This window comes from Kitasatospora sp. NPDC058046 (genome assembly GCF_042885595.1).
In the GTDB taxonomy this organism is placed as follows: domain Bacteria; phylum Actinomycetota; class Actinomycetes; order Streptomycetales; family Streptomycetaceae; genus Kitasatospora.
The window spans coordinates 224,319-281,989 of sequence record NZ_JBHVRS010000006.1 but is presented as its reverse complement, the minus strand read 5'-3'; the positions used below and the strand labels follow the sequence as shown (position 1 = coordinate 281,989).

Annotated in this window: 29 protein-coding genes (1 of these 29 only partly in view); 17 read left to right on the top strand and 12 right to left on the bottom strand. The window is 75.4% G+C overall.

What is annotated here, in order from left to right; translation table 11 throughout:
• Nucleotides 1-1,516: 1,516 nt before the first annotated feature.
• Nucleotides 1,517-2,065 (bottom strand): hypothetical protein, encoded by a 549-nt coding sequence (locus tag ACFVU7_RS15695; protein ID WP_388045422.1) that lies wholly within the window; start codon nt 2,063-2,065, stop codon nt 1,517-1,519.
• Nucleotides 2,066-2,432: 367 nt separating this feature from the next.
• On the opposite strand from ACFVU7_RS15695, the gene ACFVU7_RS15690 reads away from it, so the two are divergent.
• The 3 genes from ACFVU7_RS15690 to ACFVU7_RS15680 all read left to right on the top strand — a co-directional run bounded on the left by ACFVU7_RS15690 (nt 2,433) and on the right by ACFVU7_RS15680 (nt 6,490).
• Nucleotides 2,433-2,681 carry a hypothetical protein gene (locus ACFVU7_RS15690; protein WP_049651741.1) on the top strand — a complete coding sequence of 83 codons (249 nt, stop codon included), beginning with the start codon at nt 2,433-2,435 and terminating at the stop codon, nt 2,679-2,681.
• Between the two features lie 350 nt (nt 2,682-3,031).
• On the top strand, nt 3,032-4,558 hold the full coding sequence (locus tag ACFVU7_RS15685; protein ID WP_388045421.1) for an FMN-binding glutamate synthase family protein: 1,527 nt from the start codon (nt 3,032-3,034) through the stop codon (nt 4,556-4,558).
• Between the two features lie 372 nt (nt 4,559-4,930).
• The gene (locus ACFVU7_RS15680; protein WP_388045419.1) at nt 4,931-6,490 is read left to right on the top strand and encodes a carbohydrate binding domain-containing protein; all 1,560 of its coding nucleotides are present in this window, start codon (nt 4,931-4,933) and stop codon (nt 6,488-6,490) included.
• A 163-nt stretch (nt 6,491-6,653) separates the two neighbouring features.
• Here ACFVU7_RS15680 and ACFVU7_RS15675 read toward each other — a convergent pair whose 3' ends face one another.
• Complete coding sequence (locus ACFVU7_RS15675; RefSeq protein ID WP_049651744.1) at nt 6,654-7,697, bottom strand: NAD(P)-dependent alcohol dehydrogenase; 1,044 nt, start codon at nt 7,695-7,697, stop codon at nt 6,654-6,656.
• A gap of 293 nt (nt 7,698-7,990) precedes the next feature.
• Here ACFVU7_RS15675 and ACFVU7_RS15670 point away from each other — a divergent pair, with 293 nt between their 5' ends.
• Nucleotides 7,991-9,316: a peptide ligase PGM1-related protein gene (locus ACFVU7_RS15670; RefSeq protein ID WP_117486021.1), complete on the top strand. Its 1,326-nt coding sequence runs from the start codon at nt 7,991-7,993 to the stop codon at nt 9,314-9,316.
• Nucleotides 9,313-10,293, top strand: coding sequence for a zinc-binding alcohol dehydrogenase family protein (locus ACFVU7_RS15665; RefSeq protein WP_388045417.1), 981 nt, complete (start codon nt 9,313-9,315; stop codon nt 10,291-10,293). The genes ACFVU7_RS15670 and ACFVU7_RS15665 overlap by 4 nt, the downstream gene beginning before the upstream one ends.
• Before the next feature lie 9 nt (nt 10,294-10,302).
• On the opposite strand, the gene ACFVU7_RS15660 is transcribed toward ACFVU7_RS15665, so the two are convergent.
• Nucleotides 10,303-11,574, bottom strand: a complete 1,272-nt coding sequence (locus ACFVU7_RS15660) for a sensor histidine kinase (protein WP_380745333.1) — start codon at nt 11,572-11,574, stop codon at nt 10,303-10,305.
• A gap of 279 nt (nt 11,575-11,853) precedes the next feature.
• Here ACFVU7_RS15660 and ACFVU7_RS15655 point away from each other — a divergent pair, with 279 nt between their 5' ends.
• Nucleotides 11,854-14,094: an MMPL family transporter gene (locus ACFVU7_RS15655; protein ID WP_388045416.1), complete on the top strand. Its 2,241-nt coding sequence runs from the start codon at nt 11,854-11,856 to the stop codon at nt 14,092-14,094.
• A 106-nt stretch (nt 14,095-14,200) separates the two neighbouring features.
• Here the strand turns inward: ACFVU7_RS15655 and ACFVU7_RS15650 are convergent, their stop codons facing one another.
• Genes ACFVU7_RS15650 through ACFVU7_RS15640 form a run of 3 tightly spaced genes read right to left on the bottom strand, consistent with a single transcriptional unit; the run spans nt 14,201 to nt 16,899 of the window.
• On the bottom strand, nt 14,201-14,731 hold the full coding sequence (locus ACFVU7_RS15650) for a MaoC family dehydratase (RefSeq protein WP_049655810.1): 531 nt from the start codon (nt 14,729-14,731) through the stop codon (nt 14,201-14,203).
• Between the two features lie 18 nt (nt 14,732-14,749).
• On the bottom strand, nt 14,750-15,985 hold the full coding sequence (locus ACFVU7_RS15645; RefSeq protein ID WP_388045415.1) for an aminotransferase class I/II-fold pyridoxal phosphate-dependent enzyme: 1,236 nt from the start codon (nt 15,983-15,985) through the stop codon (nt 14,750-14,752).
• A gap of 2 nt (nt 15,986-15,987) precedes the next feature.
• A complete protein-coding gene (locus tag ACFVU7_RS15640) occupies nt 15,988-16,899 on the bottom strand; it encodes a CoA ester lyase (protein ID WP_117486016.1) in 912 nt (303 codons plus the stop codon).
• Between the two features lie 244 nt (nt 16,900-17,143).
• Here ACFVU7_RS15640 and ACFVU7_RS15635 point away from each other — a divergent pair, with 244 nt between their 5' ends.
• A complete protein-coding gene (locus ACFVU7_RS15635; protein ID WP_388045414.1) occupies nt 17,144-18,997 on the top strand; it encodes an ATP-binding protein in 1,854 nt (617 codons plus the stop codon).
• A gap of 308 nt (nt 18,998-19,305) precedes the next feature.
• A complete protein-coding gene (locus ACFVU7_RS15630) occupies nt 19,306-20,385 on the top strand; it encodes a scyllo-inosamine-4-phosphate amidinotransferase (RefSeq protein ID WP_049656002.1) in 1,080 nt (359 codons plus the stop codon).
• A gap of 11 nt (nt 20,386-20,396) precedes the next feature.
• Here the strand turns inward: ACFVU7_RS15630 and ACFVU7_RS15625 are convergent, their stop codons facing one another.
• Nucleotides 20,397-21,239 carry an SAM-dependent methyltransferase gene (locus ACFVU7_RS15625; RefSeq protein ID WP_388045413.1) on the bottom strand — a complete coding sequence of 281 codons (843 nt, stop codon included), beginning with the start codon at nt 21,237-21,239 and terminating at the stop codon, nt 20,397-20,399.
• A 175-nt stretch (nt 21,240-21,414) separates the two neighbouring features.
• Here ACFVU7_RS15625 and ACFVU7_RS15620 point away from each other — a divergent pair, with 175 nt between their 5' ends.
• Nucleotides 21,415-22,257, top strand: a complete 843-nt coding sequence (locus ACFVU7_RS15620) for a PIG-L family deacetylase (protein ID WP_388045412.1) — start codon at nt 21,415-21,417, stop codon at nt 22,255-22,257.
• A gap of 93 nt (nt 22,258-22,350) precedes the next feature.
• Here ACFVU7_RS15620 and ACFVU7_RS15615 read toward each other — a convergent pair whose 3' ends face one another.
• The 4 genes from ACFVU7_RS15615 to ACFVU7_RS15600 form a co-directional block, all read right to left on the bottom strand.
• Complete coding sequence (locus tag ACFVU7_RS15615) at nt 22,351-23,550, bottom strand: aminotransferase class V-fold PLP-dependent enzyme (RefSeq protein ID WP_388045411.1); 1,200 nt, start codon at nt 23,548-23,550, stop codon at nt 22,351-22,353.
• 12 nt (nt 23,551-23,562) lie between these two features.
• Entirely contained in the window at nt 23,563-24,897 is a 1,335-nt protein-coding gene (locus tag ACFVU7_RS15610; protein ID WP_049656011.1) for a pyridoxal-phosphate dependent enzyme, read from the bottom strand.
• The gene (locus ACFVU7_RS15605; RefSeq protein WP_388045409.1) at nt 24,894-26,405 is read right to left on the bottom strand and encodes a Y4yA family PLP-dependent enzyme; all 1,512 of its coding nucleotides are present in this window, start codon (nt 26,403-26,405) and stop codon (nt 24,894-24,896) included. Before ACFVU7_RS15605 ends, ACFVU7_RS15610 begins: the two co-directional genes overlap by 4 nt.
• Nucleotides 26,406-26,579: 174 nt before the next feature.
• The gene (locus ACFVU7_RS15600; RefSeq protein ID WP_388045408.1) at nt 26,580-27,365 is read right to left on the bottom strand and encodes a class I SAM-dependent methyltransferase; all 786 of its coding nucleotides are present in this window, start codon (nt 27,363-27,365) and stop codon (nt 26,580-26,582) included.
• Between the two features lie 255 nt (nt 27,366-27,620).
• On the opposite strand from ACFVU7_RS15600, the gene ACFVU7_RS15595 reads away from it, so the two are divergent.
• The 3 genes from ACFVU7_RS15595 to ACFVU7_RS15585 are packed head-to-tail and all read left to right on the top strand — an operon-like array spanning nt 27,621 to nt 32,756.
• Complete coding sequence (locus tag ACFVU7_RS15595; RefSeq protein WP_388045407.1) at nt 27,621-28,565, top strand: ABC transporter ATP-binding protein; 945 nt, start codon at nt 27,621-27,623, stop codon at nt 28,563-28,565.
• Nucleotides 28,562-30,004 (top strand): ABC transporter permease, encoded by a 1,443-nt coding sequence (locus ACFVU7_RS15590; protein WP_388045406.1) that lies wholly within the window; start codon nt 28,562-28,564, stop codon nt 30,002-30,004. The genes ACFVU7_RS15595 and ACFVU7_RS15590 overlap by 4 nt, the downstream gene beginning before the upstream one ends.
• Before the next feature lie 4 nt (nt 30,005-30,008).
• Entirely contained in the window at nt 30,009-32,756 is a 2,748-nt protein-coding gene (locus ACFVU7_RS15585) for an alkaline phosphatase family protein (RefSeq protein ID WP_388045405.1), read from the top strand.
• 55 nt (nt 32,757-32,811) lie between these two features.
• Here ACFVU7_RS15585 and ACFVU7_RS15580 read toward each other — a convergent pair whose 3' ends face one another.
• Nucleotides 32,812-33,858 carry a lactonase family protein gene (locus ACFVU7_RS15580; RefSeq protein WP_388045404.1) on the bottom strand — a complete coding sequence of 349 codons (1,047 nt, stop codon included), beginning with the start codon at nt 33,856-33,858 and terminating at the stop codon, nt 32,812-32,814.
• Between the two features lie 251 nt (nt 33,859-34,109).
• Between ACFVU7_RS15580 and ACFVU7_RS15575 the strand changes: the two genes are divergently transcribed.
• The 5 genes from ACFVU7_RS15575 to ACFVU7_RS15555 all read left to right on the top strand — a co-directional run.
• Nucleotides 34,110-35,939, top strand: coding sequence for a glycoside hydrolase family 15 protein (locus tag ACFVU7_RS15575; protein ID WP_388045403.1), 1,830 nt, complete (start codon nt 34,110-34,112; stop codon nt 35,937-35,939).
• Nucleotides 35,936-37,378, top strand: coding sequence for a glucose-6-phosphate dehydrogenase (NADP(+)) (locus ACFVU7_RS15570; RefSeq protein ID WP_388045402.1), 1,443 nt, complete (start codon nt 35,936-35,938; stop codon nt 37,376-37,378). Before ACFVU7_RS15575 ends, ACFVU7_RS15570 begins: the two co-directional genes overlap by 4 nt.
• 919 nt (nt 37,379-38,297) lie before the next feature.
• Nucleotides 38,298-39,665 (top strand): serine hydrolase domain-containing protein, encoded by a 1,368-nt coding sequence (locus tag ACFVU7_RS15565; RefSeq protein WP_380738281.1) that lies wholly within the window; start codon nt 38,298-38,300, stop codon nt 39,663-39,665.
• A gap of 140 nt (nt 39,666-39,805) precedes the next feature.
• Entirely contained in the window at nt 39,806-57,202 is a 17,397-nt protein-coding gene (locus tag ACFVU7_RS15560; RefSeq protein ID WP_388045401.1) for a non-ribosomal peptide synthase/polyketide synthase, read from the top strand.
• Between the two features lie 13 nt (nt 57,203-57,215).
• A protein-coding gene (locus tag ACFVU7_RS15555) for a non-ribosomal peptide synthase/polyketide synthase (protein WP_388045400.1) crosses the window boundary here: on the top strand, nt 57,216-57,671 show its start. 19,413 nt of this gene lie beyond the right edge of the window; the window shows 456 of its 19,869 coding nt (coding positions 1-456); its start codon is at nt 57,216-57,218; the stop codon falls past the right edge of the window.

The window sequence follows — 57,671 nt, the reverse complement described above, 5'->3', positions numbered from 1 at the left end:
CCTCCCGCGATTTGCGGCAGCCTGCTCCGGGCCGTCGGCGACGCCGAGGCCGGCACCTTCACGAGCATGGCTCCCTCGTTCGTGTGAAGTCGATCGAACACTCCTCTGCGGCCGAACGGAGTAGGGCATACCGCGGGTGACGGCGATGCCGGGTGCGTCAACTCCCGTGCGTGTCCGCGATGTCGTCGCGGGAGAGGGGAGTGGCTCATGGCGGTGCAGGGCGGGCGGGGCGGGCGAGCGGTGTGCGGGGCGTCGGCCGGCCGGTCGCGCCGGATCGCGGGCTGGCGCTCGGTGGCGGTCACCAGCGCGTTGACGCTCGCCGGGGTTTCGCTGGGCCTGCCGGCGCCGGAGGCGGTCGCGGCCTCGGGCCAGCAGAGCTTCACGCGCTCCGGAAGGTTCACCGTGCCCGCGGGCGTCACCCAGGTCACGGCCTACGCGTGGGGTCCGGGCGGGGCGGGCGGGGCCGCCGGCGGCGGTGCCGGTGGCGGAGGGGGAGGGGGCGGAGGGGGTCTGTCCCTCGCCACGAACGACCGGGCCGGCGGCGGTGGGGGCGGAGGAGGTGCCGGAGGTGCCGGTGGGGGCGGCGGCGGAGGGGGAACCGCGGGTTCCTACGTTCAGTGCACGCTCACCGTCCGTCCGGGTTCTGTTCTGAGCATCGGGATGGGGCCGTCGCGGGCGGTCGGTTCTCCCGGGGCGGGCGGGGCGGGCGGGCCGGGCGGCTCGGCCGGCGGACTCCTGGGAAGCGGTGATGCGGGCGGGGCGGGCGCGTCGGGCGGCAGGGTGACCGCTTCCAGTGCGCTCGGGGCCATGGCGACGATCCTCCAAGGGCCGGGAGATTCCCTCTTCTCTCCCAGTGTCCTTGCCGCGTACGGCACCCCGGGGGGCACCGCCGCGGCGGCCGGTGAGGCACACGGCGGTACGGGGGGAGGTTCCGGGCGCGGCGGTAAGCCCGCCGGGCTGGGAGGCTCGGGCGGTGGCGGAGGGCTGGGTGGCACGGCGGGGCCCGGCGGGTCGGGCGCCGGAGGGGCCCCCGTGAAGTCCGTAACGCGCTGCAAGGGGAGCGGCGTCCAGACGGTCGCCCCCGGAGCGGGGGCCCCGGGGTCGGCCGGCGCGGCGGGACAGCCTGGTGTCACTGGGGGGCCGGGCTTCATCGGGCGCGGCGGCAAGGGAGAGAGCGGTGGCGCCGGAGGTGGGGGCGGTGCCGGCGGCCAGGGGTCCGCGGCCGTCACCGGCGGTGTTCCCCTGCCGCCCGGGCTGAGCGCCGGTGGTGCGGGCGGCACCGGCGGTGCGGGTGGCCGGGGAGGGGGCGGAGGCAACGGCGACACCCCCGGAGGGCAGGACGCCGCCCCGGGGGCTTCCGGGGAGCCGGGTGCCGCCGGGCAGGCAGGCCAACGCGGCGGAGGGGGCTACCTCGTCCTCAGCTGGTGACTCCGGACGGCCCGCGCACCGGGATCGCCGGTGACGGTCGCGCCGGGCGGGACGGTGGTGTCGAGGAATCGGGGCCGGGGCGCCGTCGTCACAGGGCGGTCAGGGTGAGGGTGGTGGGGCCGCTGGCCCCGGTGATGGTGCCGCCGCCGACCGGGCACAGCTCCGGGTTGGTTCCGGTGAGGTCGGCGGCGTCCACGACCTTCACGGCGGTGTCGCCCGTGTACCGGCCCGTGCTGACGGTGCCCGTGTAGGTCGCGGCGGTGCCGGTGTCCTCCACAGAGGTCCAGTGCACGGTGCTGGTGCTCCGGTCGCTCCAGGTGACGGTCTCGTCGAAGGGGTTGAGCGTGTGGATCAGGTTGACGCAGGTCTCGCCCGGCTCGTCGGCCGTGGTCGCGCTCGTCCCGGGAAGGCCCGTCTCGCACGTCGCGTAGGAGTTCTGGGACGTGACGCTGATGTCCTGCGGCTGGTTGGTCAGCGCGGGCGTGAACTCGCTGGTGAACGTGCCTTCGCACTGCACGTCCACCACGCCCTGGGCGTGGGCCGGCATACCGGCCGGGACCAGCAGGAGTCCACAGGCCAGCGCCATGGCCCCGGCCAGGCGGCGGGGCAGCGGGAATCGGGACGGAACGGTGTTCATCGAGCCTCCAGGGGAGAGCGAATGGTCGGGGCTTGGCCGTCCGACCGGTGCGAGGGTGGTGATCGGGGCGGGTGCGCGGGGGGATCCGGTGCTCCGGTCGGCTTCCGGTGACGGGGGGCCATGAGCACCGCCGCCCCGCGCCACGCGCGTGACTGATCGTGTACTCACCGTGTGTGCCTATCGGCCGCCGCGCAAGCCCGGACGGCCGGTCGGATGCCGTTCACGAGGCGGGTTCGGGTCAGGCGGGTGGGCTGTTTTCTGCCACATTGGTCTCTACCATTGCCCCGAATCCGGGATTCCGGAAGGCTCGCCGCCGAGCGCCGGGAAGCGGACTCCGGCGTTCTCGCCCGAGGGAGGATCCACCGAGATGGCATTGCGCACAGCGGTTTCCACCATGGCCCTGGCCGGACTGCTGACGGTTGCGGGTGGCCTGGCGGCCGCTCCCGCCGCCCAGGCGTCCACGACGAGGACGACCGGATACACCTACATCGGCATGTACCCGAGCGGCGCCGCGTGCGACGCCGCCGGCCGGGCCTATGTGGCCCGGGGGGAGGCGGTCAGCTACTTCTGCGACGTGGCCCCGACCACGGCCCGGCTCTCGGTCTGGTTCTACTGAGACCGCCTGCCGGGTGCCGCGCGGGGTCCGGGGTGACGTCCGCCGCGGCGGGTGTCCGGCGGTGTGACTCCGGCTGAACCGGCAGGTCCGGGTGAGCAGTCGGGGGCGTTCGCGGCGGAGTTCTTCGCTCCGCCGCGGCGCTCGGCCTCCGGCGGTGGGCCCGCCGCCGGAGCGGCAGCCGTACCCCCTGGCCGTTTGCCCGATCGGGTGGCCTTTTACCATCGTGTCGGATTCTCCGACGGACGGTGCCGCCCGCTCGGCCGCTGCGGCCGGGGGCTCGCCGTCCGACACCCACACGGCACCACGACTCCACCGCAGACGCTGGAGTCGTGCATCTAGGAGGAACGTTCATGCAAGCCCGGAAGATCGGCGCGGTCGCCGCGACAGCGGTGGCAGTCCTGGCGGCCCGCGACCTCGTCCAGAAGAGGCACGCGCTCCTCCGGAACTTCCCGGTCGTCGGCCACGCCCGGTACCTCCTGGAGACGATCGGGCCGGAGCTGCGGCAGTACATCGTGACCTCCAACGAGGAGGAGCGCCCCTTCAGCCGTGACCAGCGCACCTGGATCTACGCGTCGGCGAAGGAGGAGAACAACTACTTCGGCTTCGGCACCGAGGTCGACGTCGAGCACGTCCAGGGGCACGCCTACCTGAAGCAGCGCACCTTCGCCGGTGCTCTCCCCGACGCCCACGACCCGCAGGCACCGCTGCCCTCGGCCAAGGTGCTGGGCGGGCCGCGCGGCCGCGCCAAGGCCTTCCGGCCGGCCAGCGTGGTGAACATCTCTGCGATGAGCTTCGGCTCGCTCTCCGGCGCGGCCGTCACGGCGCTCAACAAGGGGGCGGCGCTGGCGGGCACGATGCACAACACCGGCGAGGGCGGCCTCTCGCCGTACCACCGCAACGGCGGTGACCTCGTCCTCCAGCTCGGGACGGCGTACTTCGGCTGCCGCGACGAGAACGGCGCCTTCAACCTCGACAAGCTCAAGGAGGTCGTCGCCGGGGCCCCGGTCAAGGCGATAGAGATCAAGCTCTCCCAGGGCGCCAAGCCGGGACTGGGCGGCATGCTGCCGGGCGCGAAGGTGACCCCGGAGATCGCCGGGATCCGCGGCATCCCGGTCGGCCAGGACTGCGCCTCCCCGTCGCGGCACACCGCGTTCGGCGACGTCGACTCGATGCTGGACTTCGTCGAGCTGATCGCCACCGAGACCGGCCTGCCGGTCGGGGTCAAGAGCGCGGTGGGGGAGGCGGGCTTCTGGCAGGAGCTCGCCACGCTGATGGCCCGCGGCGACCGCGGGGTCGACTTCGTGACGGTCGACGGCGGCGAGGGCGGCACCGGCGCGGCGCCGCGGATGTTCGCCGACTCGGTGTCGCTGCCGTTCCGGATGGGCTTCTCCCGGGTCTACGGCACCTTCGCCGAGCTGGGGCTGACCGACGACCTGACCTTCATCGGCTCCGGCAAGCTCGGCCTGCCCGAGAATGCCGCGGTCGCCTTCGCCCTGGGCGCCGACATGATCAACGTGGCCCGGGAGGCGATGCTGTCGATCGGCTGCATCCAGGCGCAGAAGTGCCACACCGACAAGTGCCCCACCGGCATCGCGACCCAGAACGCGTGGCTCGCCCGCGGCCTGGACCCGACGTCGAAGGCCGACCGGGCCGCCGCCTACCTGCGCACCCTGCGCAAGGAGCTGCTGAAGGTCTCGTCGGCCGTCGGCGTCGCCCACCCGGCGCTCATCACCGCCGACGACATCGAGATCCTGAACGGCGACTACGAGGCCCGCACCCTGGCCGGCGTGTACGGCTACAAGGAGGGCTGGGGCGAGCTCGGCCCGGAGCTGGCCGAGGAGATCACGGCGCTGATGACCGCCGGGCCGGCCGTCTGATCCACCCTGCCGACCCCCGTCGGCCGGCGTCAGGTCCACCGCGACCCGGAGCGCCGACCGTACGGGGGTTCGGCGCTCCCCGGGGGATTGGTCCAGACCTTAAATGGTCCAGACCTATTGACGGGCCCCGCTGCCCCTCCTACGATCCGGACCGGCACAGCCCCACATGTCCCCCACCTCACCCAAGCCGGGCGTCGCGCCCCCACGCGTCGGTCATGTCCATGGCGCTCGGCGGGAAGGGAGCACCACATGTTCCGTCGAAGGCCGAGTCGTCCACGCCCGCAGCAGGCGCCCGTGGAACGCGCGTCGCAGGCCCCCCGCACCGGCCGCGCCCGGCACGGGTCGAGCGTCCTGACGCGTTCCCTCGCCGGGGTGAGCGCCGCCGCCGTGATCGGCGCCGGCATCGCCGTGGCGGGCACCGTCACGGCCGGCGCCGCCACCCCCAACCTGGTGGCCAACCCCGGGTTCGAGGACGGGCTCTCCGGCTGGACCTGTTCCGGCGGCTCCGGCGCGGCCGTCGGCAGCCCGGTCCACTCCGGTGCCTCCGCGCTCCAGGCCACGCCGACCGGCCAGGACACCGCCCAGTGCACCCAGACCGTCAGCGTGCAGCCCAACTCCCAGTACACGCTGAGCGCCTACGTCCAGGGCAGCTACGTCTACCTGGGCGCCACCGGCACCGGCGTCACCAACGCCTCCACCTGGACGGCGAGCAGCCCCTCGTACAGCCAGCTCAGCGTCGGCTTCACCACCGGGGCGAACACCACCTCGGTGACCGTCTTCCTGCACGGCTGGTACGGGCAGCCCGCGTTCTACGCGGACGACGTGGTGCTCACCGGCCCCGGCGGCAGCAGCCCCAGCCCCACCCCGACCACCGCGCCGCCGACCAGCACGCCGCCGACGACGACACCGCCCACCAGCACCCCGCCCACCACCACGCCTCCGACGACGACGCCGCCCACCACGACGCCGCCGAGCGACACCTGCCCCACGAAGCCCAAGCCGTCGGGCAAGGTCCTCCAGGGGTACTGGGAGAACTGGGACGGCGCCCTGAACGGCGTCCACCCCGGCATGGGCTGGGTCCCCATCACGGACAGCCGGATGGCCGCGCACGGCTACAACGTCATCAACGCCGCCTTCCCGGTGATCCTCTCGGACGGCACCGTGCTGTGGCAGGACGGCATGGACAGCAACGTCAAGGTCTCCACCCCCGCCGAGATGTGCCAGGCCAAGGCGGCCGGGGCGACGATCCTGATGTCGATCGGCGGCGCCGCCGCGGGCATCGACCTGAGCTCCAGCACGGTGGCCGACAAGTTCGTGGCGACCGTCGTCCCGATCCTCAAGAAGTACAACTTCGACGGCATCGACATCGACATCGAGACCGGCCTGTCCGGCAGCGGCAACATCAACACGCTGTCCGCCTCCCAGGCCAACCTGATCCGCATCATCGACGGCGTGCTGGCCCAGATGCCCGCGGGCTTCGGCCTGACGATGGCCCCCGAGACCGCGTACGTCACCGGCGGCAGCGTCAACTACGGGTCGATCTGGGGCGCCTACCTGCCGATCGTCAAGAAGTACGCCGACAACGGGCAGCTGTGGTGGCTGAACATGCAGTACTACAACGGCAGCATGTACGGCTGCTCCGGCGACTCCTACCAGGCCGGCACCGTGCAGGGCTTCACCGCGCAGACCACCTGCCTGAACAACGGCCTGACCATCCAGGGCACCACCATCAGGGTGCCGTACGACAAGCAGGTGCCCGGCCTGCCGGCCCAGCCCGGCGCGGGCGGCGGCTACATGGACCCGGGGTCGGTCGGCCAGGCGTGGAACGCCTTCAGCGGTTCGCTGAAGGGTCTGATGACGTGGTCGATCAACTGGGACGGCTCGAAGGGCTGGAGCTTCGGCGACAACGTCAAGCGCCTCCAGGGGCGTTGATCCCCGGCTGAGCTGACGACGGCCTCCCGCGGTCCGGGCCGCGGGAGGCCGTCGTCAGCCGGTGAAGCGGTCGGCGTGCCGCCGGACGACGCGGCCGGCGGCCCCGGTGGCCAGGATCGGTCGCACGGCTCCTCCGAAGGGTCCGGACCGGCCCGGCCGGTCGTCAGATGGTGGCGGTGTCGATGACGAAGCGGTAGCGGACGTCGCTGGAGAGGACCCGCTCGTACGCCTCGTTGATCCTCTCGGCGCCGATCAGCTCGATCTCGGCCGCCACACCGTGTTCGGCGCAGAAGTCCAGCATCTCCTGGGTCTCGGCGATGCCGCCGATGCCCGAGGAGCTCATGCTGCGGCGCCGGCCGCCCAGCGCCCGGATGTCGACCTCCAGCGGCTCCTCCGGGAGGCCGACGTTGACCATCGCCCCGTCGGTGCGCAGCAGGGAGAAGTAGGCGGCGAAGTCGATCGGGGCGGAGACGGTGTTGAGGATGAGGTCGAAGGTGCCCGCGAGGCTCTGGAAGGTCGCCGGGTCGCTGGTGGCGAAGTAGTGGTCGGCGCCCAGCCGCAGGCCGTCGTCCTTCTTGCGCAGCGACTGGGACAGCACGGTGACCTCGGCGCCGAGCGCGTGGGCTATCTGCACGCCCATGTGGCCGAGCCCGCCGAGGCCCACCACGGCGACCCGCTTCCCGGGGCCCGCGTTCCAGTGCCGCAGCGGGGAGTAGGTGGTGATGCCCGCGCACAGCAGCGGCGCGGCCTTGTCCAGCGGCAGCGCCTCGGGGACGCGGACCACGTAGTTCTCGTCGACGACCACGGTCTTGGCGTAGCCGCCGTACGTGGGCCGGCCGTCCTTGCCGACGGCGTTGTACGTCCACACCGGGCCCTCGTCGCAGTACTGCTCCAGGCCGGCCCGGCAGTTGTCGCAGGTGCGGCAGGAGTCGACCATGCAGCCGACGCCGACCCGGTCGCCGACCGCGAAGCCGGTGACGCCGGGGCCGACCTCGGCGACGACGCCCGCGATCTCGTGCCCGGGCACCATGGGGAAGACCGCCCGGCCCCAGCCCTCGTGGGCCTGGTGGATGTCGGAGTGGCAGATGCCGGCGAAGGCGATGTCGATCAGCACGTCGTGCTCGCCGACCGCGCGGCGCTCGATGGTCGTACGTTCCAGCGGGGCCTTGGGGGCCGGCACGGCGTAGGCGGCGACGGTGGTGGTCATGGGAGTTCGTACCCTCTCTGCGGATGGAGCCGGGCCGGTCGGGTCGGACGGACCGGGACGGTCGAACAGCACACCCACGGTACTCCTGGGGCCGGTGCGCCCTGCTGGGGCGGTGCCCGCTCCGGGGGGCGACCGGCACGGGTCGGAGGGCCGCCGGTTGTTCGGCGTTTTGTTCAATGACCGAGGGCCGAACCAGAACAACCCCGGTGCGCTACACCGGTAGCGCACGCCACACCCGTGCCGCACGTGGGACCAGGGCCGCAACAGCGGCGAAGGCCGGAAGGGTTCACCAGATGACGACGCTCTGCATCGCGAACAACCGCACCGAGGAGATGGTCGGGGACCTCGCCGGGACGCCGCCGGCGGAGCTGCGGTTCGCCGGGTGCGGGGCGCAGCGGATGCTCTGGTGGGCCGAGGACGGGGACGTCCTGGTGCTGCCCTGGGGGCCCGACCCGGAGTACCTGGCGTACGTCACCGGGCTGACCGGCGTACGGGCCGACAGCCTGGCCTTCGTGGTGCCGCCGCCCGGCGCCCACGGCGACCAGGTGCTCACCGCCGACCGGCTGGCCGACCCGGGCTTCCGCGCCGAGCTGCGCCGCGCGCTGGACGGGCGCGCCGTCGACGAGGTGCTGGCCGTCTCGCCGAACGGCGCGGTCGCCGAGCTGGCGGACGCGCTCGGGATCGGGCACGCCATGCCCGGCCGGCCCTTCGCCGCGCAGGGCGGCAATGCCCTGGTCAACAGCAAGGCGGGGTTCCGGGCGCTGGCCGCCGGCGCCGGGGTGCCGATCCCGCCCGGGCGGGTGGCCGGCTCGCCCGCGGAGGTCGAGGCCGCGATCGAGGACCTGCTGGCGCGGGGGCACAGCGTGATGGTGAAGGTCGAGTACCAGGCGGGCGGCCTCGGCAACGAGATCCTCGCCCGGGACGAGAAGGTGGAGCCGGTCGGCGCCGAGCGGGTGGTGCCGTTGCCGGACCGGGCGGCGGTGGCCGCGTACGTGGCCGAGCGGTGGACCTGGCTGACCGGCGGACGCGGCCAGCGGGTCGTGGTGGAGCGGTACTTCGCCGACTCGGCGCCGCTGTACGCCGAGTTCGTCATCGGGGACACGGGCGCCGTGCTCTCCGGCTGCGGCGAGATGGTCATGCGGCCGGTGGTGGTCGGGGAGATCACCCCGCCGGTCACCCCGGACGCCGGAGCGCGGGACGAACTCGTCCGCGAGGCCGCCCGGCTGTGCGAGGCGCTGCGGGTGATCGGCTACCGGGGCACGGTCAGCGCGGACGCCGTGCTGACCCCCGAGGGCGAGATCTACTTCCACGAGACCAACGCGCGGCTCACCGGCTCCAGCCACCTGCACCACGCCTACGCCGGCCGCCTGCTGCGCCCCGAGCACCGCGGCTCGCGCCACCTCCTGGAGCTGGCCGGCCTCAAGGTGCCGTCCTTCGCCGAGGCGGTGGCGGCGATCGGCGCGGCCGGGCTGGCCTTCGACCGGGAGCGCGGCACCGGTGTGCTGTTCAGCTCCGACTTCGGGCCCGCCGACGGCTCGGTGATGTACTGCGCGGTCGCCGAGGGCCCGGAGGCCGCCCGCGCCCTGGAGGGCGCCCTGCTCGCGCTGTTCGCCGGATGAGTCCCGACCTGGAGGAGAACGGAATGATGCGCGCCGCGCTGATCCACCGCTACGGCGGCCCGGAGGAGCTGAGCGTCGAGACGGTGCCGGAACCGGAGGCCGGCCCGGGCCGGGTGCTGGTCGACGTCACCCTGGCCGGCCTCAACTACGCCGACCTGGAGTGCCGCACCGGCGAGTACCTCAGGTTCCCGCTGCCGGCGGTGCTCGGCGTCGACGTGGTCGGGCGGCGCCGGGAGGACGGCCGGAGGGTCGTCGCGCTGCTGCGCACCGGCGGCGGGTACGCCCACGTGGCCGCGCCCGAGGCGGCGCACACGGTGGAGGTGCCGGACGGCGTGGACGACGAGCAGGTGCTGGGGCTGCTGGAGCAGGGGGCGACGGCCTACGGCGCGCTGACCCTGGCAGGGCGGCTGCGGCCGGGCGACGCCGTCGGGGTGAGCGCGGCCGCCGGCGGGGTCGGGCACCTGGCGGTGCAGCTGGCCAGGGAGCTGGGCGCGAGCCGGGTGGTCGCCCTGTCCTCCACCCCGGAGAAGCGGGAGTACCTGCTCTCGCTGGGCGCCGACACCGTGCTCGACCCGGCCGACCCCGACCTGGCCGGGCGGCTCGCGGAGTCGGGCGGGCTGGACCTGTTCCTCGACTCGGTCGGCGGCCCGGTGCTGCGCGCCGGGCTGGCCGGACTGGCGCCCTTCGGGCGGCTGGTGTCGGTCGGGGCGCGGGGCGGGGTGGAGGACGCCTTCACGATGGGCGAGCTGACCGAGCGCTCGGCGGGCGCCCAGGGCTTCTGGCTCAAGCACGTGCTGACGGACCGGGCGCTGTTCGAGGGCGTCGCCGACCACCTGTTCCGGCTCGCCGCCGAGAAGCGGGTGGTGGCGCGGATCGACCGGACCGTCCCGCTGTCCGGGGTGGCCGGGGCGCACCGGGCGATGGCCGCGCGGGAGACCATCGGCAAGGTGCTGGTGGACGTCCACCGCGAGGAGTGAGGGCCGGGATCAGCGGAGCGCCTCCTCCGCCTCGCCCGGGGCCAGCGGCAGGCTGGCGGCCACCCGGTAGCCGCCGGTGGCGAGCCCGCCGGTCTCCAGGGTGCCGCCGTGCAGGGTGACGCGTTCGCGCATGCCGATCAGGCCGTGCCCGGTTCGGGCCGCCGCCCCGGCGGTGGCTCCGCCCGCGGCCCCGGCCGGGCCCGTCCCGGTGCCCGCGCCGTCGTCGCGCACCTCGACGGTGACCCGGTCCGGACGGTATGTCAGCCGGACGTGGGCACTGGCCGGGCCGGCGTGCTTGCGGGTGTTGGTGAGGGACTCCTGGACGATCCGGAAGACGGTCAGGCCCACCGTCGGGGGCAGCGGTCGCGGGCGGCCGCTGACCTCGAACTCGGTCGGCAGGCCGGCCAGCCGGGACTCGTCGACGATGCGGTCGAGGTCGTCGGCGCCGGGCTGGGGCGGGCTCGGCACGGTCTCCGGATCCTCGTCGGCCCGCAGGACGTCGAGGAGCTGGCGCATCTCGCGCAGGGCCATCCGCCCGGAGGACTCGAGGGTCACCAGGGCGTCGCGGACCACCTCGGTGTCGCCCCCGAGGTTGGCCCGGGCGCCGCCGGCCATCAGCTGCATGGTGGTGATGTGGTGGGCCACGATGTCGTGCAACTCCCGTGCGATGCGGCGTCGTTCCTCGGCCACCGCGCGGTCGGCGAGCAGCCTGCGATGGGCCGCTACCTGCTGCTGCCAGCGGTTGACCACGACGGCCGTGCCGACCACGACCGCGACCGCGAGAACGGCGGAGAGGACGTTCGCCCCCGTGGGGAGCCGCCCGTGGCTCTGGTTCAGCAGCGTCACCACCGCCGTCGCGCCGGACATCAGCGCCGTCACCGGGGCGGTGCGGACCCTGGCCACCGAGTACAGGGCCACCGAGAGGGCGAAGCCGAAGTGGGTCGACGGCGGTGCGGAGAGGTTCTCCGCCGCGCCCAGGGCCAGTACGGCCGCGAGCGCCGACACCGGGTGGCTGCGCCGGAAGAGCAGCGGCAGGGCCGGCAGCACGATGAGGACGACGCCGAGCGCCGTGGCACCGCCGCCTCCGGGCCCACCGTCGCCACTCACGCTGCCGAGCGAGTAGCCGACCAGGTCCAGGGCGGCCGCGGCGACGGCGACCAGCGCGTCGTCACGCGTCCACGGCACCGCGTCGCCGCCCTTCGGCCTGTCGGCGCCCGGCAGCCTGTCGGAGGCCGGCGGCCCGCCGGAGATCGGCTGCTCGGGGTGTCGGCGCCGGCGCATCTGTGCGTCTCCCTGCTCGTGGCCCGCCGGACCGGTGCGGCGCGGCCGGGCTGTGGTGATCGACCCATTCTGGCACCGGCCGACCGGCCGCGACGGGGCCCCTGAGGCGGGTCCGGGACCGGGACCACGGTCCTGGTCCCGGACGGCTGCCGGACCCTGGGGCCCCGCTTCCGTTCATCCTGTGCCCGGACGAATCCGGGGGGTGCCGCGTGATGGTCTGGAGACCGGCCGGGAACCCGGTGCCGAGTCCACCCGCAAGTCGATACGCAGGAGAACACTTTGATCCGCGCCCTGACCGGATTCTCGACGAGAAACCCATGGAAGGTCATCGCCCTCTGGACGGTGCTGGGTGTCGCGCTGACCGCCCTGAGCGGGGCGCTGATCTTCCGCGTCACGCAGACCCGGGTCGGCGACTTCCTGCCCGCGAGCTACGACTCGGCCGCCGCGCTGAAGATCGCCGAGGACAGGTTCGGCGTGAAGCCCGACGCCGACACGGTGACCGTGCTGGTCGCCCGCTCGGACGGCGGCCCGCTCAGCGCCGCGGACCACCAGCGGATCGGCACCCTGGCCGAGAAGCTGGGCCGGCAGCGGGTCACCATGCCGAAGCCCAAGGAGGAGGACGGGCCGTCCTTCCTGGCGCGGGACCACTCGCAGACCCCCGCGGTCTCCCCGGCGATGGTGGCACCGGACAAGAGCTTCGAGCTGCTCTCCGTCGGGCTGGTCGGCAACCCCGAGGAGCCGGGGATGCAGGACCTCTTCCGGGCCTTCCGGGACTCGGCGCGGGCCCAGTTCGACGACGCGGGGCTGCGCACCGGTTTCACCGGCGGCCTGGCCGGCACGGTGGACACCAAGGACGACGGGAAGACCATGGCGAAGGTCATGGGAGCCCTCACCATGGGGCTGATCGTGCTGCTCAACGTGCTGGTGTTCCGCAGCGTGCTGGCGGCCCTGCTGCCGCTGCTCGCGGTCGCCCTGATCGGTGGCGTGGCACTGGGCGCGGTGGTCGGCGCCGCGATGCTCACCGGGATCAGGATCGACCCGAGCACCCCGTCGCTGATCCAGGTGGTCCTGATCGGCATCGGGATCGACTACCTGCTGTTCCTGCTGTTCCGCTTCCGCGAGCAGCTGCGGGCGCGGCCCGGGACGCCCGTCCGGGTCGTGGCCGCGGAGGTCTCGGGGCGGGTGGGCACGGCGATCACCTCGGCGGCGCTGACCATCGTGGCCGCCTTCGCGACGCTCGGGGTGGCGAGCTTCGGGCAGTTCCGGGTGCTCGGCCCGGCCATCGCCGTCTCGGTCCTGGTCATGCTGCTGGGCAGCCTGACGCTGATGCCCGCCCTGCTGGCGGCCTGCGGACGCGGGATGTTCTGGCCCTCCCGTGCGCTCCAGAGCCGGCCGCGCGAGGGCGTGTCGGCCCGGCTGGGCGGTTTGGTGGCGCGCCGGCCGCTGGCCCTGGCGGTGGCCTCCGTCGCCGCACTGGGCGCGCTGGCCCTCGGGACGGTCGGGATCCGGATGGACTACGGCCAGGGCGCCGAAGGCCCGCGCACCGCCGCCGCCGCCACCGCGGCCGAGATCTCCCGCGCGCTGCCGGCCGGTGTGTCGGACCCGACCACCGTCTACCTCACCGCCAAGGACGGCGGCACGCTCGGCGCGGACCGGTTCGACGGCCTGTCCCGCGCGCTCGGACAGGTCGCGGGCGTGGGGCAGGTGGCGGGGACCGCCCTCGCCGACGACCGGCGGGCCGCCCGGATCGACCTCTACCTGACCGCGGACCCGCAGTCCCAGCAGGCCCGTGACGTGGTCTCGGGGCCGCTGCGGGCCGCCGTCGCCGCGCACACGCCCGCCGGGACGACGGCCCACGTCGGAGGCACCCCGGCGGTCTTCGCCGACATCTCGAAGGCCGTCGACCACGACCTGCGGCTCGTCTTCCCGGTCGCGGCCGCGCTGATCGCGCTGATCCTGCTGATGCTGCTGCGCAGCCTGCTGGCACCGGTGGTGCTGATGGTCTCCGTCGGCCTCTGCTTCGCGGCCACGCTCGGCGCCTCGGCGCTGCTCTTCCAGCACGGCCTGGACAAGCCGGGCGTCAACTTCACGCTCCCGCTGGTGCTCTTCCTGTTCGTCGTCGCGCTCGGCACCGACTACAACATCCTGATCAGCGACCGGATCCGGGAGGAGATGGAGCAGCCGGGGCCGGCCCGCGCGGCCGTGGCCCGGGCGGTGCGGCACACCGCCCCGGCCATCGCGACGGCGGGCCTGGTGCTGGCGGGCTCCTTCGCCACCCTCGCCGCCACCCCGGCGAGCCGTCAGGTCGGCTTCGCGCTGGCGCTCGGCATCCTGCTGTCCGCCTTCCTGCTGTCGGTGGTGCTGGTGCCCGCGCTGGCCGCGCTGTTCGGCCGCGGCATCTGGTGGCCGGTCCGCCCGGGGCGCGCCGCGGCCCGCCGCCACCCGCAGGACGGGGCGTACGAGCCGGAGCCGGACATGGGCTCCGCCCCGGACCCCTACCGGCTGACGCCGGGCCGCTGACGGCGCCCGCCGGCAGCTCCGCACCCGATCCGGACCGGACGTCCGGAGGCACCGGGCCCGACGGTCAGCCGCCGGGCCCGGTGCCGCGCCACGACGGGGCACGCCGTCAGTACCCGGCGACCTCGTCCAGGCCGTGGCCGCGCAGCGGGACGAGGAAGCTGCGATCGAACACCACCACGGGCTCGCCGGTGGACTTCGTCCCGGTGGTGCGGCAGCTCACGATGCCCTGCCCGTCGCGGCTCTTGGAGAGCCGCTTGGCGAGGGTCTCGGTCTCCGCGTAGAGGGTGTCGCCGGTGAACACCGGGTGGGTCATCCGGATGTTCTCCCAGCCCAGGTTGGCGATGGTGCGCCCGCTCGTCGAGCGGGCGGTCATCCCGCCGACGATGCTGAGCGTCACCAGGCTGGAGACGATCGGCTTCCCCCAGGGGGTGTGGGCGCTGTAGGCGGCGTCGATGTGCAGCGGGGCGTCGTTCATGCTCAGCATGCTCATCAGCACGTTGTCGAGCTCGGTGACGGTCCGCCCGGGGCGGTGCTCGACCACCTCGCCGACCTCGAACTCCTCGTAGTAGCGCCCGACCACCTCGCGGTAGCGGCGCTCGCCGATCCGCCGGTAGCCGGCGGGTTCGGTTCCTTCCATGGCGGTTGCTCCCGGGTCCTAGAGGTCGGCGGTGAGTTCCTTGACGTGGCCGGCGAACTCGCGGATCAGCCGCTCGTCCATGTCGGCGCGCAGCATCAGCCGCAGTCCGGCCTCGCCCTTGGGCACGATCGGGAAGAACACCGCGGAGCTGTAGAAGCCGCGCTCGAAGAGCTGGGCGGACAGCTTGACCGCCCGCTCGGCCTCCCCGACGTCGACCCGGCGCACCGGCAGGCCGTTGCCCGCGAAGGTGGTCGGCAGCAGCTCGTCGAAGAGCTCGATGTTGCGGGCCAGCGCGCCCTGGAGCTCGGCCAGTTCGGGGGAGCGGTGGATGGCGGCGCTGGCCAGCGAGGCGCCGACCATCGGCAGCGGGATGTTCTGCGACCAGCCGATCGGGCCGGCGTGCCGGTGCAGGAACTCGAACTGCTCCCGGTTGCCGAGCATCGCGACGCCGCCGCTGGTGCCGAAGGCCTTGCCGAGGCTGGCGGTGATCACCGTCAGCGGGTTCATCTCCAGCCGGGAGCGGACGTAGCCCTCGCCGCGCTCGCCCGCGATGGACAGCGAGTGGGAGTCGTCGATGTAGAGGAACAGCCCGTAGCGGTCCTGGAGTTCGAGCAGCCCGTCGAGGGCCGCGGTGCCGCCCATCGAGTAGGCGCCGTCGGCGACGTAGGCGACCCGCGGGTACTTGCGGCAGATGTCCTCCAGGTAGTTCAGGTCGTTGTGCGGGCAGGTCAGCACCAGCGACTCGTCCGCGCAGATCGGCTTCATGTACGCCATGCAGAAGTGGCAGAAGCGGTCGAAGACCATCACCCGGGGGCCGCCGCCGCCCTGGCAGGTGCCGTCCAGGTGGCCGGAGGCGATCAGCGGCAGGATGCCGGCGGTGAGCGTGGTACAGGACGCCCCCGGCAGGATGTTCGCGCCGAACAGCTCGCCGAGCTCCTCCTCCAGCCGCACCAGCAGGTTGTGCCGGATCCTGGTGGTGGAGAGGACCAGCGAGGTGCCGCGGGCCTCGGTCAGCGCGTCCACCGCGCCGGCCAGGACCGCGGGGTGGTTGTTCAGGCCGAGGTACGAGCAGGAGACCATGTTGGCGAACTCGTGGCCGGTCTCGCGGACCATCAGCCGGTTGTTGGACTCCGAGTCCACCGTGACGCCGATCAGGCCGTTGGCGGCGGCCGCCTGCCAGACCGGGTCGGCGCTCGCCAGCATGGCCTCGGCGTTGCGGTACCGGCGCGGGCCGAGGATGGATTCTTCGGTCATCGTCACTTCTCCGTCGTGTGGTTCGGGGTGTCGGTGGGCGCGTGGTGCTGCGGGTCGTGCGGTCCGCCGGGCCGGGGCGGGTCGAACTGCTCGATCAGGCGCTGCGAGGCCTCGAAGAACGGCATGCCGACCATCACGCCGTCCACCACGGTGACCGAGCGGCCGTTCTCCAGGCCCGCCGCGACCACCCGGCGGGCGCGCGCCAGCAGCTCCTCGTCGGGGCTGAACGTCGCGTTGATCAGCTCGAGTTGGCGCGGATGGACGGCGATCTTGCCGCTGAACCCGAAGTCCCGGGCGAGCCCGGCCTCCCGGCGCAGCCCGTCGAGGTCGGTGACCTCGAAGAACGGCGCGTCCATCGCCTCCACCCCCGCGGCGCGGGCGCTGTTGACCACCCGGGCGCGGGCGTGGGCCAGGGCCTCCCAGGAGAGCCGGGCGCCGACCGCGAAGGCGTAGTCGGCCGAGCCGAAGACCAGCCCGCGCAGCCGGTGCCCGGCGGCCGCGACGGCGGGCGCGTTCTCGATGCCCAGCGGGGTCTCCACGACGGCCAGGAACTCCGTCTCCGGGCAGTCCGCGCCGAGCGCGCCGGCGGCGATCTCGATGTCCCGGGGGGACTCCGTCATCGGGATCAGGACCAGGTCCGGTTTGACCCGGTACCGGGCGATGGCGATCAGGTCGCGCAGACCGTCGGGCCCGGACAGCGTGTTGATGCGCACCGCGCTGCGCGCGAGCTTGGTGGACGGGAGGGCGAAGAACTCCTCGGCGAGCCGGCGGGCCTCCTCCTTCCGGGTGGGTGGGACCGAATCCTCCAGATCGACCATGGCGATGTCGGCCCCGGACTGGTGGCTCTTGGTGTACCGCTCCACCGCCATCGCGGGTGTGGACAGGAGGGAACGGCAGTACCGCGTGAACCTCATGGATGTCTCCGAAGTCAGCGAGGGCTGCGGGTTCCGGTTCTATCCCACCGGCTTTGTTCGGCGCCGTACGGCTGGACATTGAACATCAACTCGGAACAACCGACCCGTACGCACCATTGTTTGACGCCAACGGTCCTGTGCATGATGAATCAACGGGGGGATGGACACGGGGCGCACGCGGCGCGTGTGGCGCGTGGGCACTCAAGGTTTCAGGACACCGCTTCAACGGAGAAGGGGGGCCGTCGTGCCGCGTCGGGAAAGTCCACTGGACCCCGGGGACGGGCCGCTGCTGCGCTTCGCGGGCGATCTGCGGGCCCTGCGGGAGCGCGCCGGACGTCCGCCGTACCGTCAACTCGCCCTGCGGGCGCACTGCTCGGCGGCCAGCCTGTCGGTGGCCGCGGGAGGGCGGCGGCTGCCCAGCCTCGCCGTCACCCTCGCCTACGTGCAGGCCTGCGGCGGGGACGTGCGGGAGTGGCGGCACCGCTGGCAGCTGCTCGCCGCCGAACTGGCCGCCGAACAGTGCGCCCGGCGGCGCGCCCAGGACGTCGGACGGGCCCCCTACCCGGGCGCGGCCGCGTTCGAGGCGGCCGACGCCGAGCGGTTCTTCGGCCGCGAGGCGCTGCTGGACCGGCTGGTCGCCCTGGTCGCTGAACGGCGGCTGGTGATCGTCTCCGGGCCGTCCGGGGCGGGCAAGTCCTCGCTGGTCAGAGCCGGTCTGCTGGCCCGGCTCGGCGCGCCCGCCGCCACCGGTGCCGTCACCGGCGCCACCACCGGGAGACCCGGGGCCGGGGGCGGAGCGGGCCGGCCCCCGGCCGACGGCGGTGTCCCGGTGGCGCTGCTGACCCCCGGTGAACGACCCATGGAGGCGTACGCGCTCGCGCTCGCCCGGCTCGGGCAGCGGGCCGGGGAGACGAGGCGCGGCGGGTCCGGACCGACGGCCGGGGACCCGGTCCTGGTGGTCGACCAGGCCGAGCAGCTGCGCACCCGCTGCCGGGACGCCGCCGAGCGGGCGCGCTTCCTGGACGCGCTGGTGGCGACCGCCGCGGGCGATCCTGACGGGGCGTCGGACGGGCTGCCGGTGGCGGCGCCGGCCCGGTGCCGGGTGGTGCTGGTGGTCCGCTCCGACCAGTGCGGCCCGCTGCTCGCCGAGCACCCGGGGCTGGCCGAGGCCGGCCGCCACGGGGTGCTGCCGGTGGGGCGTCCGGCGCCGGACGAGCTGCGCCGGGCGATCACCGAACCGGCGTTACGGTCCGGCTGCACCGTCGAGGGTGCCCTGCTGGCCGTCCTCATCTCGACCGCCGCGCAGCAGCCGGGCGCGCTCCCGCTGCTGTCCGCGGCCCTGCTGGAGACCTGGCGGCGGCGCAGCGGCAACGCGCTCACCCTGGCCGGGTTCCAGGCCACCGGAGGGTTCGAGGGCGCGCTGGCCCGGACGGCGGAGGCGCTCTACAACGGGCTGGACGCGCCCGACCAGGCGCGGGCGCGGGCGGTGTTCCTGCGGCTCGGCGGGGAGCTGCTCGGGGCCGGCGAGGACGCCGCCGGCGTTCCGGCGGCCCTGGGCGACGGGCTGGCGCCGGGCGGCGGGCCGCTGCCCGGCGGTGAACTGGTGCCGGGCGGCGACGAGGGCACCCGCAAGCCGGCCCGGCGGGCCGAGTTCGACGATCCCGGCGTGCCCGAGGTGATGGAGCGGCTGGTCCGGGCCCGGCTCGTGGTGGTCGACCGGGACACCGTCGAACTGTCCCACCAGGCGCTGCCGCAGGCCTGGCCCCGGCTGCGGGACTGGCTGGCGGAGGGCCGGGAGGCGCTGGGGGAGCAGTGCCGGCTCACCGCGGCCGCGCGGGGCTGGGCCGCCGCCGACCAGGACCCGGAACTGCTCTACCGGGGCGTCCGGCTGGAGGAGCTGGTGCGGCGGGTGGCGGCCGGCGAGCTGGCCGCGGCCGGGGTCGAGCGGGCGTTCCTGGCGGCCTCGTCCCGGGCGGCCGTCGCCGACCGGCGCCGGGCGCAGCGCCAGAACCTGGCGGTGGCCGGGGTCGCCGCGGCGGGCGGGGCGCTGCTGGCCCTGGCGGGCGGGAGCCGGATCCGCCGGGCCTGGCGGTGGTGAGCGCCGGTCCGGGGCGCGGGGCCTCCCACCGGTGTTGATCAGCGTCGGAGGGAGCGGGTCGAACAACGGGCGGCCGGTCGGCGGGGTGTTCCCGGTGCCGATCACGGTCCTTGCGTCGCCGTCGGTCGTCCGGGTAGCTTGACGATCGATCCCGGCCCTTCGTAGCGGCGAACTCGGCTGCCCCGCCGGTGATTTCCCGTACGTCGTGGCCGGCCGGAGCCGGTCCGGCGCATCCGTCCGCACGGTTCCAGGCCGTCGCCTCCGCCGTCGTCTCCGTGTTTCCCCCAAACCCGTGTCAAGGGAGAGTCATGTCCGATTCGGCCCGTCCGGTCCAGAGCTGGGACGAGTTCACCACACTGCGGGAGATCGTGGTCGGGACCGCCGTCGGCGCCCGGCTGCCCGAGCAGACCGAGCCGTCCTCCTGGCTGTCCTGCTTCCCGAAGACCAACGCCGCAGACCTCGCCTCGATCGAGGCCGGCCCCTACTCGCGGCAGGTCGTGGAGGAGACCGAGGAGGACCTGGACGACCTGGTGGCCACCCTGCGCGGCCTCGGCGTCACCGTCCACCGGCCCGATCCGGTCGACCACGCGGCCGAGTTCGCCTCCCCGCTCTGGAACGCCGACGGCGGCTTCCACTCCTACTGTCCGCGGGACCTGACCCTGGTCGTCGGCGAGACGCTGATCGAGGTGGCGAGCCCGATGCGGCAGCGCTACTTCGAGGCCTTCGGCCTGCGCGGACTCTTCCAGGACTACCTGCGCCGCGGCGCGCGCTGGCTGGCCGCCCCCCGGCCGCAACTGGGCGACGAACTCTTCGAGTTCGACGAGGCGGGCCTCCCGCTGCTGGGCGAGGCCGAGCCGGTCTTCGACGCCGCGAACGTGCTGCGGCTCGGCCGGGACGTGTTCTACCAGGTCTCCCGCAGCGGCAACGAACTCGGCCTGCGGTGGCTGGAGTCCACCCTCGGCCTGCTCGGCGACGGCGGCCTGCGGCTGCACCCGCTGCGTGACATCTACGGCTACACCCACATCGACAGCACCATCGCGCTGCTGCGCCCGGGCCTGGTGCTGCTCAACCCCGAGCGGATCAGCCCGGAGACCGTCCCGGAGCCGCTGAAGGGCTGGGACGTCCTGTGGTGCCCGCCGGCCGAGCCCACCGGCGACGCGCCCGAGCACGCGCTCAGCGAGAGCTGGATCAGCATGAACCTGCTGATGGTCTCCCCGGACACGGCGATCGTCGAGTCCGAGCAGGAGGGCCTGATCAAGCTGCTGGAGCACGCCGGGATCACCGTCCTGCCGCACCGGCTGCGGCACTCCCGGGTGCTCGGCGGCGGCTTCCACTGCGTCACCCTGGACACCCGGCGCGACGGCGGACTGGAGGACTACCTGTCCTGACCCGCCGCCGCTCAGGGCTTGCGGGCCAGCGCGCAGGAGATCAGCCGCTCCCACATCGACAGGTCGCCCTCGCCCGCCGGCACCCCGCCGGTGCCGGCGGGCTCCGGCCGCCACAGCGGGCAGGGCACCAGCCCCGGTTCGAGCAGGTCGAGGCCGTCGAGCAGGCCGAGGATCTCCTCGTCGGTGCGCCAGCGGCCGCGGCCGAAGCTCTCCCGCAGCTTCCGTTCCGCGCGCCGGCGCTCCTCCGTCCCGGCGGAGGTCCTGCCGGAGTTCCCGACGGAGCGGAAGTGGGAGACGTAGACCAGGCTGCCCGAGGGCACCCGGTCCACCCACCAGCGCACCAGGTCGGCGGGCCGCTCGGCGTCGTCGAGGTGGTGCAGGACGGCGCTGAAGACGACCCCCACCGGCTCGTCGAAGTCGATCAGCCGCCGCACCTCGGGATGGCGGCGGATCTCCTCCGGCTCGCGCAGGTCCGCCCGGACCAGCGTGGTGCGGGGGTCGGCGGCCAGCAGGGCACGGCCGTGGGCGAGCACGGTCGGATCGTTGTCGACGTAGACGACGCGGGCGCCGGCGTCGTGCCGCCGGGCGGCCTGGTGCACGTTGACGGCGGTGGGCAGGCCGCTGCCCAGGTCGACGAACTGGCGGACGCCGTCGCCGGCCATCGCGCCCACGGCGCGGATCAGCGCCTGCCGGTTGGCGAACGGCAAGGCCACCGAGCCGGGCAGCTCCCGGAGGAAGAAGTCGCCGACCTCGCGGTCGGCGGCGAAGTTGTCCGTGCCGCCGAGCAGGTAGTCGTAGACCCGGGCGATGCTCGGCTTCGACCGGTCGATCCCGGCGGTGCTGTCGTCGGTCATGGGAACCTGCCCGTCCCTGGGGTCCGTTGTCGCCTCGATCGTAGGAGAACCGTCGCGCCCCGGCCCGTCACCCCGTCCGCCGGGCGGCCGCCGCCGCACCGGATATTGGCAGCGGTCACCCGTCCGTGTGACGCAGACTGGGGCGAGAACTGTTCGGATCTGAGGATGGATTTCCATGGCTGACCGGCCTTTGACGCTGATGGCAGTGCACGCCCACCCCGACGACGAGGCGAGCGGGACCGGGGGTGTGCTGGCCCGGTACGCGGCGGAGGGCATCCGTACGGTGCTCGTGACGTGTACGGACGGCAGGTGCGGCGACGGTCCGGGAGGGGTCAAGCCCGGCGAGGACGGGCACGACCCGGCGGCCGTCGCCGCGATGCGCAGGAAGGAACTGGAGGCCAGCTGCGAGGTGTTGGAGGTCGGGCACCTGGAGCTGCTGGAGTACGCCGACTCCGGGATGATGGGCTGGGAGAGCAACGACGCGCCCGGCTCGTTCTGGAACACGCCGGTGGCGGACGGCGCCGCCCGGCTCGCCGAACTGATGCGGCACTACCAGCCCGACGTGGTCGTCACCTACGACGAGAACGGGTTCTACGGCCACCCCGACCACATCCAGGCCCACCGCATCACGGTGGCGGCGCTGGAACTGGTCGACCTGTCGCCGAAGGTCTACTGGACGACGGTGCCGCACTCGGCGGTGCGGCGGTTCGGGGAGGCCATGCGGGAGTCCGGCCCCGACGGGGAGCGGTCGGAGCCGGTGGAGCCGGTGGAGGCGCCTGAGCTGCCCGAGATCGGCCTGCCGGACGAGGAGATCAGCACCTGGGTGGACACCACCGCCTTCGGCGGCAAGAAGTTCGACGCCCTGGCCGCGCACGCCAGCCAGGGGGACAACATCTTCTTCCTGCGGATGGGCAGGGAGCGGTTCACCGAGCTGATGGGCGTGGAGACCTTCGTCCGGGTCAGGGACACCACCGGCGCGGCCCTCCCGGAGAACGACCTCTTCGCCGGCCTGCGCTGAGCCCGGGGCAGCGGTGTGCCGGTGGCGGGGCGGATCGGCCCCGCCGCCGGCGCGGCATGGAGCGACCGGAGCCACTCGGGGGCACCGAGGCCGCTACAGCCCGCGCAGCACGGAGAGCAGCAGGTCGACCTCCTCCGGGGAGTTGTAGACGTGCAGGCTGACCCGCACGGAGCTCTCGCTCTCGCCGGCCCGCGCCTGGCAGTGGCCGTCGGCGCGCACCATCAGGCCGTGGCTGGCGAGGACGAAGCCCAGGTCGTTGGAGCCGATGCCGCGATGCCGGAAGGTGACGATGCCCTCGCGCCGCTGGACCTCGGAGTCGGCGGCCAGGCTCCGCTGGCAGCCGAGGACCTCGTACGGGGCCAGGGTCCGCAGCCCGTCGGTGAGCCGGGCGGCCAGCGCGCTGTTCCACCGCCGGATGCGGTCCGGCCCGGCGGCGTCGAGCCAGTCCAGGGCGGCCTCCAGGCTGGCGATCCCGGCGGTGTTGGGCGTGCCGGCCCAGCCGCCGGGGGTGAAGGCCGGGCCGCGGGTGTTGCGGGCCCACACCGCGCCGGTGCCGGGCAGGGCCAGCGCCTTGTGCCCGGAGAAGACCACGAAGTCGACGTCCAGGGCGCCGACGTCCACCGGCAGGTGGCCGACGCTCTGCGCGGCGTCCAGGCAGATCGGCACCTCGGGCCCGACCGCGGCCCGGATGCGGTGGACGTTCATGTCGGCGCCGTACACGTGGTGCACGTGGGTGGCGGCGACGAACGCCGTGCGTTCGGTGACGAGCCGGGCCAGCGCCCGGTGGTCGTAGTCCTGCGAGGCGGGGTCGTACGGCAGTTCGCGTACGGTGACGCGCACGCCCCGGTCGGCCAGCAGCTGCCGGGCCTCCAGCCAGGGCAGCGCGTTGGCCTCGTGGTCGGCGAAGGGCACGATGATCTCGTCGCCGTCCCGCAGGTGGTGGGGGAGCCAGTCCCGGGCCACCGCGCGCAGGCCTTCGGTCGCGCCGCTGACGAAGTGGACGCCGGAGCGCTGCCGGGGGGCCGGGTCGCCGAGGAAGCGGGCGACCCGGGTGCGGGTGCGGTCGACCAGCGCGGTGGTGGCGTTGGCCCAGGTGTAGGTGCCGCGGCCGGCGTTGGCGTTGGCGGTGGTCAGGTAGCGCTGGACGGTGTCGAGCACCGCCCGGGGCTTCTGCGAGGTGGCCGCGCTGTCCAGGTACGCCTGGTCGGGGTGGCCGGTGACGATGGGGAACTGGTCCCGCAACGCGCGGTGCCAGTCGTGGAGTTCGCCGAGGGTTTCGTCGGGGGTGGTCATGGCCGGCCCCGCTCAGTCCCGGACCAGCGGCGCGCCCGCGTCGCGCCAGGCGATGACGCCGCCGGCCAGGCTGCGCGCGTCCCGGTGTCCCATCCGGGTGAGCAGCGCCGCGTAGACCGCCGACTTCTCGCCGACCGGGCAGGCCAGCAGCACCGGCTGCCGGGTGCCGAACGGCAGCCCGCCGTGCAGGAGTTCGTCGAACAGCTCGTCGACGATGTTGACCGAGCCCTCGATGTGCAGCGCCGCGTACGCGGCCGGCCCGCGCAGGTCGACCACCAGCGGCCGCTCCTCGGCGATCCACTTCCGGGCGGCGTCGACCTCGACGACCCGGGCGGCGGCCAGTTCGGCCGGCGTCACGGTGGCCACCGTGTTCGGCCGGGCGGGCTGGTTGAACAGCTCGGGCCGCCGTTTGCGGATGTAGCTCAGATAGCTCTCCACCCGGTCGCAGACGATGAACACGGCGGTGCGCCGCTCGCCCGAGCCCCGCTGTGTCAACTCCTCGTCCACGGAGCGGAGGTGGCGCAGCGCGCCGAAGAAGGCGCCGCCGCCGGTCGGGCCGGCCGGCAGGCCGCAGCGGCGCACCAGGGTGAGCATGCCGTCGATGGCCTGGTCGGCGGTCACCGTCGCGATGGTGTCGTAGGTGGCGGGGTCGAACAGCCCGACCTCGTGCACCTCGTCGATGGTGCGGATGCCCGGGATGAAGTCGGACTTGTGGGCGACCAGTCCGAGCACGTCGACGGCCGGGTCGTGGGCGCGCAGCACGGCGGCCACGCCGGTGGAGGAGCCGGCGGTGCCGACGCAGGCGATGAAGTGGTCGGGGGCGCGGCCGTCGAGGTCCCGGACGATCTCGGGGCCGGTGCCGGTGAGGTGGGCGTCGAGGTTGAGCCGGCTGTAGTACTGGTCGGTGTGCAGGTAGCCGGACTCCGCCTCGGAGAGCATCCGGTGGATGCGGGTGAGCGGGTCGTCGGTGTCGGTCGGGTCGAGGCACTCGGTGCGGCCGGGCAGCTCCTCGATCTCGGCGCCGAGCAGCAGGAGCAGGTCCTTGATCTCGGGGACCCGCATCCGGTTGGTGACGCTCTTGAACGGCAGTCCGTGCAGGCCGGCGATGAGCGCGAGCGCCTTGGCGGTGTTGCCGCTGGACAGTTCCACGACGGTGTCGCCGCGCTCGACGGCGCCGGGGATCGCCTCGCGGGTCATGTTCCAGGCGGCGCGGTCCTTGACCGAGCCGAAGGGGTTGAGCAGTTCCAGCTTGGCGTACAGGTCGATGTGCCGCAGGCCGGTGACCGCCGGGTCGATCCGGACCAGCGGGGTGTTGCCTATGGCGTCGGTGATGCTGTCGTACCTCATGCGTGTCCGTCCCCCCGGTGTTCCGCGCCCGCCGTCACGTCGACGGGCCAGTACTGCTCGTCCAGGCGCCACCGCCAGGCGCCGTCCTGCCGGTACGCGGCGACCTTGCGCGCGACGGGCTGGCGCAGCGCCGAGCCGGCGCTGAAGTCCATCAGGTAGCCCGCGGTGTTGGCGAAGGCGAGCAGGTCGCCGGGGGCGGGGAGGCGGGGCAGGAAGACCGTCCGGCGGGTGATCAGGTCGGTCTCCAGGCAGAGGTTGCCGATCAGGTACACCCCGACCGGGCCGTCCGGCGAGTCCGGGCCCTCCGAGCCGTCCGGCGCGGCCGGGGCGCCGGGGCGGGGGACCAGCAGCGGGTCCATCAGCACCCCGTGCTCCTCCAGGCCCACGTCCCGCGCGTTCATCTCCAGCCGCACCAGGCGCTCGCCGGCCGGGGTCTGCCGGACCTCCAGGACGCGGGCGAGCGTCGCCCCGCACTGGTCGGCCAGCGCCCGGCCGGGCTCCACCGCCAGGTCGTAGAGGTTCTCCAGCAGCAGTGTGCCGAGCGGCCGGCCGAGCGTGGGCGCCGGGGTCGAGAGCAGCTCGTCCAGGTAGGCCTCGGCGGCCACCGGGCGGTGCGCCGGGTAGAGGCCGAGGGCGCCGCGCAGCCGGCCGGACTCGGCGCGCAGCCCGTAGCCGTGGCCCTGCCAGGTGAGGGCGGGGCGCCGGCCGAGGACGGCGTCGGTCAGCTCGCTGGTGTACCGCTCCCACTGGGCGGCGTCCGCCAGGTAGCTGACGCCGAACCCGCCGCCGATGTCGATGGTGCGGGGGTTCAGGCCCCGGCGCCGGCACTCGTTCAGCACCGTGACGCAGGTCTCCAGGGCGACGGCCTTCTCCGGCACGCCGGTGGTGTCCAGGTGGTAGGCGACCCCGGTCGTCTCGACGGCGTCCCGGTGGCGCTCCAACGCGTCGAGCAGGCCGTCGAGTTCGGCGACGTCGGTGCCGAACCGGCTCGGCCGGGTGAGCACCGTGGTGCCCGGCGCCCGGAAGCCCGACAGTCGCGGCATGACGGGCACCGGGGGCAGGGCGTGCGCGCGTACGAGGCCGGCCAGGGCGTCGAGTTCGGCGCGGGAGTCCAGGTGGACGGTGGCGCCGGTGCGGGCCGCCAGCCAGAGGTACTCGCGGTTCTTCGGGCCGGTCGCCATGATCCGCTCGGGCGGGCAGCCGGCCCCGAGCACGTGCTGGAGCTCGGCGAGCGAGGCGACGTCCAGTCCGGCGTCGGTGGCGGCGAGCCGGCGGACCAGGGCGCTGGAGCGGTTCGCCTTGTGGGCGAAGTGGATCCGGCCGGTGAGGCGGTGCTTGCGGTAGACGGCCCGGAAGCGCGCCAGGTTGTCCGCGATCTGCTCGGGCAGGAGCAGGTTGAGCGGGGAGCCCAGCGCGTCGGTCAGGGTGTGCAGGAGGTCGCGTTCCGCCAGGAGGGACCGGAGCGGGGGCTCCAACCGTGGTTCGAGATACAGCGGTGAGGACCGCATGCGAAACCAGCTCTCCATGAGAAGTCGGCGTGAGGCGTGCGCGGCAGGGACATCGGCGACCGAGGGAAACGGTAACTGTTTCCCTGGGTGATCAACAGGGCGCTTACTGTCACGCCCTCGCAAAGACTGTGCCCATGCGGAACCCGGCTTCCCACAACGGCGGTTGGGGCGGGGTCAGCGCAGGGCCACCAGGACGGAGCTGGTGCCGTACTGCCACACCGGTCCGGCCTGGCGGAAGCCGGCCTCCCGCAGCAGTTCGCCGTGCCGGGCGGCCGACAGGCCGTTGCCGGGGCCGTCGGTCGGCGGCAGCTGCCGCTCACGGGCCGTCAGCAGGTCGGCGAACTCGGGGACCCGCCCGGCCGCGGCCCACCACTGGGACCAGTCCTCGGCGGCGCCGGTGCCCTTGCGCTGGGCGCGGCGGCGGCCGATCGCGAGGGCGAGTTCGGCGAGCGGCGGCTCCTCGGGGATGAGGTGGTCGCCGTTGACCAGGACGCCGCCGGGCCGCAGCGCGCCGGCGAGGTCGCGGTAGATCCCGAGCAGGGCGTCCGGCGGCGGGTAGTGCAGCGCGGTGGTGGAGACCACGGCGTCCAGCGGGCGGTCGAGGGCGAGGTCCCCGATCCAGCCGGGGCGGCCGATCAGGGTCTCGACCCAGCGCGCCACCCGGGGGTGCCGGGCGCGGCCGAGGGCGAGCAGCAGCGGGTCGATGTCGACCGCGATGATCTCGGCGTGCGGCAGGCGGGCCGCGACCCGCGCCGACAGTGAGCCGGGGCCGCTGCCGAGGTCCGCGACGAGCGGCCGCGCGCGGTGGCCGACGGTCTGTTCCAGTACGTCGGCGATGACGGTGAACCGCTCCTCGCGCTCCACCGCGTACCGCTCCTGCTGGCGCTCCCAGCGGTCCACCCAGGTCCCGGCCAGAGCGGCGTCCACTCGCATCCCGACTCCCGCCGTGTCCGTGCGCATTCGAGGCTTCGCCTTCCGCCCATGTTTGTCATGTTCACCAGGCTCCGCAACCGGTCCGGCGCGGGCCCGGCGGATCGTGCCCGGCCAGCGAAACGATATCCGTTTTCATGTGAAGGTTTCCACCCGGTGCACCCGCAGGACGCTCGCAGGACCGCCACGGCGCGGGCCGCTGCTGTTCCGCCGGAGTTCAACCGGGCGCACCTGACGGCGCCCGGTCAACCCCCTAGGTTCCCTGGGGAACCGCGAGAAGGAGCCATGACGGAAAACCAACCTGCCGTACGCGCACGGGCACTGACGAAGTGTTTCGGCGACGTCGTCGCGCTCGAAGCCGTCGGACTGGAGCTCGCGCCCGGGCGGATCCACGGACTGGCCGGGCCGAACGGCGCCGGGAAGACCACGCTGCTCGGGCTGCTGCTCGGACTGGCCGCCGCCGACGAGGGCGACCTGGAGGTGCTGGGCAGACCGGTCGGCCGGGCCCGGCCCGCGCCGCCCGGGGTGGCCGGCTTCGTGGACGGGCCCGGGCTCTACCCGTCGCTGACCGCACGGCGGAACCTGGCCGCGCTGGCGACGCTGCGCGGGCAGGACGGCCGGGCCCGCCGGATCGACGAGGTGCTGGCCGAGGTCGGGCTCAGCGACGTCGCCGACGACCGGGTGCGGGGCTTCTCGCTCGGCATGCGGCAGCGCCTCGGACTGGCCGCGGCGCTGCTCACCGAACCCCGGCTGCTGGTGCTCGACGAGCCGTCCAACGGCCTGGACCCGGCGGGCAAGCAGCACGTGCACGGGGCGCTGCGCCGGCTCGCCGCCGACGGCGTGACCGTGGTGCTCTCCAGCCACCGGATGGACGACCTGGAGGCGCTCTGCGACGAGGTCACCATCCTGGCGACCGGGCGGGTCCGCTTCTCCGGTCCGCTCGGCGAGCTGGCCGCGGACGACCGCGCGCTCGACCACCGGCTGCTCACCTCCGATCCGGCCGCCGCCCGGCGGGTGGCCGCCCGGGTCGCCGGGGTGCGGGTCGCGGCGGAGGCCGGGACGGGACGCGCGGCCGGGGCGCTGGTGGTGCGCGCGCCGGGCCCGGCCGTCGAGGAACTGGTGGCGGCGCTGGTGCGGGCGGACGTCCGGGTGCGCGAGGTCGCCCCGGTGGTCCCGCCCCTGGAGGCGGCGTTCCTCGCCCTGACCGAGCAACAGGAGGACGGACGATGAGCGAGCGCGGCGAGGGAGTCATCGAGCGGGGCGGGCGCACGAGCACGAGCACGGTCACGGCCGGACGCGCGGCGGCCGCCGCCGGCGTCGCCCCCGGGGAGCGCCCGGTGCCGGTGGGCCGGGTGTACCGCTTCGAGCTGGTCAAGCTGCTCTCCCAGTGGCGGATCAGGCTGCTGGTGCTGGCCTGCTGGAGCGCGCCGGGCCTGTTCACGGCCGCCGTCGCCCAGCAGGGGACGCTGCCCTCCGACACCCTGTTCGGCCGCTGGATGCACGCCACGGGCTGGGCCGGGCCGCTGGTGGTCCTCGGCTTCGCCGGTTCGTGGGCGCTGCCCCTGCTGACCTCGGTGGTCGCGGGCGACGTGTTCGCCGCCGAGGACCGGCTCGGGACCTGGCGGCACCTGCTGGTGACGGTCCGCTCGCCGCGGCGGATCTTCGCGGCGAAGGCGCTGGCCGGCGCCACCGTGATCGTGCTGCTGACGGCCGGCCTGGCGGCGTCGAGCACCGTCGGCGGGCTGGCGGCGGTCGGCGACGAGCCGCTGGTCGGCGTGGACGGACACCTGCTGGCGCCGTCGGACGCGGCCGTGAGCGTCCTGCTGGCCTGGGCGTGCGCGCTGGCGCCGACCCTGGCCCTGGCGGCGCTCGGACTGCTCGGCTCCGTCCTGCTGGGCCGCTCGCCGATGGGGCTGCTGGTCCCCGCGCTGGCGGCGGTCGCGATGCAGCTCGCCCAACTGCTGCCGCTGCCGGTGGCGCTGCGCCTCGCCCTGCCCGGGTACGCCTTCGTCGCCTGGAACGGGCTGTTCGCCGACCCGGGCCGGCTCGACGAGCCGCTGATCGCCGTCGCGGTCGCCCTGCTCTGGGCCGCGGCCGCCACCGCGGCGGCCTACCTGCTCTTCGTCCGGCGGGACTTCACCACCGGCAGCGAGGACGGGGTGGGGCGCCGCACGCTCCTCGCCGGGGTGCTGCCGCTGGCCGGGCTGCTCGCGCTGACCACCGGCGCGCTCGCGGTGGCCACCCCCTCCAGCGGCTCGGGGATCACGCAGGCGAAGGTGCAGCAGGAGGTCGCCACCGTGTTCGCGCACCTGTACCGGCTGCAGACCGAGCAGCTGCACCGCCCCGCCGTGACCGAGGCCGACCTGCGGGCCACCGCGGACTGCCGGCGGGGCGACGGCCAGGTCGAGCCGGAGGGCCCGGGCAACGACTGGCGCTGCGTGGTCACCTGGCACCTGCCCGGCACGGACGCGCCCGGGACGGCGGTCTACCAGCTCGACGTGGCCTCGGACGGACGGCTGACGGCCGACGGCGACGGCCCGAAGGAAGTGAACGGCTACTTCCTGGTGCGCACCCCGACCGGGGACGCGCCGAACCCGCTCTGGCAGTTCGACGGTCAGGTCGCACTGCTTACTTCCCCCACCAGCACGACGAACTCAACGAAGGGCTGACGCCATGCAGGTAACGCGTCGTCGACGCAGCCGGAACGCCCACGTGGTCCTCCTGGGCCGCAGGGTGGGCCGCAAGGCCGCACTCGCCACCGCCTGTGTCACGGCGGTGGCCGTGGCCACCGGCACGGCCTTCGCGAGCACCCACCAGTTCGACGAGGACCAGGTCGGCCAGACCACCGGGAACGGGCTGGTGATCTCCAGCGACCAGTACCTCGCCCCGTACGGCAGCCGTCAGGTCCTGGACAACGGCAAGATCATGGGCTCCACGGTCAGCCCGGACGGCGCCCACCTGGCCGCCGCCGTCACCGACGGCGACGCGGCGCTGGTCGTGGTGGACCTCAAGACCGGCAAGGTGAAGCAGCGCGTCGGCACCAACAAGGCGGACGAACTGCGCATCCCCAACGGCTCGGTCGGCCAGGAGTCCCCGGTCTACTCGCCGGACGGCAAGCAGCTGTGGCTGGGCCAGCTGGACGGCTACACCCGGTTCACCGTGCAGCCCGACGGCACCCTCGCCGCCCCGGTGGCGGTGAGGATCCCGGCGGACGGGGAGAAGCACGCGCTGGCCTCCGGGGCGGTGTTCTCCGCCGACGGCTCGACGGTGTACGCCGCCGTCAACGGGCAGAACCGGGTGGTCGCGATCGACGCGGCGACCGGCGCGGTCCAGCGGAGCTGGACGGTCGGCAACGCGCCGCGCGGCGTCGTCCGGGTCGGCGGGAAGCTGTACGTCTCGAACGAGGGCGGGCGCGCGGCCACCGCCGGGGACACCACGATCAACTCCTACGGCACCCAGGTCCCGGCCGACCCGGCGACCGCCGCCACCACCACCGGCACGGTCAGCGTGATCGACCTCGCCGACCCGGCCGCCGCCGTCGGCACCATCGCCGTCGGCCTGCACCCGACCGCGCTGTACGCGAAGAACGGGGTGCTGTTCGTCGCCGACACCGCGAGCGACGAGGTGTCGGTGATCGACACCGCGCACGACAAGGTCGTCCAGACCGTCTCCACCAAGCCGTGGCCGGAGGCCTCCGTCGGCTACGAGCCGACCGCGGTGACCCTCACCGAGGACGGCCGGCTGCTGGTCACCCTCGGCCGGGCCAACGCGGTGGCCGTCTACCGCTTCGCCGGCGCGCAGGAGCCGGTGAGCTACGTCGGCCTGCTGCCCACGGACTACTTCCCGGCGGAGGTCGCCACCGTCGGCTCGGAGGTGATCGTCTCCAACACCCGTGGCATCGACGCCCGGCGGCCCAACAGCACCGGCGCCCACAAGACCCACGACACCACCTCCAGCCTCACCCGGTTCACGCTGCCGAGCGACAAGGTGATCCGCGCGCAGACCGCCAAGGTGTTCCAGCAGAACGGCTGGACCAACAACGCGGTCAAGCTCGCGAACGGCCACAAGGCGAAGGAGGAGGTGGTGCCGAAGCGGATCGGCGACCCGTCGCCGATCAAGCACGTCTTCCTGATCGTCAAGGAGAACCGGACCTACGACCAGGTCTTCGGCGACGTCGCCGAGGGCGACGGCGACCCGAAGCTGGCCCAGTTCGGCGCCGCCGTGACGCCCAACCAGCACGCCCTGGCCGAGCAGTTCGGGCTCTACGACAACACCTACGACATCGGCACCAACTCCGCCGAGGGCCACAACTGGCTGATGCAGGCGGACAACCCGGAGTACACCGAGTCCTCGGCCGGCGAGTACGAGCGCAGCTACGACACCGAGGACGACGCCCTGGGCCACCAGCGCTCCGGCTTCCTGTGGACGGGCGCGCAGGCGGCGGGGAAGACCGTGCGCGACTTCGGCGAGTTCCACCAGTTCCTGGACAAGCCCGCCGACGCCACCTGGCAGAACCTGTACTGCGACTCCCGGACCATGGACGCGACCGGGCAGGCCAGCGCCTACGCCCTCAAGTCCTCCTCGCCGATCCCCTCGCTCAACAGCGTCTCGGTGCCCGGCTTCCCGAGGTTCGACACCGACGTGCCGGACCTGTACCGCTACCAGGTCTGGAAGCAGGACTTCGAGCGGAACGGCCCGGCGAACCTCAACATGCTCTGGCTGTCCAGCGACCACACCGGCGGCCCGGCCAGCCCGGCCGCGCAGGTCGCCGACAACGACCTGGCGACCGGGCGGATCGTCGACGAGATCACCCACAGCCCGTACTGGAAGGACTCGGCGATCTTCGTCGTCGAGGACGACTCCCAGGCGGGCCTCGACCACGTGGACGGCCACCGCGCCCCGATCCAGATCATCAGCCCCTGGGCGCAGCACGGGGCCGTGGACAGCCGCTACTACTCGCAGATCACGATGGTCCGCACCATCGAGCAGATCCTCGGCATCCACCCGATGAACCAGAAGGACAGCGCGGCCAGCCCGATGACCGGGGCCTTCACCGACCGGCCGGACTACACGCCGTTCACCGCGGTGCCCAACCGCACCTCGCTGACCGACGGCCTCAAGACGCCGCCCTCCTGCGGCCTCGACGTCCCCGGGGAGCAGGACCTCCGGGCGGCGGCGCCGGTCACGACCGCGCCGCCGGCCGCGCAGCAGCCGGTCGTGGACCGGTGGGAGGCCTGGAAGTCGCACCAGCGGCTGACCGGCCCGAACGCCGTGGCCGACCACGCCAACCCGGCGCAGATGGAGCACCTGGTCTGGTACCAGACGCACAACTGGACCGCGCCGTACCCGGGGGAGAGCACGATCCTCGCGCCGGACGACGTGCCCGGCGCCTACCTGCCCTCGCCGGAGAGCGACGGCTGATCCCGCCGCGCCCGCACCGGGCCCCGGGCCGCTTCCCCGGCCCGGGGCCCGCGCGTCAGGCGAACAGGACGGTGGACGCCGCCGGGACGGCCAGCGAGCCCGCCCGGCGGGGGACGCCCGTGGCGGCGTCCAGGTCGAACCAGGTGACGTCGCCGGAGTGCTGGTTCGCCGAGTACAGCCGGGTGCCGGTGGGGCCGAGCACCAGGTCGCGCGGCCAGCGGCCCCCGCAGGGCACCGAGGTGACCACGTGCGCCCGCTCGCCCGTCGCGTCGAGGGCGAGCACCACGATGGTGTCGGTGCCGCGCTCGGCCGCCCACAGGAACCGGCCGTCGGGGGAGACCACCGGGGCCGACGGCGAGACCGGGCCCTCGACTCCGTCCGGGAACAGCGGGACCTCCGCGACCGGTTCGAGCGCCCCGGCCGCCGCGTCCCAGCGGCAGACCGTCACGACGGGGCGCAGCTCGCCGAGCACGTACGCGTGCCGGCCGGAGGGGTGGAAGGCGAGGTGCCGCGGCCCGGTGCCGGGCGGCAGCGCGGTCTCCGCGTGCACGGTGAGTTCCCCCGTCGCCGGGTCCAGGGCGAGGACCCGCACCGCGTCGGTGCCGAGGTCGACGGCGAGCACCCAGCGCCCCGACGGGTCGGGGAGCACCTGGTGGGCGTGCGGGGCCCGTTGGCGGTCCGGGTGCGGCCCGCTGCCCCGGTGGCGCAGCACGGTGGCCGGGGGCCGCGGGGTGCCGTCGTCGGCGAGCGGCAGCACGCTGACGCTGCCGGAGCCGTAGTTGGCCGTCAGCAGGTGGCCCCGGCTGAGGCTCAGGTGGGTGGGGTGGTCCCCGTCCACCGGGACGGGGGCGCCGAGCGGGCGGGGCGCCGGAGCGGCGAGGTCGTGGGCGGTGACGGCGCCCGGCTCCGTCTCGGAGACGGCGTAGAGCACCGGGCCGCCGGCGGCGAGCCCGAGGGCGAGGTAGGACGGGTCGACGGCCTCGACGACACCGGCGGCGGTCAGCGCCCCCGAGTCCGGATCCAGCGATGCCAGGACGATCCCGCGCCCGCCCTCCGAGGTGAACGACCCGATGAAGGCCCGCTCCGCGCCGCTGTCCGCCACCGCAAACCTCCGTCGTCCACCGTCCGCCGTCCGGGCTCGAACGCTAGCAGGTGCGGGGTCCGGGCTCTTTCGCCGGAGAGCGCTTTTTCACTGGAAAGCACCGCTGCCGGAGCGGCTGGATCGCGGACCGGCCCGATCCCCGGGAACGTGGGAGCCGTTGGCCGCGCGGCCGGGTCGCCGTCGGCCCGGCGGTCCGCACCGGGACGACGCCCCTTCGACCACCCCCCTTGGCGCTGCGGAAGCGAGGCGGCATGTACGACCCCGACCCACCGTTCCGGCCGGTCCGCCGCCGGAACGGCTACCCGCCGCTGGAGGACCTCGGCCTGATCGGCAACGGCGCGACGGCCGCGCTGGTCGGCCTGGACGGCGCCGTCCCGTGGCTGTGCCTGCCCCGGTTCGACTCCGAGCCGCTGTTCTGCGGCCTGCTGGACCACGCCCGGGGCGGGCACTTCACCCTCGCCCCGGAGGGCCTGGTGGAGGCCAGGCAGCGCTACGAACCGGACACCGGCGTGCTGGTCACCGAACTGCGCGGCCCCACCGGCCTGGTGCGCGTCACCGACGCGCTGACCCTGCGCTCCGGCGCCGACCTCACCGACGACGCGCCGGCCGACCGGGGCGAACTCGTGCGCTCGGCCGTGGTGCTGGACGGGACGGTCCGGCTGCGGGCGGAGCTGGAGCCGCGCGGCGGCGCGCAGGCCCGCGCCCTGTTCAGCGGACTGGAGGTGCGCCCGCACCGGCGCCCGGACCTGCGGCTGCACCTGCGCTCCAACCGCCCGCTGACCGGCCTGTGCGGCACCCACGAGCTGCGGCAGGGCGAACGCCTGGACCTCGTGCTCTCCTGGGGCCGCTTCCACCGCCACCACCGCTTCGACACCGACGCGACGCTGAAGGCCACCGCCGAGGCCTGGCGCCGCTGGATGGGGCACTTCGCGTACGACGGCCCCCAGGAGCCCCTGGTCCGGCGGGCCGCGATCACGCTGAAGCTCTGCGACGACTGGGCCAACGGCTCGCTGGTTGCCGCCCCCACCTCCTCGCTGCCCGCGCCGATCGGCGGGATCCGCAACTGGGACTACCGCTACAGCTGGATCCGCGACGCGGCGTTCGCCGTGTTCGCCCTGCGCCGGATCGGCTTCGGCGGCGAGGCCGACGCCTTCCTCGGCTGGGTCCTGGACGCCTTCGAGACCAGCCGGCGGCCCCGGATCATGTACGACCTGCGCGGCGGCCCGGTACCGGACGAGGTCGTGGACGGCGAACTGGAGGGCTACCAGGGCTCGGCCCCGGTCCGCTGGGGCAACGGCGCGACCGACCAGCGCCAGCACGACGTCTACGGCGAGATCCTGGACTGCGCCCACCAGTGGCTGCGCTCCGGCGGCGAGATCCAGCCCGCGCTCTGGGCCGGCCTGGCCGAGCTGGCCGACGCCGCCCGGCAGGCCTGGCGGGAGCCGGACCAGGGCATCTGGGAAGTGCGCAGCGAGGGCCGGGTGTTCACGTACTCGGCGGGCCTGTGCCAGGTGGCCCTGGACCGGGCCGCCCGGATCGGCGAGCGGCTCGGCCGGTCCGACGGGCCGGACCGCTGGCGCGCCTCGGCCGAGGAGCTGCGCCGGCTCGTCCTGGAGCAGTCCTGGGACGAGGAAGCCAAGACCCTCAGCGCCCACCTGGACGGCGGCGGCACGCTGGACGCGAGCCTGCTCGCGCTCCCGCTGCGCCGGGTGGTGCCGGCCGACCACCCGCGGATGGTGGCGACCGCCGCGGCCGTCGCCGAGCGCCTGTCGGCGGGCGGCGGGCTGCTCTACCGCTACCTGCACGAGGAGTCCCCGGACGGGCTGCCGGGCGACGAGGGCGCCTTCGTGCTGTGCAGCTTCTGGCTGGTCGACAACCTGGTCGGCCAGGGCCGGACCGACGAGGCCGGGGAGCTGTACGCCTCGCTGTGCTCCCGGGCGAGCCCGCTGGGGCTGGTGTCCGAGCAGATCGACCCGTCCACAGGAGAGTTCATGGGCAACTTCCCCCAGGCGTTCAGCCACATCGGGATCATCTCCAGCGGCGTGAACCTGGCCCGGGCGAGGGCGGGGGGACGGGCATGATCGACCGGCTCGCGATCCTCGGCGGCACCGGGGACCTCAGCGCCCGCTTCCTGCTACCGGCGCTGGCCGCGCTGCGGGCGGCGGGGCACACCGACGACGCGCTCCGGGTGACCGGGGCGAGCCGGGAGGACTGGGACACCGGGCGGTACCGGGCGTGGGCCGCGGAGCGGCTCGACCGGCACGGCGGCGCCCTCCCGGCCGGGGCCGGGGAGGCGGTGGTCTCCGCCCTCGACTACCGGCGGGCCGACGTCACCGACCCCGCCGACGTGGCCGCGGTCGTCGCCGGGGAGGGGCCGGTGGCCGTCTACCTGGCCCTCCCGCCGGCGCTCTTCCCCGGCGCGGTCACCGCCCTGCACGCGGCGGGCCTGCCGGAGGGCAGCCGGATCGTCCTGGAGAAGCCGTTCGGCGAGGACCTGGCCGGCGCGCGGGAGCTGAACCGGCTGCTCGCCGAACTCCTGCCGGAGCGGGCGGTGTTCCGGGTCGACCACTTCCTGGCCATGACGACCGTCCAGAACGTCCTCGGCAGCCGGCTGGCCAACCGGGTGCTCGAACCCCTCTGGAACAGCACCCACATCGCCGAGGTGGACATCACCTGGGACGAGACGCTGGCACTGGAGGGCCGGGCCGGGTACTACGACCGGGTCGGGGCGCTCAAGGACATGGTCCAGAACCACCTGCTGCAACTGCTCTGCCTGGTGGCCATGGAACCGCCGCTCACGCTCGGCGAACGGGACCTGCGCGACCGGAAGGTGGACGTGCTGCGCTCCGTACGGCCGCTGACCGAGCACGACGTGGTGCACCGCACCCGGCGGGCCCGCTACCTGCCGGGCCGGATCGGGGACCGGGACGTCCCCGCGTACGCCGAGGAGGAGGGCGTGGACCCGGCGCGCGGCACCGAGACCTTCGCCGAGGTGGAACTGGAGCTGGACAGCTGGCGGTGGGCCGGGACGCGGTTCCGGCTGCGCAGCGGCAAGGCCCTGGGGGCGGACCGCAAGGAGGTCGCGGTGCACTTCCGCCCGGTGCCCCACCTGCCGTTCGGCCCCGGCGGGAAGAGCCACGGCGGGAAGAGCCCCGGCGGGGAGGGACACGGCGGGGAGGGCCACGGCGGGAAGGGCCACCGCGGGGAGGCCCGGCCCAACGTGCTGCGGTTCGAGCTGGAGCCGGAGGGGCTGGCCCTGGACCTGACCGGCATCGGCGCCCACGCCCACGAGCTCGTCCCGCTCTCGCTGACCGCGCGGATGGAGCCGCAGGACCTGCCCGCGTACGGGCGGCTGCTGCTGGACGTCCTGAACGGCGATCCGGCGCTGTCCATCCGCGGCGACGAGGCCGAGGAGGCCTGGCGGGTGCTCGAACCGGTGCTGGCCGCCTGGGAGCGGGGGCTGGTCCCGCTGGACGAGTACCCGGCGGGCTCGCAGGGGCCGCCGCCGCACTGGTGGTAGCCGCGCCGGTGCCCGGGTGACCGGCCGGTGGGGGGCCGGTCGGCCGGGGCCCGGGCGCTCGGGCCCCGGGAAGTGCCACTCGCGGCCCGCCCGGTGAATTCCGTCGCATTCCGGCACAGCAATCCCAGGCATCACAGTCACCACATTCGTCACAGGCGCCCGGTAAATCACTCGGCTATTTCGACGAATGACTGTTCGAGTGGCTGGTGGGATCCGAACCTCATATTTTCGGCCAAAGAATTCGCGCCCGTTCTCGGGCGTTCCGGGCGCGGCCGGGAGTCGCACCTGGGATTTTGGCGTTCCGATTACCGACGGCGGTCGCTCTCCGTTCAATCGGAAGGGGTTGCGAGCGGCTGACCCGCCGTGAAGACTGTTGCGCGTTCGTCGTCCGGACGTTCGGGACGACAGGGATTGTGCGACTCCCCGACCGTGTCGGCGCGTTCCGCGCGGCGGTTGCGGGGGTGGATCGCCAAAAGGGGGAATGGGCATGCCGGGTACGGCCGTTGCGCAGGTGGGGGCCGGGAGAGCGGCCGGCCGCCGGGGGACGGTTTTCTGTTCGAACGTGCCGGCGGGGTAAGAGTATTCGGAGGCTCGCGGTTCACCGCGATCCGGTCCGCCGTTCATCGCGCGGAGGGAAATCCGGATCGTATTCGCACCGCCCGGTCCGGGCGCGCCGACGCGACCGCGGAACGGCTCCGCGAGGGCGGGTGCGGTGTCCGGCCGCGGGCGTCCGGGGATTCCCGTTCCCGGGGCCGGACGGCCTCCGCCGGCCGGGCCGACGCCGATTCCCCCCGTTCCCGCGCGTCCTGAAGCAGGCGACGACGGCCGGGAATTCCCGCTGTGCCGCCTCCCAATCCGCGATTCCACCGCGGGCGCCCGGCGCGCCCGCACCCGAGAACCAGTCAACGGGAGTTCCGCCATGCCGTACGCCAGTCCGGCGCCCGCCCGCGAGCGGTCGCCGCTCCTCCTGCGCGGCGAGCTGCAGCACCGGCTCGACACGCTCGCTCGCGCCCACCGGGTGCCCGGCGCCCAACTGGTGCTGGACACCGGCCCGGAGGCCGTCGTCCTGCACACCGGGGTGGCCGACACCGGCACCGGGGCACCGTTCACCGAGGACACCGCCGTTCCGGTCGGATCGCTCACCAAGCCCTACACGGCCGCCCTGGTGATGCTGCTCGCCGACGACGGTGACCTCGACCTCGACGAGCCGGTCGCCGAGCACCTTCCGGAGTTCCGGCAGCTGCCTGAAGTAACGATTCGTCACCTGCTGAGCCACACCGGCGGACTGCCCACCGGACCGGACTCCGACGCCGCCGCCCGCACCACCGCGACCCGCTACCTGTCCGCCGTCTGCACCGCCCCGGACGCGCTGTTCCCGCCCGGGACGGACTTCTCCTACTCCAACGCCGGCTACGTCGCCGCCGGGCGCCTGGTCGAGACGGTGACCGGGATGCCCTGGCACGAGGCGGTGCGCGCCCTGCTGCTCGAACCCTTCGGCACCGGGCCGGTGTTCGTCGACACCGCCGCCCCCGGGCGACCGGTCGCCGCCGGGCACGCGCTCAACGCCGCGACCGGCCTGCCCCGGGCCGTCCGGCAGAACCTGGCCCCGCTGGAGGCCCCGGCCGGCGCCCTGCTGGCCAGCGCCGCGGACCTCGCCGCGCTCGGCGCCGCCCTGGTCGGCCGCGCCAAGGTACTGCCCCCGGACACCGCCGAGCTGATGCGCCGCCCGGAGCCCGGCGCCCGGCCGGGAGCGCTCGCCGACGGCTGGGGCGCCGGCGCGGCGCTCTACCGGCAGGACGGACGGCTGTGGTGCGGCCACGACGGCAACGCCATGGGCACCTCCTGCCACCTGCGGGCCGACCCGGACAGCGGCCTCGTGGTCGCCTTCACCGGCAACGCCGGTGCCGCCACCGCCCTCTGGCGCGAACTCGCGGCCGACCTGGAGGAGTTGGCCGGAGTACGGGTGCCCGCGGGGATCGAACCGGTCGGCGCGGGCGGACCCGTGCTGCTCGCCGCCCCGGCGACCCTGGCCGAGTGCGCGGGCGACTACCGCAACGGCGCCATCCGCTACCGGGTCGAGCCGGCCGGCGCCGGACCGGCCACCCTCTCGGTCGACGGCGACCTCCCGATCCCGCTGCGCTGCTACGCCGACCTCTCCTACGACCTGATCGCCCCCGACACCGGGCGCCCCGAACCCGGCGGGCGCTTCCACCGGGACCCGGCCACCGGCCGGATCGACCGGGTGCAGGTCTCCGGGCGCACCGCCCGCCGGGCCGCCGCCGACTGAGCCGACCGGCCCGGCCGCCGTACGCCCACCCCTGCACCGACACCCCGCACCGACACCCCGCACCGTTCCCCGGGTCCGAGGGCCGGCCACCGCCTGCCCCGCCGCCCTCGTCGTCGCCCCCCTCGGAAGGACCTTCCGCCATGGCCGACCGGCCTGCCCAGCCCGTGCGCCCGACCGCCCCGCCGCAGGCGCCGGCCGGTGGCACCACCGCACCGTCGGCGGCGCCCCGGACCCTGGACGCCCTGTTCGCCGCCCAGGCGGCCCGTACGCCGCACGCGCCCGCGCTGACCGACGGGCGGCGCAGCTGGACCTACCGCGACCTGGCCGAACGCGTCGAGCGGCTGGCCCGCGACCTGCGCCGGCGCGGCGCCGGGCCGGAGCGGACGGTGGCCCTGGTCCTGCCGCGCTCCATGGAGCTGGTCGCCGCCGAGCTGGCCGTCGTCCGGGCGGGCGCCGCCTTCCTGCCCGTCGACCCGGGCTACCCCGCCGAGCGGCGGGCGCTGATGCTCGCCGACGCCGCCCCCGCGCTCGTCCTGGACGACCCGGCCGCCGTCCGCGCGGCCCTGGAGACGGAGCGCCCCGAGGACCGGGACCACACCGACCTCCCGGCCGCCGACGGCACCGACCACCCCGCGTACGTGATCTACACCTCGGGCTCCACCGGGACGCCCAAGGGCGTGGTCGTCACCCACCGGGGGATCGCCGGCTTCACGGCGGCGGCCGTCGAGAACTACGCGGTCGGGCCGGGGGACCGGGTGCTCCAGTTCTCCTCGCCCAGCTTCGACGCCTCCGTCCTGGAACTGTTCGTCTCCGTCCTCACCGGCGCCACCCTGGTGATCCCCCCGGACGGCCCCTGGCTCGGGGAGGAGCTCGCCGCCGTCCTGGACGGGCAGCGCATCACCCACACCCTGATCCCGCCCGCCGCCCTGGCCACCGTCCCGGCCGGCGCGGGCCGCCACCTGCGCACCCTGATCGTCGGGGCCGAGGCCTGCTCCGCCGAACTCGTCGACCGCTGGGCGCCCGGGCGGCGCATGGTCAACTCCTACGGCCCCACCGAGGCCACCATCGTCGCCACCTGGACCGGCCCGCTCACCGCCGGCACCGGCGCGCCCACCATCGGCGGCGCCCTTCCGCACGCCCGGGTGTACGTGCTCGACGAGGCCATGCGGCCCCAGCCGACCGGCACCGACGGCGAGCTGTACCTCGGCGGCGAGGGCGTCGCCCGCGGCTACCTCGGCCGCCCCGGCCTGACCGCCGCCCGCTTCGTCGCCGACCCCTTCGGCCCGCCCGGCGCCCGGCTCTACCGCACCGGCGACCGGGCCCGGTTCACCGCCGACGGGGAGCTGGAGTTCCTCGGCCGGCTCGACCGGCAGGTCAAGGTCCGCGGCTTCCGGATCGAGCCGGGCGAGATCGAGGCCGCGCTGCGCGCCCACCCCGCCGTCGACCAGGCCGTGGTCGTGGTCCGCGAGGACGAACCGGGCCACACCCGGCTGGTCGGCTACGCCACGCCCGCCGACCCGGAACTGCCCCCGGACCCGGCCGCGCTGCGCACCGCCCTGGCCGCCGCGCTGCCCGCCCACCTGGTGCCCGCCGTCGTCGTCGTGCTGCCCGCCTTCCCGCTCACCCCGCAGCTCAAGATCGACCAGCGGGCGCTGCCCGCGCCCGCCCGGCAGGGCGCCGCCGGCGGGCTCGCCCCGCGCACCGAACGGGAGCGCGCCCTGGCCGCCGTCTGGGCCGAGGTCCTCGGCCTCGACGCGGTGGGAGCCGAGGACGACTTCTTCGACCTCGGCGGCGACTCCGTCCTCGCCGCCCGCACCCTGGCCCGGATCACCGAGCGCCTCGGCGTCCGGCTCACCCTGCGGGACATCTTCACCGCCCGCACCGTCGCCGCCCTCGCGCCGCTGCTCGACCGGCCGGCCGCCGCCGCGCCCACCGGGCCCGTCCCGCCCGCCCCGCGCGGGGAGCCGTTGCCGCTCTCCAGCGCCCAGCGCCGGCTCTGGTTCCTGGAGGACCTCGCCACCGGCGGCACCGGCAACCACACCGGCGTCGCCCTGCGGCTGCACGGCGACCTCGACGGGGAGGCCCTCGGCCGGGCCCTGCGGCGGCTCACCGCCCGGCACGACGCGCTGCGCACCACCGTCACCGCCGTCGACGGGCGGCTCGAGCAGCACGTCGCCGAGCGGGCCGACCTGCCGCTGCGCACCGAGGACCTCGGCGCCCTGCCAGCCGGCGAGCGCGCCGAGGCGGCCGACCGCCTGCTCGCCGAGGAGCTGGAGCGGCCCTACGACCTGGCGCGGGGCCCGCTCAGCCGGGCGCTGCTGGTCCGGCTCGCCGCCGACGAGCACCTGCTGCTGCTGGCGCAGCACCACATCGTCACCGACGGCTGGTCGGTCGGCGTCCTCACCCGCGAACTGGCCGCCCTCCTGCGGGCGGAGGCCACCGGCGAACCCGACGGCCTGCCCGCCCCCGCCCTCCAGTACCCCGACTACGCCCACTGGGAGCAGCACCGCCCGGCCGACCACGCGTCCGACCTCGCCTACTGGAAGCGCGCCCTGGCCGGCCTGCCCACCCTGCGGCTGCCCACCGACCGCCCCCGGCCCGCCGAGCGCGCCGGCCGCGGCGCGGCGCACCGCCACCACCTCCCGGCCGAGCTGGTCGACCGGCTGCGCCACCTCGCCGCCGGCCGCGGCACCACCGTGTTCACCCTGTTCGCCGGGGCGTCCGCGCTTCTGCTCTCGCGCCACTCCGGCCAGCGGGACGTGGCCCTCGGCACCGTCGTCAACGGGCGGGAGCGGCGCGAGCTGGAGGAGGTGACCGGCTTCTTCGTCAATACCGTGGTGCTGCGCGGCGACGTGGACGAGCAGGCCACCGTCGACCGCTTCGTGGAGTCCATGCGCACCACCCTGCTGGACGCCTTCGCCCACGCCGAGGTGCCCTTCGACCGGGTGGTCGAGGAACTGGCCCCGCCCCGCGACCCCAGCCGCACCCCGCTGGTCCAGGTCGCCGTCGTCCAGCAGACCCCCGCCGCCCCGGCGCCCGCCGGCGGGCTGCGCTTCACCGACCACCCGCTGCCCCGCCCGGCCGCCCGCTTCGACCTGGTGCTGGAGTTCACCCCCGACGAGGCCGACGGCGGCTGCACGCTGACGGTCGAGTACGACACCGACCTGTTCGACCGGCGGACGGTGACCGCGCTGGCCGGCCACCTGCACCGGCTGCTGGCCGGGATGGCGGACGGGCCGCGGCGCACCCTCGCCGAACTGCCGATGATCCCCGAGGAGGAGCAGCGCGCGCTGCTCGCCTCCCGGAAGCCGCCGCGGGAGCTCCCGGGCACCGACCCGGCCCGGCCGGCCGGGTGGAGCCGGGTCCACGTCCTCGACCGCGCTCGGCGCCCCCAACCCGTCGGGGTGCCCGGCGAGTTGTACCTCGCGGGCTACCTCCCGGAGCAGCCGGACGAGCGGCTCGTCCCCGACCCGTACGGCGCGCCGGGGGAGGCGATGTACGGCACCGGGGATCTGGTGCGGTGGACCGCCGACGGCGGGCTGGAGCACCTCGGCCGGGTCGAGGAGCGGGCGAAGCCCCGCGGCGGGGAGACCGACCCGGCCCCCGCCCCCGCCGCGGCCGCCCCCCGCCACGTCGCCCCCCGGACCCCCGCCGAACGCGCGCTGGCCGGCATCTGGGCCGAGGTGCTGCGGCTGGAGCGGGTCGGCGCCGACGACAACTTCTTCGACCTCGGCGGCGACTCCATCCTCGGCATCCAGGTGGTGGCCCGCTCCCGGCAGGCCGGGCTGGCGGTGACCTCCCGGGACCTCTACCGCCACCAGACCGTCGCCGCGCTCGCCCTGGCCGCGGAGGACGCCGAGGCGCCCGCCGCGCCCGCGCCGGTGGCCGCCACCGGGGAGGCCGTGCTGACCCCGATCCAGCGCTGGTGGTTCGAGCGGGCCGCCGGCCGGGCCGGCCACTTCGCCCAGGCCGTCTCCCTGCTGCTGCCCGGCGACCTCGACCGGGCGGCCCTGGAGGAGGCCCTGAACGACCTGGTCGCCCACCACGACGCGCTGCGCTCCGCCTTCACGACTCCGGACGGCGCCGGCGCGGTGCGCTGGCGGATCCAGGAGCCGACGGCCCGCACCACCCTGGCCCGGCACACCGGCCCCGACCAGGACACCCCGCACTTCGGGCCGTACGACCTGGCCGGCGGCGCCCCGCTGCTGCGCGCCGTCCTGCACGAGCGCGCCGACGGCCGGCCCCCGGTCCTCCACCTGGCCGTCCACCACCTGGTGGTCGACGGGGTCTCCTGGCGGGTCCTGCTGGAGGACCTCGACACCGCGTACCGGGCCCGCCGCGAGGGCCGGGACGGCGCGGCCGCCCTCCCGGCGAAGTCCTCGCCGCTGCGGCAGTGGGCAGAGCGGCTGAGCGCCTTCGCCGCCGCGGGCGGCTTCGAGGACGAGTCCGCGTACTGGGCCGGGGCCGTGCCCGGGCAGTCCGACGACGAGCCCGGGCCGTCCGCCGACGAGCCGTTCCCCGACGAGCCCTTCCCCGCCGAGCTCGACGGCCCCGACAGCTACGCCACCGAACGCTCCGTCACCGTCCGGCTGAGCCCCGCCGACACCGCCGCCCTGCTGCGCACCCTGCCCGACACCTACCGCACCCAGGCCAACGACGTGCTGCTGAGCGCGCTGGGCCGGGCGCTGTGCGGGGCGAGCGGGCTGGAGCGGGTCGTGGTGGACGTCGAGGGCCACGGGCGCGAGGAGCTGTTCGCCGACCTCGACCTCGGCCGTACGGTCGGCTGGTTCACCACCCGCCACCCCGTCGCCCTGGCCGTCCCCGCCGGGGCCGGCTGGGACACCGTCCTCAAGCAGGTCAAGGAGCAGCTGCGCGCCGTCCCCCGGCGCGGCCTCGGCTTCGAGGCGCTGCGCCATCTCGGACGCCCCGGCACCGCGCCCGAGGTGCCGGCCGCCCGGATCAGCTTCAACTACCTGGGCCGCATCGCCCTGCCGGACGACCCGGACGGGCTGTTCCGCGGCACCTTCCGGCCGCTGGAGCTGGACGCCGACCCGGCGGTCGAGCGCCCCCACCCGCTGGAGGTGGTCGGCCGACTGGACGGCGACGCGCTGGAGTTCACCTGGTTCCACTCCGCCGCCGTCCACGGCAGTGCCACCGTCGAGGCGCTGGCCCGGCGCTTCGCCGAGGAGCTGGCCGACCTCGCCCGCCACGCGACCACCCCCGGCGCCGCCGGGCGCACCCCGTCCGACTTCCCGCTGGCCCGGCTCGACCAGCCGGCGGTGGACCTGATCACCGGCGCCGACCCGGGCGCGGTCGAGGACGTCCTGCCGCTCACCCCGACCCAGTCCGGCATGCTCTTCCACGGCCTCGCCGAGGAGGACAGCGGCGCCTACTTCCAGCAGCTGGACTTCGTCCTCGACGGGGTGCCCGACCCGGCCCGCCTCGCCGAGGCCTGGCAGTGGGTCACCGACCGCACCGCGGTGCTGCGCGCCCACGTCCGCTGGCAGGAGGTGCCCGAGCCGCTGCTGGTGGTGCACCGCCGGGTGGCCGTGCCGGTCAGCCACCTGGACTGGCGCGCGCTGCCCGAGGAGGAGCGCCGCACCCGGCTGGCCGAGCTGCTGGACCGCGACCGGGCCCGCGGCCTCGACCTCGCCCGGGCCCCGCTCCAGCGGCTGCTGCTGATCCGCCTCTCGGACAGCCGGGTGCGGGTGCTCTGGTCGTTCCACCACCTGGTGCTGGACGGCTGGAGCCTGTTCCAGGTGCTCTCGGACGTCTTCGCGGTGCACGCCGCCCTGGCCTCGGGACCGGAGGTCCCGTACGGCACCGTGCCGGAGCGCCGGCCCTACCGCGACTACCTGGCCTGGCTGGGCGGGCGCGACCACGCCGAGGCCGAACGGCACTGGCGCACCCGCCTCGCCGGGCTGGTGGAGGCGACGCCGCTGCCGTACGACCGCGAGCCGGTGCAGAGCCACCGCGCGGAGTCCACCCGGGCGGTGCCGTTCACCCTGCCCGCCGCCGCGACCAGGGCGCTGGAGGACCTGGCGCGCGGCTCCGGGCTGACCCTCAACACCCTGGTCCAGGGAGCCTGGGCGGTGCTGCTGGGCCGCCAGGCCGGGCGGGCCGAGGTGGTGTACGGCGCCACCTCCTCCGGGCGCCCGCCCGAGCTGCCCGGCGTCGAGTCGATGACCGGCCTGTTCATCACCACCCTGCCGACCCGCACCACGGTGCCCGCCGAGGGCACCCTGCTGGACTGGCTCCAGGCCCTCCAGCGGGAGCAGAGCGAGGACCGGCGGTACGGCTTCGTCCCGCTCACCCGGATGCGAGCCGGCACCGGACTGCCCGAGCAGACCGGCCTGTTCGACAGCCTGGTGGTCTTCGAGAACTACCCGGTCGACGAGGACGCGGCCGACGCCCACGGCCTGCGGCTGCGCGACCTGGACGGCATCGAGACCACCAACTACCCGCTCGCCCTGCTCGCCTACCCCGGCCCGGAGCTGTCCCTGCGGCTCTGCTACGACCCGCGGCTGTTCGACGAGTCCACCGTGCGGCGGCTGGCCGGCCGGCTCACCGCCGCGCTGACCAGCCTGCCCGCCGGCGCCCACCGCCCGCCCGCGCGGCTGCCGCTGCTGACCGCCGAGGAGCGGCACCGCGTCCTGGTCGACTGGAACGCCACCGCCGCCGAGCAGCCCGCGGCCGACATCGCCGAGCTGTTCGCCGAGCAGGTGCTCCGCACCCCCGGGGCGGTCGCCCTGGAGGCCGGCGAGCAGCGCCTCACCTACCGCGAACTGGACGGCCGGGCCGCCGAGTTGGCCGGGCACCTGGCCGCGCAGGCGGTCCGGGTGGAGCAGCCGGTCGGGGTGCTGATGGAGCGCTCCGTCGAGCTGGTCGTCGCCCAGCTGGCGCTGGTCCGCACCGGCGGGGTCTTCGTGCCGCTGGACGGCCGGGCGCCGCGCGAGCGGCTGCACCGGATGCTGGCCGAGGCGGGCGCCGAGCTGCTGCTCACCGACGCCCGCTGGGCGGACACCGCCGCCGAGCTGCGCCCCGCCGAGCGGGTGCTGCGCGTCGACCGGCCGGACCGCACCGGGGTGCCGGCCGCGCCCCCGGCGGCCGTCCACCCCGACAACGTCCAGTACCTGATGTTCACCTCGGGCTCCACCGGCACCCCCAAGGGCGTCGCGGTGCGCCGCCGGGACGTCGCCGCGCTCGCCCTGGACCGCGCCTTCACCGGCCACGACCGGGTGCTGGTGCACTCCCCGCACGCCTTCGACGCCGCCACCTACGAGCTCTGGGTGCCGCTGCTGCGCGGCGGCACCGCCGTCCTCGCCCCGCCGGAGGACCTGGACGCCGCCGCCGTCCGGCACGCCGTCACCGAACGGGGCGTGACCTGCCTGTGGCTGACGGCCGGGCTGTTCCGGTTGCTCGCCCAGGAGGACCCGGGCTGCCTGCGCGGCGCCCGCGAGGTGTGGACCGGCGGCGAGGCGGTGCCCGGCGCCGCCGTTCGCAAGGTCCTGGCGGCCTGCCCCGGCCTCACCGTGGTCGACGGCTACGGGCCGACCGAGACCACCACCTTCGCCACCCGCCGGGCCTTCCGCGAGGGCGACGAGCTGCCCGCCACGCTGCCGATCGGCCGCCCGCTGGACAACACCCGGGCGTACGTCCTGGACGGCGTGCTCCAGCCCCAACCGCCGGGCATCACCGGTGAGTTGTACATCGCCGGGGCCGGGCTCGCGCGCGGCTACGCGGGCCGCCCCGGCGAGACCGCCGCCCGCTACCTCGCCGACCCCTTCGGCCCGCCCGGCGCCCGGATGTACCGCACCGGCGACACCGTCCGGTGGAGCGCGGACGGCGAACTGCACTTCGTCGGCCGCGCCGACGACCAGATCAAGATCCGCGGCTTCCGGATCGAACCCGCCGAGATCGAGGCCCGGCTCACCGCCCACCCGGCCGTCGCCGAGGCCGTGGTCTCGCTCCACCAGGACGCCGGACGCAAGCGCCTCGCCGCCCACCTGGTGCCCGCCGAGGGCGCCGAGCCGCCCGGCGCCGCCGAGCTGCGCGCCCACCTGGCCGCCGACCTGCCCGACTACATGCTGCCCGCGGCCTTCGTCACGCTGCCCGAACTCCCGCTCACCGCCAACGGCAAGGTGGACCGCCGCCGGCTGCCCGCCCCCGACTGGTCGACGGGCGGCGACCGCCCCCACCGCGCCCCCGGCACCGACCGCGAACGGCTGCTCGCCGCGATCTGGGCCGAGCTGCTCGGGGTCGAACGGGTCGGGCTGGACGACGACTTCTTCCTGCTCGGCGGCGACTCCATCCTGAGCATCCAGGTGGTCTCCCGGGCCCGCGCCGCCGGCCTCGCGCTCTCCCCGCGCGACCTGTTCCGGCACCCCACCGTCGCCGCCCTGGCCGCGGCCGCCGGCAGCGCCGTCACCGTCGCGGGCACCGAACCGGTCGGCGGCGAGGTCGGCCTGACACCGATCCAGCACTGGTTCCTCGACCCGAACCCGCCGTACGCCCACCACTTCGACCAGTCCCTGGTGGTGGAGGCCCCCGGCGCCGTCGACCCCCGGGCCCTGCGCCGCGCCCTGGCCGCCCTGTGGGCCCACCACGACGCGCTGCGCTCCCGCTTCACCCGTGCCGAGGACGGCGCGTGGCGGCAGCACTGCGCCCCCGCCGAGGAGGCCGCGCCCGAGCTGCTGGAGGTCCACGGCCACGGCGCCGAGGAGGCGGTGACCGCGGCCGCCCACGCCTCCTTCCGGCCGGCCGACGGCCCGCTGCTCACCGCCCGGCTGTTCCAGGGCGACGGCGCCCGGCCCGACCGGCTGCTGCTGGCCGTCCACCACCTGGTGGTCGACGGCGTCTCCTGGCGGGTGCTGCTGGAGGACCTGGAGACCGCCTACCGGCAGGCCGTCGAGGGCCGCCCGCTGCGGCTGCCCGCCCGCACCAGCTCCGTCAGGGAGTGGGCCCGCCGCCTGGCCGCGCACACCGAAGCCGGCGGCTTCGACGGGCAGCGCGACCACTGGGCGGCCGCCGCCCGGGCCTGCGCCACCCCGCTGCCGGTGGACGGCGACGGCGGCAACACCGCCGCCGACCTGCGCGAGGTGACCGTCCGGCTGGACCGCGACCGCACCGACGCCCTGCTGCGGCAGGTCCCCGCGGTCTACCGCACCCGGATCGACGACGTGCTGCTCACCGCGCTCGGCCGGGTGCTCGCCGACTGGACCGGGCACGGCACCGTCGCCGTCGGCCTGGAGGGCCACGGCCGCGAGGACCGGCTGTTCGACGGCCTCGACCTGTCCCGCACGGTCGGCTGGTTCACCTCGCTCTTCCCCGTCGCCCTCGACATTCCGGCGGGGGACTGGGGCACCGCCCTGAAGGCCGTCAAGGAGCAGCTGCGGGCGGTGCCCGACCGCGGCCTCGGGTACGGCGCGCTGCGCCACCTCGCCCGGGACGCGGCGCTCGCCGACGCGCCCGCCCCCGGCGTCGCCTTCAACTACCTGGGCCGCTTCGACTGGTCCGCCGACGGCGCCGCCCTGGTCGGCGCCGTCCCCGGCGGCCTCGGCGGCGCGGAGGCGCCCGGCACCGAGCGCCCCCACCTGCTGGACGTGGTCGCCCGGGTCGAGGACGGCGAGCTGGAGATCGGCTGGTACTACAGCACCGGCCGGCACCGCGCCGACACCGTCACCGGCCTCGCCCACGCCATGCTGGGCGCCCTGGAGGAGATCGTCGCCCACTGCGCCGAGCCCGGCGCGGGCGGCCGCACCCCCGCCGACTTCCCGCTCGCCCGGCTCGACCAGGCGGCCGTGGACCGGATCGCCGGGGACGGCCGAGCCGTCGCCGACGTCTACCCGCTGACCCCGATGCAGGCCGGGATGCTCTTCCACAGCCTGCTCGACCCGGACGGCGACACCTACGTCAACCAGGTCCAGCTGGTGCTGGACGGGGTCACCGACCCGCACGCGCTGGCCGAGGCCTGGCAGCGGACCGCCGACGCCAACGCGATCCTGCGCACCCGGCTCAGCTGGCAGGACGGCGCCGAACCGCTCCAGGTCGTCCAGCACCGGGCCGCCGTCCCGGTCGCCCACCACGACTGGACCGGCCGCCCCGCCGAACAGGTCGAGCGGGACACCGCCCGGCTGCTCGCCGAGGACCGGGCGGCGGGCATCGACCTCGGCGGCGCGCCGCTGCTGCGCCTCGCCCTGATCCGGCTGACGCCGACCCGGGTCCGGGTGGTGTGGACCTTCCACCACGTGCTGCTCGACGGCTGGAGCGCCGCCCAGGTCTTCGACGAGGTGTGCGAGCGCTACGCCGCCCTGACCGCCGGACGCCGGCCCGCCCCGGCCGAACGGGCGCCCTACGCCGACTACCTGCGCTGGCTGGCCGGCCAGGACGGGGCGGAGGCCGAGCGGTACTGGCGCGACACCCTGGCCGGCTTCCCCGCCCCCACCGAACTGCCCCGGGACCGCCGCCCGGCCGGCGCCCACCGCGCCTCCTCCTCGGCCTCGGTGCGGGTCGCCCTCGGCGCCGAGCTGTCCGAGCGGCTGCGCGACACCGCCCGGCAGGCCGGGCTGACCGTCAACACCGTGCTCCAGGGCGCCTGGGCGCTGCTGCTCTCCCGCTACGGCGGCGGGGACGACGTGGTGTTCGGCACCATCGTCTCCGGCCGGCCCGCCGAAGTCCCCGGCGTCACCTCGATGGTGGGGCTGTTCATCAACGCCCTGCCCACCCGGGTGCGGATCGACCCCCGGCGCCCGCTGCGGGAGCTGCTGCGGGAGGTCCAGGACCACCAGTCCGAGGCGCGCCGGCACGACGCCGTCTCGCTGGCCCAGCTCCAGGGCTGGAGCGAACTGCCCGGCGGCACCGCCCTGTTCGACAGCCTGGTGGTCTTCGAGAACTACCCCTTCGACGCCCAGTCGCTGACCCGGCACGGCCTCGGCGTGGAGACCGAGCAGGTGCTGGAGCCGACCAGCTACCCGCTCAGCGTGGTGGTCGCGCCCGGCGAGTCCATCGAGGTCGGCCTGGACCACGACCCGGCCCTCTTCGACACCGCCACCGTCGAGGGGCTCGGCGCGGGCCTGCGCACCCTGCTCGCCGGTATGGCGGCCGGCCTCGACCGGCCGGTGGGCGAGCTGCCGCTGCTGGACCCGGCCGAGGGGCGCGCACTGGTGGCACGCCTCGGGGGAGCGTTCACCGAGGCATCGGACGGCACCCTGCCCGAGGCCTTCGCCCGGCAGGCCGCCCGCACCCCCGACGCCCCGGCGGTCCGCTCCGGCGACGAGCAGCTGACCTACCGGGAGCTCGACGAGCGCTCCAACCGGCTGGCCCGGCTGCTGATCGCGGCCGGGGCCGGCCCCGAGCGCTTCGTCGCGCTCGCGCTGCCCCGCACCGTCGAACTCGCTGTGGCACTGCTCGCGGTGCTCAAGAGCGGCGCCGCCTACCTGCCCGTCGACCCTGGCTACCCGGCCGAGCGGATCGCCTACCTCTTCGAGGACGTCCGGCCCGACGCCGTCGTCACCGGCACGGCGACCGCCGACCGGCTGCCCGACGGCCCGTCCACCCGGATCGTGCTGGACGACCCGGCCTGCCGCGAGCGCCTGGCCGCCGCCCGCGCCGACGCCGTCCGCGACGAGGAGCGGCACGGCGCCCTGCGGCCGGAGCACCCCGCGTACGTCATCCACACCTCCGGCTCGACCGGCCGCCCCAAGGGCGTGGTGGTCGCCCACAGCTCGGTGCTCGCCCTGACCGACTGGGCCGCCGCCGAGTTCGCCGACGGCGGCCTGGCCCACGTGCTCGCCGCCACCTCGCTCAACTTCGACGTGTCGGTGTTCGAGATCTTCGCGCCGCTGCTCTCCGGCGGCCGTGTGGAACTCCTGCGCGACCTGCTGGCGCTGGCCGAGCGCCCCGGCCCCTGGCGGGCCGGCCTGCTCAGCGCGGTGCCCTCGGCCCTCGGCGGACTGCTCGCCGACGGCGCCGTGCAGCTCGCGGCGGACACCGTGGTGCTGGCCGGCGAGGCACTGCCCGCCCGCACCGTGCGCCAGGTCCGCGAGGCCGTCCCCGGCTGCCGGGTGCTGAACGTCTACGGCCCCACCGAGGCCACCGTCTACGCCACCGCCCACACCTGCGACCCCGCCGACCCGGACCGCGACCCGCCGATCGGCCGCCCGGTCGGCGGCGCCCGGGCCTACGTCCTGGACGAGCGGCTGCGCCCGGTGCCCGTCGGCGCGCCCGGGGAGCTGTACCTGGCCGGCACCGGCGTGGCCCGCGGCTACCTGCGCCGCCCCGGCCTGACCGCCGCCCGCTTCCTGCCCGACCCGTACGGCCCGCCCGGCGCCCGGATGTACCGCACCGGCGACCGGGTGCGCTGGAGCGCCGACGGCGGCCTCGACTACCTCGGCCGCGCCGACGACCAGGTCAAGGTGCGCGGCTTCCGGATCGAACTCGGCGAGGTCGAGGCCGCGCTGGCCCGCCACCCCCGGGTCTCGGCGGCGGCCGCCCGGGTGGTCGACCAGGACGGCCACAAGCGGCTGGTGGGCTACGCGGTGCCGCGCGACGGCGCCCTGCCCGACCAGGCCGAGTGGCGGGCCTTCCTCGGCGGCACCCTCCCCGGCCACCTGGTGCCCGCCCTGGTGGTGCCGCTGGAGCGGCTGCCGCTCGGCGCCACCGGCAAGCTGGACCGGCGCGCCCTGCCCGAGCCGGTGTGGGCCGCGCCCGCGACGGAGGCCGGCCGGCCCCCGCGCACCGACACCGAGCGCGCCCTCGCCGCCATCTGGCGCGAGGTGCTCGGGGTGCCCGAGGTCAGCGCGGACGACAACTACTTCGCCCTCGGCGGGGACTCCATCCTCGGCATCCAGATCGTCTCGGCGGCCCGCCGGGACGGCCTGGCGCTGACCCCCCGGCACCTGTTCGCCCACCAGACCCTGGCCGAACTCGCCCGCGCCGCCGAGCGCTCACCGCGCCCCGAGCTCGCCGCCGACCAGGGCGCGGTGGTCGGCGAGGCCCCGCTCACCCCCGTCCAGCACTGGCTGCTGGACACCCTGGACGGCGACCCGGCCCGGCTCACCCAGTCCGTCTCCTTCACCCTCGCCCCGGACACCGACGAGGAAAGCCTGCGGGCCGCGCTGGCCGCCGTCCTGGACCACCACGACGCGCTGCGGCTGCGCTACGAGCCGCTCGCCGACGGCCGGTGGCGCCAGCACGGCACCGCCCCCGGCCAGGCACCCGAACTGCGCCCGCACGAGCTGCCCGCCGCCGAGGGGGAGCAGCGCGCGACCGTCCTGCGGGACCTCGGCGAGCGACTGGCCGAGGGCTTCGACCTGGCCGCCGGACCGCTGCTGCGGGCCGCGCTCTGCCGCTTCGCCGACGACCCCCGCCCGGTGCTGCTGCTGGCCGCGCACCACCTGGTGGTGGACGCGGTGTCCTGGCGGATCCTGCTGGAGGACCTGGAGCGCGCCCACAACGCGCTGAGCGCGGGCGAGCGGCCCGACCTCGGCGCCAAGAGCACCTCCTTCCGGGCCTGGGCCGAACGGCTCGCCGCGCACACCGCGGCCGGCGGCTTCGACGCGGAACTCCCCTACTGGCAGGGCCTGGTGGACGACGACCTGCCGGTGGACCTGGACGGCGCCAATACGGCGGAGAGCGAGGAGTCGCTGACCTTCGCCCTGGACGCCGAGTCCACCCGCCGGCTGCTCCAGGACGTCCCGGAGGCCTACCGCACCCGGGTCAACGACGTCCTGCTCTGCGCCCTCGGCCGGGTGCTGGCCCGCTGGACCGGACGCGGCCGGGTGCTGGTCGCCCTGGAGGGCCACGGCCGCGAGGAGCCCTTCGACGGCGTCGACCTCTCCCGCACCGTCGGCTGGTTCACCACGATGTACCCCGTCGCCCTGGACGTGCCCCCGGACGCCGACCCCGGCACCGCCCTGAAGGCCGTCAAGGAGAGCCTGCGCGCCGTCCCCGGCGGCGGCCTCGGCCACGGCGCCCTGCGCCACCTCAAGCCGGAGCCGGGCCTGGCGCTGCCGCGGATCGGCTTCAACTACCTGGGCCGGCAGGACTGGAGCGCCACCCCCGGCGGCCTGCTGCACGCCCCGGCCGGCCCGCTCACCGGCGGCATGGACCGCACCGCCCGCCGCCCCCACCTGCTGGACGTGCTCGGCCTGGTCGCCGAGGGCCGGCTCTCCTTCACCTGGTCCTACTCCCGCGCGGTGCACCACAGCGGAACGGTCGCCCGGCTGGCCGCCGAACTGCTGGACGAGCTGCGGGAGCTCGTCCGCCACTGCGCCGAGCCCGGCGCCGGCGGCCGCACCCCCTCCGACTTCCCGCTGGCCGGCCTCGACCAGGCCGGCGTCGACCGGCTGGCCGGCACCGGACGGGAGGTGACGGAGATCCAGCCGCTCACCCCCACCCAGACCGGCATGGTGGTGCACGGCCTGGACGAGGCCGAACACGGCCTCTACGTCGAGCAGATCACCTTCGTCCTGGACGGCGCCCGTGACCCGGGCCTGCTGGCCGCCGCCTGGCAGCACGTCGTCGACCGCACCCCGGTGCTGCGCGCCTCGGTGGTGCTGCGCGACGTGCCGGTGCCGCTCCAGGTGGTCCACCGGCAGGCGGTGCTGCCGGTCACCGAGCACGACTGGAGCGAGCTGGGCGAGGCCGAGCGCGCCGCCCGGCTGGAGGAACTGCTCGCCGAGCAGCGGGCCCGCCCGCTGGTGCTGGACCGGCCCCCGCTGCTGCGGCTCGACCTGGTCCGGCTCGGCCCGGAGCAGGTCCGGGTGGTCTGGGCCTTCCACCACGTGCTGCTGGACGGCTGGAGCGTCTTCCACGTCCTCGCCGACGTGCTGGCCGCCCACGCCGCCCTGGCCCGGGGCGAGCGCCCCGAGCTGCCCGAGCGCCGCCCCTTCGCCGAGTACGTCCGCTGGCTCGCCACCCGCGACACCGGCACCGCCGTCGAGCACTGGCGCGGCGTGCTCGCCGACCTCGCCGCCCCCACCCCGCTGCCCTACGACCGCCGGCCCGCCCAGGGCGACACCGCCCGCTCCGGCGACTGGCTCTCGCACCGGCTGGACGAGGCCGCGACCGCGCGGCTCCAGGAGTTCGCCCGCCGCCACCGCCTCACCCTCAACACCGTGGTGCAGGGCGCCTGGGCGCTGCTGCTGTCGCGCTGGAGCGGGGAGCGGCGGGTCTGCTTCGGCACCACCGTCTCCGGCCGGCCCGCCGACCTGGCCGGCTCCGACGGCATCGTCGGCCTGTTCATCACCACCCTGCCCGCCCGGGTCGCCGTCGACGGCCGGCAGCCCTGCGCCGACTGGCTGCGCACCCTCCAGGAGGAACAGGCCGAGGACCGCCGCTTCGACCACCTGCCGCTGGCCCGGATGCACGGGCTGAGTCAGGTCCCGCCGGGCACCGAGCTGTTCGACAGCCTGGTGGTCTTCGAGAACTACCCGGTCGGCGACGCCACGGCCGGCGCGTACGGCCTGCTGGTGCGCGACCTGGACGCCCGGGAGGCCACCAACTACCCGCTCACCGTGGTCGTCTCGCCCGGCGAGCGGCTCGCCGTGGAACTCGGCCACGACCCGCGCTTCCTCGACCGGCGGACCGCCGGGCGGCTCGCCGACCAGCTGCTGCACACCCTGAACGCGCTGGCCGCCTCGGACGGCGCCACCCCGCTGGACGGGCTCGACCTGCTGCCGCCCGGCGAACGGGAGCGGCTGCTGCACGGCCCCGCCCGCCCGGCGCTCGCCCCGGTGCCCCCGGCGACCCTGCCCGCCCTGGTCGAGGCCGCCGCGGACCGGTGGCCGGAGGCCGTCGCGCTGAGCGCGGACGGCCTGGAGCTGACCTACGCCGAGGCCGAGGCGCACGCCAACCGCCTCGCCCACCGGCTGATCGCGCGCGGCGCCGGCCCCGGGGAGACCGTCGCCCTGCTGCTGCCCCGCTCGGCGGACACCGTGCTCGCCGAACTGGCGGTGGCGAAGACCGGCGCCGCCTTCCTGCCCGTCGACCCGCACTACCCCGAGGAGCGGATCGGGGCGATGCTGCGCGACGCGGCGCCCGCGCTGACCCTGGACGCCAAGGAGGTCGCCGAGCTGCTCGCCGCCGACCCCGACGGCGCCCCCGGCCACTGCCCCACCGACGCCGACCGCACCCGCCCGCTCGACCCGGACGACCCCGCCTACGTCATCTTCACCTCCGGCTCCACCGGCACCCCGAAGGGCGTCGTGGTCACCCACCGGGGCCTCGCCGCCTTCGCCGCCGCCGAGGCCGCCCACTACCAGGTGGCCCCGGGGGACCGGGTGCTGGCCTTCGCCACCCCCAGCTTCGACGCCTCCGTGCTCGAACTGTGCCTGGCCCTGCCGCACGGCGCCCGGCTGGTGGTGCCCGAGCCCGGACCGCTGCTCGGCGCCCACCTGGCCGGACTGCTCCGGGCGGAGCGGATCACCCACACCCTGCTGCCGCCCGCCGCCCTCGCCACCCTGCCGGCCGACACCCCCGGCATCCTGCCCGCGCTGAAGACCCTGATCGTCGGCGCGGAGGCCTGCGGCCCCGACCTGGTCGCCCGCTGGGCCCCGCACCACCGGATGGTCAACTCCTACGGCCCCACCGAGGCCACCGTCGTCGCCACCTGGTCCGCGCCGCTCACCGCCGACGGCGCCGCCCCGCCGATCGGCCGCCCGCTGCCCGGCACCGGCGCGTACGTCCTGGACGCCCGGCTGCGGCCGGTGCCCGACGGCGTCCCCGGCGAACTGTGGCTGAGCGGCCCTGCCCTGGCCCGCGGCTACCTCGGCCGCCCCGGCCTGACCGCCGCCCGCTTCACCGCCGACCCGTACGGGCCGCCCGGCGGCCGGATGTACCGCACCGGCGACCTGGTGCGCCGCGACCGCCACGGCGAACTGCACTACCTGGGCCGCACCGACCACCAGCTCAAGCTGCGCGGCCACCGGATCGAGGCGGGCGAGGTGGAGGCCGTGCTGGCGCGCCACCCGGCCGTCCTGGACGCGGTGGTGAGCATCCGGGAGGACGAGCCCGGACTGCCCCGGCTGGTCGCCCACCTGCTGGCCGCCCCCGGCGCCGAACCGCCGACCGCCGCCGAACTGCGCGCCCTGGCCGCCCGCGCCCTGCCCGGCCCGATGGTCCCCACGGCCTTCGCGGTGCTGGAGCGCTTCCCGCTCACCGCGAGCGGCAAGACCGACCGCGCGGCCCTGCCCGCCCCCGACCCGGCCGAGGCCGAGCCGGCCGGACGGGTGGCCCCGCGCACCCCCACCGAGGAGGCGGTGGCGGAGATCTGGGCCGAGGCCCTGCACACCGCCGTCGGCGCCACCGACGACTTCTTCCAGCTGGGCGGCGACTCCATGCGCGCCCTGCTGATCGCCTCCCGGGCCAACGACGCCTTCGGCGTCACGCTCACCCCCCGCGACGTGCTGGTCTCCCGCACCGTGGCCGCCCTGGCCGACCTGGTGGAGGACCTGGTGCTCAGCGAACTCGAAGCCGCCGCGCTGGACGGCCCCGACGAACCCGCCGCCCCCGGCAGCCCCGACGATGACGAACGGTGAGGACCCGACGACCATGACGCCTTCGACGCCTCCGACGCCCTCGAAGCGGGACCGCGCCGCGGCCCTGCCCGCCGACCTGCGCGAAGCCCTGCGCCGGCGGCTGGCCGGCCGGTCCGGCGGCGACGGGGCCGCCGCCGAGCGGGCCATCCCGCGCGCCGACCGCGGCCGTCCGCTGCCGCCCTCCTTCGTCCAGCAGCGGCTCTGGTTCCTCGACCGGCTGCGCCCCGGGGACCCGCGCTACAACAGCGCCGTCGCCCTGCGCTTCACCGGCGAGCTGGACCGCGCCGCGCTCGCCGCGGCGCTGACCGCCGTGGTGGCGCGCCACGAGGCGCTGCGCACCACCTTCGCGGAGAGCGACGGCCGGCCGGTGCCGACCGTCCGGGAGCCCGGGCCGGTGGAGCTACCGGTCCGCGAACCGGCCGAGGGCGAGAGCCTGGACGCCGTCCTGCTCCGGGAGTACTCCCGGCCC

What these genes read in the sequence shown, in the direction of transcription:
- ACFVU7_RS15585 (WP_388045405.1), top strand. Translation starts at nt 30,009, where the DNA reads ATGCAGGTAACGCGTCGTCGACGCAGCCGGAACGCCCACGTGGTCCTC.
- ACFVU7_RS15610 (WP_049656011.1), bottom strand. Translation starts at nt 24,897, where the DNA reads ATGAGGTACGACAGCATCACCGACGCCATAGGCAACACCCCGCTGGTC.
- ACFVU7_RS15605 (WP_388045409.1), bottom strand. Translation starts at nt 26,405, where the DNA reads ATGCGGTCCTCACCGCTGTATCTCGAACCACGGTTGGAGCCCCCGCTC.
- ACFVU7_RS15660 (WP_380745333.1), bottom strand. Translation starts at nt 11,574, where the DNA reads ATGCGCCGGCGCCGACACCCCGAGCAGCCGATCTCCGGCGGGCCGCCG.
- ACFVU7_RS15595 (WP_388045407.1), top strand. Translation starts at nt 27,621, where the DNA reads ATGACGGAAAACCAACCTGCCGTACGCGCACGGGCACTGACGAAGTGT.
- ACFVU7_RS15670 (WP_117486021.1), top strand. Translation starts at nt 7,991, where the DNA reads ATGACGACGCTCTGCATCGCGAACAACCGCACCGAGGAGATGGTCGGG.
- ACFVU7_RS15665 (WP_388045417.1), top strand. Translation starts at nt 9,313, where the DNA reads ATGAGTCCCGACCTGGAGGAGAACGGAATGATGCGCGCCGCGCTGATC.
- ACFVU7_RS15600 (WP_388045408.1), bottom strand. Translation starts at nt 27,365, where the DNA reads ATGCGCACGGACACGGCGGGAGTCGGGATGCGAGTGGACGCCGCTCTG.
- ACFVU7_RS15625 (WP_388045413.1), bottom strand. Translation starts at nt 21,239, where the DNA reads ATGACCGACGACAGCACCGCCGGGATCGACCGGTCGAAGCCGAGCATC.
- ACFVU7_RS15640 (WP_117486016.1), bottom strand. Translation starts at nt 16,899, where the DNA reads ATGAGGTTCACGCGGTACTGCCGTTCCCTCCTGTCCACACCCGCGATG.
- ACFVU7_RS15565 (WP_380738281.1), top strand. Translation starts at nt 38,298, where the DNA reads ATGCCGTACGCCAGTCCGGCGCCCGCCCGCGAGCGGTCGCCGCTCCTC.
- ACFVU7_RS15685 (WP_388045421.1), top strand. Translation starts at nt 3,032, where the DNA reads ATGCAAGCCCGGAAGATCGGCGCGGTCGCCGCGACAGCGGTGGCAGTC.
- ACFVU7_RS15590 (WP_388045406.1), top strand. Translation starts at nt 28,562, where the DNA reads ATGAGCGAGCGCGGCGAGGGAGTCATCGAGCGGGGCGGGCGCACGAGC.
- ACFVU7_RS15620 (WP_388045412.1), top strand. Translation starts at nt 21,415, where the DNA reads ATGGCTGACCGGCCTTTGACGCTGATGGCAGTGCACGCCCACCCCGAC.
- ACFVU7_RS15695 (WP_388045422.1), bottom strand. Translation starts at nt 2,065, where the DNA reads ATGAACACCGTTCCGTCCCGATTCCCGCTGCCCCGCCGCCTGGCCGGG.
- ACFVU7_RS15690 (WP_049651741.1), top strand. Translation starts at nt 2,433, where the DNA reads ATGGCATTGCGCACAGCGGTTTCCACCATGGCCCTGGCCGGACTGCTG.
- ACFVU7_RS15615 (WP_388045411.1), bottom strand. Translation starts at nt 23,550, where the DNA reads ATGACCACCCCCGACGAAACCCTCGGCGAACTCCACGACTGGCACCGC.
- ACFVU7_RS15570 (WP_388045402.1), top strand. Translation starts at nt 35,936, where the DNA reads ATGATCGACCGGCTCGCGATCCTCGGCGGCACCGGGGACCTCAGCGCC.
- ACFVU7_RS15645 (WP_388045415.1), bottom strand. Translation starts at nt 15,985, where the DNA reads ATGACCGAAGAATCCATCCTCGGCCCGCGCCGGTACCGCAACGCCGAG.
- ACFVU7_RS15650 (WP_049655810.1), bottom strand. Translation starts at nt 14,731, where the DNA reads ATGGAAGGAACCGAACCCGCCGGCTACCGGCGGATCGGCGAGCGCCGC.
- ACFVU7_RS15575 (WP_388045403.1), top strand. Translation starts at nt 34,110, where the DNA reads ATGTACGACCCCGACCCACCGTTCCGGCCGGTCCGCCGCCGGAACGGC.
- ACFVU7_RS15675 (WP_049651744.1), bottom strand. Translation starts at nt 7,697, where the DNA reads ATGACCACCACCGTCGCCGCCTACGCCGTGCCGGCCCCCAAGGCCCCG.
- ACFVU7_RS15630 (WP_049656002.1), top strand. Translation starts at nt 19,306, where the DNA reads ATGTCCGATTCGGCCCGTCCGGTCCAGAGCTGGGACGAGTTCACCACA.
- ACFVU7_RS15560 (WP_388045401.1), top strand. Translation starts at nt 39,806, where the DNA reads ATGGCCGACCGGCCTGCCCAGCCCGTGCGCCCGACCGCCCCGCCGCAG.